Annotated in this window: 51 protein-coding genes, 5 tRNA genes and 1 rRNA gene (1 of these 57 running past the window's edge); 30 read left to right on the forward strand and 27 right to left on the reverse strand. The window is 61.8% G+C overall.

The features are described from left to right. The 5 genes from hslO to JHD64_RS02215 form a co-directional block, all read left to right on the forward strand. Nucleotides 1–405, forward strand: partial view of an Hsp33 family molecular chaperone HslO gene (gene hslO / locus JHD64_RS02195; protein WP_059286079.1) — the end only. It extends 477 nt beyond the left edge of the window; only the last 405 of its 882 coding nucleotides appear in the window; its start codon lies off the left edge, out of view; its stop codon occupies nucleotides 403–405. A 196-nt stretch (nucleotides 406–601) separates the two neighbouring features. Then, the gene (locus tag JHD64_RS02200) at nucleotides 602–1,693 is read left to right on the forward strand and encodes a polyamine ABC transporter substrate-binding protein (protein ID WP_199052119.1); all 1,092 of its coding nucleotides are present in this window, start codon (nucleotides 602–604) and stop codon (nucleotides 1,691–1,693) included. Between the two features lie 204 nt (nucleotides 1,694–1,897). Continuing rightward, entirely contained in the window at nucleotides 1,898–2,605 is a 708-nt protein-coding gene (locus tag JHD64_RS02205; protein WP_059286077.1) for a GAF domain-containing protein, read from the forward strand. Nucleotides 2,606–2,688: 83 nt separating this feature from the next. Further along, nucleotides 2,689–3,312 carry a GTP cyclohydrolase II gene (gene ribA, locus JHD64_RS02210; RefSeq protein ID WP_059286076.1) on the forward strand — a complete coding sequence of 208 codons (624 nt, stop codon included), beginning with the start codon at nucleotides 2,689–2,691 and terminating at the stop codon, nucleotides 3,310–3,312. Nucleotides 3,313–3,490: 178 nt separating this feature from the next. Next, nucleotides 3,491–4,153 carry a hypothetical protein gene (locus tag JHD64_RS02215; RefSeq protein ID WP_199052120.1) on the forward strand — a complete coding sequence of 221 codons (663 nt, stop codon included), beginning with the start codon at nucleotides 3,491–3,493 and terminating at the stop codon, nucleotides 4,151–4,153. Nucleotides 4,154–4,200: 47 nt separating this feature from the next. Here the strand turns inward: JHD64_RS02215 and JHD64_RS02220 are convergent. From JHD64_RS02220 to JHD64_RS02240, 5 genes are all read right to left on the reverse strand, one after another. Further along, a tRNA-Ala gene (locus JHD64_RS02220) sits at nucleotides 4,201–4,276 on the reverse strand. Between the two features lie 52 nt (nucleotides 4,277–4,328). Then, nucleotides 4,329–4,404: transfer RNA gene (locus JHD64_RS02225), tRNA-Ala, on the reverse strand. Nucleotides 4,405–4,455: 51 nt separating this feature from the next. Then, nucleotides 4,456–4,531: transfer RNA gene (locus JHD64_RS02230), tRNA-Ala, on the reverse strand. Nucleotides 4,532–4,553: 22 nt separating this feature from the next. After that, nucleotides 4,554–4,629: transfer RNA gene (locus JHD64_RS02235), tRNA-Glu, on the reverse strand. A gap of 29 nt (nucleotides 4,630–4,658) precedes the next feature. Continuing rightward, nucleotides 4,659–4,734, reverse strand: a tRNA-Ala gene (locus JHD64_RS02240). A 130-nt stretch (nucleotides 4,735–4,864) separates the two neighbouring features. Here JHD64_RS02240 and hpnC point away from each other — a divergent pair. The 8 genes from hpnC to JHD64_RS02280 all read left to right on the forward strand — a co-directional run bounded on the left by hpnC (nucleotide 4,865) and on the right by JHD64_RS02280 (nucleotide 11,474). After that, on the forward strand, nucleotides 4,865–5,677 hold the full coding sequence (gene hpnC, locus JHD64_RS02245; protein WP_059286089.1) for a squalene synthase HpnC: 813 nt from the start codon (nucleotides 4,865–4,867) through the stop codon (nucleotides 5,675–5,677). A 72-nt stretch (nucleotides 5,678–5,749) separates the two neighbouring features. After that, nucleotides 5,750–6,595: a presqualene diphosphate synthase HpnD gene (gene hpnD / locus JHD64_RS02250; RefSeq protein ID WP_110313187.1), complete on the forward strand. Its 846-nt coding sequence runs from the start codon at nucleotides 5,750–5,752 to the stop codon at nucleotides 6,593–6,595. Nucleotides 6,596–6,602: 7 nt separating this feature from the next. Beyond that, complete coding sequence (hpnE, locus tag JHD64_RS02255) at nucleotides 6,603–7,907, forward strand: hydroxysqualene dehydroxylase HpnE (RefSeq protein WP_110313186.1); 1,305 nt, start codon at nucleotides 6,603–6,605, stop codon at nucleotides 7,905–7,907. A gap of 19 nt (nucleotides 7,908–7,926) precedes the next feature. Continuing rightward, nucleotides 7,927–8,685, forward strand: a complete 759-nt coding sequence (locus tag JHD64_RS02260; RefSeq protein WP_199052122.1) for an SDR family oxidoreductase — start codon at nucleotides 7,927–7,929, stop codon at nucleotides 8,683–8,685. A gap of 55 nt (nucleotides 8,686–8,740) precedes the next feature. Next, a complete protein-coding gene (locus tag JHD64_RS02265; protein WP_199052123.1) occupies nucleotides 8,741–9,349 on the forward strand; it encodes a hypothetical protein in 609 nt (202 codons plus the stop codon). A 21-nt stretch (nucleotides 9,350–9,370) separates the two neighbouring features. Then, nucleotides 9,371–10,735: a DNA repair protein RadA gene (gene radA, locus JHD64_RS02270; protein WP_199052124.1), complete on the forward strand. Its 1,365-nt coding sequence runs from the start codon at nucleotides 9,371–9,373 to the stop codon at nucleotides 10,733–10,735. 2 nt (nucleotides 10,736–10,737) lie between these two features. After that, nucleotides 10,738–11,298 carry a sigma-70 family RNA polymerase sigma factor gene (locus JHD64_RS02275; protein WP_199052125.1) on the forward strand — a complete coding sequence of 187 codons (561 nt, stop codon included), beginning with the start codon at nucleotides 10,738–10,740 and terminating at the stop codon, nucleotides 11,296–11,298. Then, nucleotides 11,295–11,474 carry a zf-HC2 domain-containing protein gene (locus JHD64_RS02280; protein ID WP_059286714.1) on the forward strand — a complete coding sequence of 60 codons (180 nt, stop codon included), beginning with the start codon at nucleotides 11,295–11,297 and terminating at the stop codon, nucleotides 11,472–11,474. The genes JHD64_RS02275 and JHD64_RS02280 overlap by 4 nt, the downstream gene beginning before the upstream one ends. 49 nt (nucleotides 11,475–11,523) lie before the next feature. On the opposite strand, the gene JHD64_RS02285 is transcribed toward JHD64_RS02280, so the two are convergent. The 3 genes from JHD64_RS02285 to JHD64_RS02295 all read right to left on the reverse strand — a co-directional run bounded on the left by JHD64_RS02285 (nucleotide 11,524) and on the right by JHD64_RS02295 (nucleotide 14,433). Next, complete coding sequence (locus tag JHD64_RS02285; protein ID WP_059286715.1) at nucleotides 11,524–11,877, reverse strand: DUF2325 domain-containing protein; 354 nt, start codon at nucleotides 11,875–11,877, stop codon at nucleotides 11,524–11,526. Between the two features lie 93 nt (nucleotides 11,878–11,970). Then, complete coding sequence (locus JHD64_RS02290; protein ID WP_199052126.1) at nucleotides 11,971–12,750, reverse strand: hypothetical protein; 780 nt, start codon at nucleotides 12,748–12,750, stop codon at nucleotides 11,971–11,973. Next, entirely contained in the window at nucleotides 12,751–14,433 is a 1,683-nt protein-coding gene (locus tag JHD64_RS02295) for an AarF/ABC1/UbiB kinase family protein (protein ID WP_110313185.1), read from the reverse strand. Between the two features lie 60 nt (nucleotides 14,434–14,493). On the opposite strand from JHD64_RS02295, the gene JHD64_RS02300 reads away from it, so the two are divergent. From JHD64_RS02300 to nudB, 7 genes are all read left to right on the forward strand, one after another. Then, nucleotides 14,494–15,282 carry a C40 family peptidase gene (locus JHD64_RS02300; RefSeq protein WP_199052127.1) on the forward strand — a complete coding sequence of 263 codons (789 nt, stop codon included), beginning with the start codon at nucleotides 14,494–14,496 and terminating at the stop codon, nucleotides 15,280–15,282. A gap of 75 nt (nucleotides 15,283–15,357) precedes the next feature. After that, a complete protein-coding gene (locus JHD64_RS02305; protein WP_059286722.1) occupies nucleotides 15,358–15,570 on the forward strand; it encodes a hypothetical protein in 213 nt (70 codons plus the stop codon). 13 nt (nucleotides 15,571–15,583) lie between these two features. Further along, the gene (locus tag JHD64_RS02310) at nucleotides 15,584–16,831 is read left to right on the forward strand and encodes a lipoprotein-releasing ABC transporter permease subunit (RefSeq protein WP_199052128.1); all 1,248 of its coding nucleotides are present in this window, start codon (nucleotides 15,584–15,586) and stop codon (nucleotides 16,829–16,831) included. Beyond that, nucleotides 16,824–17,513: a lipoprotein-releasing ABC transporter ATP-binding protein LolD gene (gene lolD / locus JHD64_RS02315; RefSeq protein WP_059286718.1), complete on the forward strand. Its 690-nt coding sequence runs from the start codon at nucleotides 16,824–16,826 to the stop codon at nucleotides 17,511–17,513. The genes JHD64_RS02310 and lolD overlap by 8 nt, the downstream gene beginning before the upstream one ends. 26 nt (nucleotides 17,514–17,539) lie before the next feature. Continuing rightward, the gene (locus JHD64_RS02320; protein WP_199052129.1) at nucleotides 17,540–18,847 is read left to right on the forward strand and encodes a mechanosensitive ion channel family protein; all 1,308 of its coding nucleotides are present in this window, start codon (nucleotides 17,540–17,542) and stop codon (nucleotides 18,845–18,847) included. Further along, the gene (locus tag JHD64_RS02325; RefSeq protein WP_199052130.1) at nucleotides 18,844–19,479 is read left to right on the forward strand and encodes a response regulator transcription factor; all 636 of its coding nucleotides are present in this window, start codon (nucleotides 18,844–18,846) and stop codon (nucleotides 19,477–19,479) included. The genes JHD64_RS02320 and JHD64_RS02325 overlap by 4 nt, the downstream gene beginning before the upstream one ends. Beyond that, nucleotides 19,469–19,921, forward strand: coding sequence for a dihydroneopterin triphosphate diphosphatase (nudB, locus tag JHD64_RS02330; protein ID WP_199052131.1), 453 nt, complete (start codon nucleotides 19,469–19,471; stop codon nucleotides 19,919–19,921). The genes JHD64_RS02325 and nudB overlap by 11 nt, the downstream gene beginning before the upstream one ends. A 7-nt stretch (nucleotides 19,922–19,928) precedes the next feature. On the opposite strand, the gene chrA is transcribed toward nudB, so the two are convergent. Next, nucleotides 19,929–21,263, reverse strand: coding sequence for a chromate efflux transporter (gene chrA / locus JHD64_RS02335; protein WP_199052132.1), 1,335 nt, complete (start codon nucleotides 21,261–21,263; stop codon nucleotides 19,929–19,931). Nucleotides 21,264–21,417: 154 nt separating this feature from the next. On the opposite strand from chrA, the gene JHD64_RS02340 reads away from it, so the two are divergent. Then, nucleotides 21,418–22,020, forward strand: coding sequence for a phosphatase PAP2 family protein (locus JHD64_RS02340; RefSeq protein ID WP_059287596.1), 603 nt, complete (start codon nucleotides 21,418–21,420; stop codon nucleotides 22,018–22,020). A 68-nt stretch (nucleotides 22,021–22,088) separates the two neighbouring features. Here the strand turns inward: JHD64_RS02340 and JHD64_RS22325 are convergent, their stop codons facing one another. Beyond that, the gene (locus JHD64_RS22325) at nucleotides 22,089–23,258 is read right to left on the reverse strand and encodes a sulfite exporter TauE/SafE family protein (RefSeq protein ID WP_199052133.1); all 1,170 of its coding nucleotides are present in this window, start codon (nucleotides 23,256–23,258) and stop codon (nucleotides 22,089–22,091) included. A 74-nt stretch (nucleotides 23,259–23,332) separates the two neighbouring features. On the opposite strand from JHD64_RS22325, the gene JHD64_RS02350 reads away from it, so the two are divergent. Further along, on the forward strand, nucleotides 23,333–23,626 hold the full coding sequence (locus JHD64_RS02350) for a metal/formaldehyde-sensitive transcriptional repressor (RefSeq protein WP_199052134.1): 294 nt from the start codon (nucleotides 23,333–23,335) through the stop codon (nucleotides 23,624–23,626). A gap of 4 nt (nucleotides 23,627–23,630) precedes the next feature. On the opposite strand, the gene JHD64_RS02355 is transcribed toward JHD64_RS02350, so the two are convergent. After that, complete coding sequence (locus tag JHD64_RS02355; RefSeq protein ID WP_233170296.1) at nucleotides 23,631–25,790, reverse strand: methyl-accepting chemotaxis protein; 2,160 nt, start codon at nucleotides 25,788–25,790, stop codon at nucleotides 23,631–23,633. Here JHD64_RS02355 and JHD64_RS02360 point away from each other — a divergent pair. The 5 genes from JHD64_RS02360 (at nucleotide 25,789) to JHD64_RS02380 (ending at nucleotide 29,519) form a co-directional block, all read left to right on the forward strand. After that, nucleotides 25,789–25,995 carry a hypothetical protein gene (locus tag JHD64_RS02360; protein WP_199052135.1) on the forward strand — a complete coding sequence of 69 codons (207 nt, stop codon included), beginning with the start codon at nucleotides 25,789–25,791 and terminating at the stop codon, nucleotides 25,993–25,995. The two genes, JHD64_RS02355 and JHD64_RS02360, sit on opposite strands and share 2 nt — an antisense overlap. A 111-nt stretch (nucleotides 25,996–26,106) precedes the next feature. Beyond that, nucleotides 26,107–26,853 carry an endonuclease/exonuclease/phosphatase family protein gene (locus JHD64_RS02365; RefSeq protein WP_199052136.1) on the forward strand — a complete coding sequence of 249 codons (747 nt, stop codon included), beginning with the start codon at nucleotides 26,107–26,109 and terminating at the stop codon, nucleotides 26,851–26,853. A 349-nt stretch (nucleotides 26,854–27,202) separates the two neighbouring features. Next, the gene (locus JHD64_RS02370; RefSeq protein WP_059284553.1) at nucleotides 27,203–27,940 is read left to right on the forward strand and encodes a methionine ABC transporter ATP-binding protein; all 738 of its coding nucleotides are present in this window, start codon (nucleotides 27,203–27,205) and stop codon (nucleotides 27,938–27,940) included. Further along, nucleotides 27,940–28,626, forward strand: a complete 687-nt coding sequence (locus JHD64_RS02375) for a methionine ABC transporter permease (RefSeq protein ID WP_199052137.1) — start codon at nucleotides 27,940–27,942, stop codon at nucleotides 28,624–28,626. Before JHD64_RS02370 ends, JHD64_RS02375 begins: the two co-directional genes overlap by 1 nt. An 83-nt stretch (nucleotides 28,627–28,709) precedes the next feature. Next, a complete protein-coding gene (locus tag JHD64_RS02380) occupies nucleotides 28,710–29,519 on the forward strand; it encodes a MetQ/NlpA family ABC transporter substrate-binding protein (protein WP_059284555.1) in 810 nt (269 codons plus the stop codon). 102 nt (nucleotides 29,520–29,621) lie between these two features. Here JHD64_RS02380 and JHD64_RS02385 read toward each other — a convergent pair whose 3' ends face one another. The 9 genes from JHD64_RS02385 to dnaE all read right to left on the reverse strand — a co-directional run bounded on the left by JHD64_RS02385 (nucleotide 29,622) and on the right by dnaE (nucleotide 41,834). Continuing rightward, the gene (locus JHD64_RS02385; RefSeq protein WP_110313165.1) at nucleotides 29,622–29,993 is read right to left on the reverse strand and encodes a VOC family protein; all 372 of its coding nucleotides are present in this window, start codon (nucleotides 29,991–29,993) and stop codon (nucleotides 29,622–29,624) included. A 164-nt stretch (nucleotides 29,994–30,157) separates the two neighbouring features. Continuing rightward, a complete protein-coding gene (locus JHD64_RS02390; RefSeq protein WP_199052138.1) occupies nucleotides 30,158–30,601 on the reverse strand; it encodes a VOC family protein in 444 nt (147 codons plus the stop codon). 139 nt (nucleotides 30,602–30,740) lie between these two features. Continuing rightward, entirely contained in the window at nucleotides 30,741–31,424 is a 684-nt protein-coding gene (locus tag JHD64_RS02395) for an HD domain-containing protein (RefSeq protein ID WP_199052139.1), read from the reverse strand. A gap of 86 nt (nucleotides 31,425–31,510) precedes the next feature. Further along, on the reverse strand, nucleotides 31,511–32,437 hold the full coding sequence (locus tag JHD64_RS02400) for a pseudouridine-5'-phosphate glycosidase (protein WP_059284559.1): 927 nt from the start codon (nucleotides 32,435–32,437) through the stop codon (nucleotides 31,511–31,513). Next, complete coding sequence (locus JHD64_RS02405) at nucleotides 32,434–33,537, reverse strand: PfkB family carbohydrate kinase (RefSeq protein WP_199052140.1); 1,104 nt, start codon at nucleotides 33,535–33,537, stop codon at nucleotides 32,434–32,436. Before JHD64_RS02405 ends, JHD64_RS02400 begins: the two co-directional genes overlap by 4 nt. An 88-nt stretch (nucleotides 33,538–33,625) precedes the next feature. Further along, nucleotides 33,626–34,228, reverse strand: a complete 603-nt coding sequence (locus JHD64_RS02410; protein ID WP_199052141.1) for a DJ-1/PfpI family protein — start codon at nucleotides 34,226–34,228, stop codon at nucleotides 33,626–33,628. Nucleotides 34,229–34,482: 254 nt separating this feature from the next. Next, the gene (locus tag JHD64_RS02415; protein WP_199052142.1) at nucleotides 34,483–36,102 is read right to left on the reverse strand and encodes a methyl-accepting chemotaxis protein; all 1,620 of its coding nucleotides are present in this window, start codon (nucleotides 36,100–36,102) and stop codon (nucleotides 34,483–34,485) included. A gap of 211 nt (nucleotides 36,103–36,313) precedes the next feature. Continuing rightward, nucleotides 36,314–38,101 (reverse strand): ABC transporter ATP-binding protein/permease, encoded by a 1,788-nt coding sequence (locus JHD64_RS02420; protein ID WP_199052143.1) that lies wholly within the window; start codon nucleotides 38,099–38,101, stop codon nucleotides 36,314–36,316. Between the two features lie 298 nt (nucleotides 38,102–38,399). Further along, a complete protein-coding gene (gene dnaE, locus JHD64_RS02425; RefSeq protein WP_199052144.1) occupies nucleotides 38,400–41,834 on the reverse strand; it encodes a DNA polymerase III subunit alpha in 3,435 nt (1,144 codons plus the stop codon). A 150-nt stretch (nucleotides 41,835–41,984) separates the two neighbouring features. Here dnaE and JHD64_RS02430 point away from each other — a divergent pair, with 150 nt between their 5' ends. Further along, the gene (locus JHD64_RS02430; RefSeq protein ID WP_199052145.1) at nucleotides 41,985–42,587 is read left to right on the forward strand and encodes a flavin reductase family protein; all 603 of its coding nucleotides are present in this window, start codon (nucleotides 41,985–41,987) and stop codon (nucleotides 42,585–42,587) included. A gap of 70 nt (nucleotides 42,588–42,657) precedes the next feature. On the opposite strand, the gene JHD64_RS02435 is transcribed toward JHD64_RS02430, so the two are convergent. The 6 genes from JHD64_RS02435 to JHD64_RS02460 form a co-directional block, all read right to left on the reverse strand. Further along, nucleotides 42,658–43,578, reverse strand: coding sequence for a VirK/YbjX family protein (locus JHD64_RS02435; protein WP_199052146.1), 921 nt, complete (start codon nucleotides 43,576–43,578; stop codon nucleotides 42,658–42,660). 106 nt (nucleotides 43,579–43,684) lie between these two features. Then, complete coding sequence (locus JHD64_RS02440) at nucleotides 43,685–43,936, reverse strand: PhaM family polyhydroxyalkanoate granule multifunctional regulatory protein (protein ID WP_059286267.1); 252 nt, start codon at nucleotides 43,934–43,936, stop codon at nucleotides 43,685–43,687. A 76-nt stretch (nucleotides 43,937–44,012) separates the two neighbouring features. After that, nucleotides 44,013–46,298 carry an NADP-dependent malic enzyme gene (locus JHD64_RS02445; RefSeq protein ID WP_059286266.1) on the reverse strand — a complete coding sequence of 762 codons (2,286 nt, stop codon included), beginning with the start codon at nucleotides 46,296–46,298 and terminating at the stop codon, nucleotides 44,013–44,015. Nucleotides 46,299–46,445: 147 nt separating this feature from the next. After that, the gene (locus JHD64_RS02450; protein WP_059286265.1) at nucleotides 46,446–47,774 is read right to left on the reverse strand and encodes a TRAP transporter large permease; all 1,329 of its coding nucleotides are present in this window, start codon (nucleotides 47,772–47,774) and stop codon (nucleotides 46,446–46,448) included. Next, a complete protein-coding gene (locus JHD64_RS02455) occupies nucleotides 47,774–48,367 on the reverse strand; it encodes a TRAP transporter small permease (protein WP_059286264.1) in 594 nt (197 codons plus the stop codon). The genes JHD64_RS02450 and JHD64_RS02455 overlap by 1 nt, the downstream gene beginning before the upstream one ends. Before the next feature lie 65 nt (nucleotides 48,368–48,432). Next, nucleotides 48,433–49,437, reverse strand: a complete 1,005-nt coding sequence (locus JHD64_RS02460) for a TRAP transporter substrate-binding protein (protein WP_199052147.1) — start codon at nucleotides 49,435–49,437, stop codon at nucleotides 48,433–48,435. A 165-nt stretch (nucleotides 49,438–49,602) separates the two neighbouring features. On the opposite strand from JHD64_RS02460, the gene JHD64_RS02465 reads away from it, so the two are divergent. Beyond that, nucleotides 49,603–51,900 (forward strand): PAS domain-containing sensor histidine kinase, encoded by a 2,298-nt coding sequence (locus JHD64_RS02465; protein ID WP_244909890.1) that lies wholly within the window; start codon nucleotides 49,603–49,605, stop codon nucleotides 51,898–51,900. Nucleotides 51,901–51,944: 44 nt separating this feature from the next. On the opposite strand, the gene nadB is transcribed toward JHD64_RS02465, so the two are convergent. Beyond that, nucleotides 51,945–53,525, reverse strand: a complete 1,581-nt coding sequence (nadB, locus tag JHD64_RS02470; RefSeq protein ID WP_059287580.1) for an L-aspartate oxidase — start codon at nucleotides 53,523–53,525, stop codon at nucleotides 51,945–51,947. A 563-nt stretch (nucleotides 53,526–54,088) separates the two neighbouring features. On the opposite strand from nadB, the gene JHD64_RS02475 reads away from it, so the two are divergent. After that, nucleotides 54,089–54,202, forward strand: a 16S ribosomal RNA gene (locus JHD64_RS02475); the annotation flags it as partial.

Genomic DNA, 54,202 nt, shown 5'->3' on the forward strand with positions numbered 1-54,202 from the left:
GCTTGTAACGACAGCACGGCTGCCGGCTTGCTGTTGCAGCGCCTGCCGGAAGGCCACGGCGAGCCGGAGGGCTGGGAGCGCATCAGCATTCTGGGGCGCACCTTGCAGGCGCAAGAGCTGCTTGAGCTGTCGGCAGGGGAGATCCTGCACCGGCTGTTCCATGAGGAAACGGTGCGGGTATTCGAGCCGGAGGGCGTCAGTTTTGCCTGCAACTGCAGTCAGGAGCGCGTGGGCAATATGCTGAAAATGCTGGGCGGCCAGGAAGTGGGCGAAGTGCTGCTGGAGCAGGGCAGCGTGGAGATCGTCTGCGATTACTGCAACCAGCATTATGTTTTCGATGAAGAAGACGCCAATGCGCTGTTCGACTACGATCTGGTCGCTGCCGTGCGCGAGGCACGTCACTAGTCCTGGCACCGTCTTGCCGGCCTGTGTCAAAACCGCCATATTCTGGCGGTTTTTGCATTTTTGCCGCAGCTTTTGCTAGGCCGTGAGGGGCCTGGCAATTGTGGCTGTTTAAGGAAATAGTAGATTTGATCATAAATGTACTGATATTCTAAACGGGCACGCAGCATCAAACCTGTATCAAAGGAGTAGGAAAACAATGAAAAAAATGCTTGTAGGCGGCCTGCTGGCTGCATCTGCACTGGCTGCTCAGGCTGGCGCACCGGTTGTCAACATTTACAACTGGTCCGATTACATAGCACCGACCACGGTGCCTGATTTCAGCAAGAAAACCGGCATCAAGGTGCGTTACGACGTGTATGACAGCATGGAGACGCTGAATGCCAAGCTGGTGACAGGTCATTCCGGCTATGACATCACCGTACCGTCCAACAATGTGCTGGAAGTGGGCATCAAGGGTGGCCTGTTCCAGCCGCTGGACAAGAGCAAGATCCCCAATTACAAGAACCTGGACCCGGCCCTGCTGAAACTGATGGAAGCATCCGATCCGGGCAACAAGTATGCGGTGCCGTATTTCTGGGGCGTCATCACCCTGGGCATCAATGAAGACAAGGTGAAAAAGGCGCTGGGCGGCAAGCTGCCGGCCAATGAATGGGATCTGCTGTTCAAGCCGGAATACGTTTCCAAGCTGAAGTCCTGCGGCGTCAGCATTCTGGATTCCGCTTCCGACGTACTGCCCAAGGTGCTGCACTACTACGGCAAGCAGCCGGGCAGCAATAACGAGGCCGACTACAAGGCGGTTACCCCGCAGCTGGCTGCCATCCGCAGCAGCATCACCCAGTTCTCCTCCTCCGGCTATATCAATGATATTGCCAATGGCGATGTCTGCCTGGCCATGGGTTATGGCGGCGACCTGAACATTGCCAAGCGCCGTGCCGAAGAAGCCAAGCGCGGCGTGAACATCAAGGTGCTGATGCCGTCAACCGGCGTGGCCTTCTGGGTGGACAGCATGACCATTCCGAAGGATTCGGCCAATGTGGCCAATGCGCTGGCCTTCATCAATTACACGCTGGACCCGCATGTGGCCGCTGCCAATGCCAACAAGGTGACCTATGCACCGGGCAGCCTGGCTGCACGTCCCTTTGTGGAAAAGAAATATCTGGCTGACCGCAGCATCTTCCCGACGGCGGATGACCTGAAAAAAGGCTTCATCATGAAGTCGGTGGATCCGAAAACCCTGCGTGTTTACTCGCGTCTGTGGCAGAACTTCAAGCTGGGCCGTGCCAGCTGATCCTGTTGCTTGATGCCGTACAGCAAAAGCTCCCGTGAGGGAGCTTTTTTCATGTCCGGCGCGGGGCTCTGATCCGGGAAAGGCGGGAAACCACGCTGGTGACCGGGGCGACTTTTGCCGGTGGTCTTGGTATCCTTGCAGGTTCGATATTGTCGGTGGTCAGGCGGCCGCCGGCAAAAGTTTATGCAAATGCCAGGAGTGTTGATGATACCCAACCGCCAGCTTAATGATTATGTGCGCGAACAGGGTTTGAAGCTTGATCGTACCGAACTGCAAATTGCCGTGATGACGTTGCAGGCGGTGCTGGATGTGGACAAGTCGCCGCTGCAGCGCGATCTGTTCCGCTATCCGGTGCCCAAGCTGAGCGAGGACGGTAGCTGCTCGCTGATCGAGGAACTGGCTGACGAGCCGTACGACCTGGCGCCCTGGTTTGGCGGTGAGAGCGAGCCGGCCCGCAGTCTGCTGACCAATCTGCATGCGCTGCTGGATTCGGTCAATCACAAGATCGGTGCCGACTGGCTGGGCATTTATCGCCGCGCCGGCGAAGGCAAGGACGCGCGGCTGGTCAAGCTGGCTTATCAGGGCCTGCCCAGCCGGGCCGAGTTTCCGCTGACCGAAGCCTTTGCCGAAACCAGCAATAACAGCCGGGTGGGGCTGACCGGCTGGGGCGTGCTGATTGAAGATGTGGCTGTGTGGCGTGCCGAAGGTGGGGGCTATTACGAATGCGACCCCAAGGTCAAAAGCGAAGTCTGCCTGCCGGTGGTGGACGAGCACGACCGCGTGCTGGGTATTCTGGATGCTGAAGCCAGCCAGACCGGTTTCTTCGACGAAAGCCGTCTGGTATGGCTGGCGGCCTTGGCGATTGTGCTGGCCGCGCCGTTTGCTGCCATGACGCCGCTTGAAAAGGCGTAAATTGCCCTCAGTTAGGGAATATTCCCCTCCACATGGCTTCGCATAGCAAGCGCGAAGTTTCCCGAACAGATTCCGGAGCAAGCATGGCCGTGCAATACCCCAACCCGCAGATTGAACCCGTTGTTGATTACGTGGCCAGTTGCAAGCTGCCCACGCCGTTCGGGGTGTTCACCATGCACGGCTTTGAAGAGCAGGACAGCCGCCGCGAGCATGTGGTGTTGACCATGGGTGATGTGGCCGATGGTCTGCCGGTGCTGGCCCGTCTGCATTCGGAATGCCTGACCGGCGATGCGCTGTTTTCGCTGCGCTGCGATTGCGGCTTCCAGCTGGAGGCGGCGCTGGATGCCATCGCCAAGGAGGGCCGCGGTGCCTTGCTCTACCTGCGACAGGAAGGGCGCGGCATCGGCCTGATCAACAAGATTCGTGCCTACAAGCTGCAGGATGGCGGCGCCGATACCGTGGAAGCCAACGAACAGCTGGGCTTCCCGGCCGACATGCGCGATTTCCGCGTGGCGCGTCACATGCTGGATGCGCTGAATATCAAGAGCGTGCGGGTGATGACCAACAACCCGCGCAAGCTGGAGACCCTGAAAAACGCCGGTATCGATGTGGTGGAGCGGGTGCCACTGATGGTGGGGCGCAATCCGCACAATGACCATTACCTGGATACCAAGGCGGCCAAGCTGGGGCATATGCTGTTTTCCTGACTGGCTGCTTGCTTGTCATCCCCCGATGCCAGAGCTTTTGCTCTGGCATTTTTTATGGCTGCCGCGCGGGCTATGGCGGCGGTTAAAGTTTGGGCATAATTTGTCGATATATTTAAAATAAAATAAGCGTATGGTTTTAATTGCCTGGGGCTGGCAAGCAAGGCGATGAGGAATCACGGTGAAAGTCACACCCAAGCAGAATGTGCTGTTGAATGCGTCGGCCTGGAATCCGCCGCCGGCTTACCGTGCAACCCCTGCCGCGGAGCAGGCGGCCGAGTTTCAGCCTGGCAGCGAGGTATTGGCCGAGTATCTGGACTGGGTGGCCTATCTGGATGATCTGGCCAGGCAGGCCAGGGAAGGGCAGGACGACGCAGGACGGCGGCTGGCGCTGGCCAAGCTGCGCTTTTTGCACCGTCGCGTGCTGTTGCTGCACGAGCAGATGATGCAGGGCGGGCGCAGCCAGGTAAAGGCCGGGCTGGAGGTGCTGCTGCGGCTGGCCGGCGAGCTGGAGCAGGTGGTGCAGGAGCTGACCGGGCGTCAGCCGCCCGTGGTGGATGAATGGCCCTTGCCCTATCGCTTGTATAGCCGGCAGGCGCCACCGACAGAGGGCTTGCGGCTGATGACGGCCGGGCGTGAGCGGCGGCAGCGGCCCAGGGGGGTGGGCAATGTGCTGCATCCGGACGAGCAGCACGCCGCGCGGCTGGTGTTGCATGGCATGCGCTTTGTCATGGCCCTGGTGCGCGACGGTTTCGGCATGGCCCAGCATCCCTTGTTGCTGCAGGCGGCAGGGCAGGAGTTGCGCATCAACCAGCTGATAGGCCCGGAGCAGGGCAATTTATAGCGTGCTCAATGAAAAAAGCCGGAATCATCAGATTCCGGCTTTCGATTTGGTGGAGATAAGCGGGATCGAACCGCTGACCTCTTGCATGCCATGCAAGCGCTCTCCCAGCTGAGCTATACCCCCGTGATGCTTTGTCTGTCCGTGGTCTGGAGCCATCGGCCAGCTGACTGTGTAGTGGTGGAGATAAGCGGGATCGAACCGCTGACCTCTTGCATGCCATGCAAGCGCTCTCCCAGCTGAGCTATACCCCCGAATGCTGGACTGATGAAACCCGTCAGGCGATGTCATCAGTATCTGAATTGTGGTGGAGATAAGCGGGATCGAACCGCTGACCTCTTGCATGCCATGCAAGCGCTCTCCCAGCTGAGCTATACCCCCACGGGTACTACGTCTGGTACTCTGGCGTCCCCACGGGGAGTCGAACCCCGGTTACCGCCGTGAAAGGGCGATGTCCTAGGCCACTAGACGATGGGGACCCTAAGAACTTTATCCGACTGGAACGGTTTGGTGGAGCTAAGCGGGATCGAACCGCTGACCTCTTGCATGCCATGCAAGCGCTCTCCCAGCTGAGCTATAGCCCCGTGTGTGTCGTTCACAGTGGGGCGCAGTATAGACAGGCTGCCGTTGGCTGTAAAGGGATCTGCGAAAAAAATTTTGCTGCGCGGCCTGCGCTATAATCGGCGGCTTAGCAATGACTGTGCGGGAATGCCGATGTCGGTTGGCCATTATGAAAACTTCCCGGTAGGTTCGATTTTGCTGCCCCGCCGCATGCGCCGGGCGGTGCATGCCATCTACCATTTTGCCCGCTATGCCGATGATGTGGCCGACGAGGGCGACCAGCAGCCGCAAGAGCGGCTGCGCGAACTGGCGCAGCTGCAAGAGCAGCTGGACGTGATCCGCGATGGCGGCACGCCGGCCATGCCGCTGATGCGTAATCTGGCGGCGGCCATTCGCAGCCATGCGCTGCCCATGCAGCCGTTTTACGATCTGCTGTCGGCTTTCAGCCAGGATGTGGTGAAAAAGCGTTACCAGAATTTTGCCGAAGTGGTGGATTATTGTCGCCGTTCGGCCAATCCGGTCGGGCGGCTGATGCTGGCGCTGTATGGTGAAAACGACCCGCGCAGCCTGGCCATGTCCGATGGCATCTGCACTGCACTGCAGCTGATCAACTTCCTGCAGGACGTGGCCATCGACTGGGACAAGGACCGCATTTATATCCCGCTGGATGACCTGGAAAAATTCCGCATTCGCGAGTCGCAGATCGCCGGGCGCGATGCCAGCGGCCTGTGGCGGCCGATGATGCTGGCGCAAATCGAGCGCACCCGTAAAATGCTGCAGGCCGGTGCGCCGCTGGGCAAGGTGCTCAAGGGACGGCTGGGGCTGGAGTTGCGGCTGGTCATCATGGGCGGCGAGCGCATTCTGAAAAAGCTGCACGACAGTGGCGGCGATGTGTTCCGCCAGCGCCCGGTGCTGACCTGGCGCGACTGGATCTATATGTTGTGGCGTGCGCTGCGCGCCCGCTGATGACCAGTACAGACAATAACAACCATACTTCGGGACGCTCCGGCCGGCCCGATGGCAGATGAGGAGAGGCGAGTGACGCCGCAGCAGTATTGTCAGGACAAGGCCGCCAGCAGCGGCTCCAGCTTTTACTACAGTTTCCGCTTTTTGCCGGCCGACCGCCGCGACGCCATTACCGCGCTGTATGCCTTTTGCCGCGAAGTGGACGATGTGGTGGACGAATGCCACGACGAGGGCGTGGCCCGTGCCAAGCTGGCCTGGTGGCGTGGCGAGGTGGCAAAGCTCTACCACGGCCAGCCTGAACACCCGGTGATGCAGGCGCTCAAGCCGCATGTGGCAGCGCTCGACCTGCCGCAAAACCTGCTGGAAGAAATCGTCGACGGCATGCAGATGGACCTGGACTTCGCCCGCTACGAGCGTTTTCAGGACTTGCTGTTGTACTGCCACCGGGTGGCCGGCGTGGTGGGCCAGCTGGCGGCGCAGATTTTCGGCTACCAGGACCGGCAGACCCTGAAATACGCCCACGAACTGGGCATTGCCTTTCAACTGACCAATATCATCCGTGACGTGGGTGAAGACGTGCGCCGTGGCCGCATCTACCTGCCGGTGGAAGAGTTGCAGCGCTTCAATGTCCCGGCCAGTGATCTGAGCAGCTACCGGGAAACCCCCGAATTCGCCGCACTGATGAGCTTCCAGATCGAGCGCGCCCGCGCATACTACCGCCGCGCCTGGGAGCTGCTGCCGGCCGTGGATCGCAAGAGCCAGCGCCCCGGCCTGCTGATGGCCGCCATTTACCGCGCCACGCTGGAGGAAATCCAGCTGGACGGCCCGGCCAAGGTGCTCAACCAGCGCCTGTCGCTGACGCCGCTGCGCAAGCTGTGGCTGGCCTGGCGCACCTGGGTATTGGGCTACCGGGCCTGATCGCGACATGGCGCGCACTCCACGCATTGCCATCATCGGCGCCGGCTGGGCCGGCCTGGCGGCCGCGGTCGAGCTGGCTGGCCACGCCGAGCTGACGCTGTTTGAAGCCGGGCGCGAGCCGGGCGGGCGGGCACGCCGCATCAGTGCCAGCGACAGCCAGCTGGATAACGGCCAGCATATTCTGATCGGCGGCTATCAGCAGTGCCTGCGGCTGATGCGCAAGGTGGGTGTCGACCCCGAGCAGGCCATGCAGCGCCTGCCCCTGAGCTGGCATCGCCAGGATGGCATACGCATGCACTGTCCGCGCTGGCCGGCACCACTGCATGTACTGGCCGGCCTGCTGTCGGCCAAGGGCTTGGCCTGGCAGGACAAGTGGCGCTTGGCCCGAGCCTTGCAAAGCCTGAAGCGGCAGGGCTGGCAGCTGGCCAGGGACTGCACGGTCAAGCAATGGTTGCGGCAGCAGGCCCAGTCGGACTGGCTGGTGCAACAATTCTGGCGGCCCATGGTGCTGTCGGCGCTCAATACCCCGCTGGAGCAGGCGTCGATGCAGATTCTGGCCACCACGCTGCGCGACAGCCTGGGCGGCCGTCGTGCCGACAGCGACCTCTTGCTGCCCAGGCAGGACCTGTCCGCGCTGTTTCCGGCCCCGGCCTTGCGCTGGCTGACCGAGCAGGGCGTGCAGTGGCGTGGCGGACTGCGTGTGGAGCAGTTGCAGGCCGTCCCGCACGGCGTGCTGGTGGAAGGGGAGCGGTTTGATGCTGCCATCGTGGCGCTGGCGCCCTATCACGCCGCCGCCCTGCTGCAAGAGCCCGGCTTGCAAGCCCAGGTCAAGGCTTTCCAGTACTGGCCGATATATACCGCATATCTGCGCTACGACGCCGACATCGCCATGCCCTTGCCGATGATGGGCTTGCAGGGCGGCACGCTGGACTGGCTGTTCGACCGTCAGGCCTTGTCGGGAGAGCGTGGCTTGCTGGCCGCCGTCATCAGCGCACCACCGCTGGCGGTGCAGGCGCTGAGCCGCGAAGCGCTGCTGCGCAAGATCGAGGTGGATATCGGTGCGCTGCTGCCGGACTTGAATGGTCTGCAGCCCAGCGCCGCGCAGCTGATCGTGGAAAAGCGCGCCACCTTTGCCTCCACCGTGGGACTGACAAGACCACACTGCCGTAGCAGGGTACAATCGGTTTTTCTGGCGGGAGACTGGCTGTGCCCGGACTACCCCGCCACGCTGGAAGGTGCGGTGCAAAGCGGTGTGACCGCCGCCCGCCAGCTATTGCAGGATTTGTCATCATCACGGGTTACCGCTGGGTGACTCACAGCAGAAAATCAATATGAACCAAACATTTGCCAAAGATTGTCTGGCTGGCCGCGTCATTCTGGTGACGGGGGCCACGCAGGGGGTAGGTCGGGAAGCTGCGCTGACGTTTGCCGCGCATGGTGCGGCGGTGGTCTTGCTGGCGCGCAGCGTCAAGGGGCTGGAAAAGGTCTACGATGAAATCGTGGCCGCCGGTGGCAAAGAGCCGGCCGCCATTCCGCTGGATCTGCTGACGGCCACTGACGAACAATTGAGCAATGCCGCCTTCCAGATCAAGCGCGAGCTGGGCCAGCTGGATGGCATCGTGCATTGCGCCTCGCATTTTTATGCCTTGTCGCCACTGTCCAACCAGGGCATAGACGAGTGGATGAACCAGTACCGCATCAATACCGTGGCACCGTTTGCGCTGACCCGCGCCTGCCTGCCGCTGCTGAAGGAGTCGGCGGACGCCTCGGTCTTGTTCATGGGAGAAACCCACTCGCTGCACCCGGCCGCCTACTGGGGTGGCTTTGGCGCGTCCAAGGCCGGCCTGAATTACCTGACCCGCGTGGCCGCCGACGAGTGGGAGGTGTATCCGAACCTGCGCGTCAACCTGCTGATTCCGGGACCGGTGAATTCGCCGCAACGCAACCGCACCCATCCGGGCGAGGCCAAGAGCGAGCGCGCTGATCTGGCCACGCTGATGCCCTATCTGCTGCACTGGATGAGTGAGTCCAGCAAGGGACAGAGCGGCGAAATCGTCGAGCTGGACCTGCGCAGCCGCAAGGGCGAATAAGCAGCACAAGGCCGGCCATCATGCGGTGGCCGGCAGATGGTCTATGGGGGAGAGCATGAAGAGTCTGTGGATCTGGCCCTTGCTGGTGCTGCTGGCCGGCTGCAACTGGGTCAATAATGTGTCCGGCCTGTCCAAGGAGGCACACAAGGCGCTGGGCGCTGCCTGCCGCCAGACCGGCCGTTCGCTGGAAGAGTGCTTCAAGCGCAATCCGGATGCCGATACCGCGGCCATTTACGCCGGCTGGCGCGAGATGAACGAGTACATGGCCAAAAACAAGCTGGAAACCATGGAACCGCCGGCCGGTGACATGCCCAAAGCCCATGCCGACAGCTCGACCCCGACACGTGAAGGTGCCTCCACCGCGGCACCGGCAGCGGAGGGCAAGTCCTCCAGTGCCGCACCCGGCCCGGCTGCGCCGCCACCGCTGAGCAGCGAGGAAGCCGACAAGGCTGCCAAGACCGATCCGCAAGTGGCGGCCGTACTGGCCGCCATCCGCCATAATGGTGGTGGCGACAAAGCCAAGTCCAAGGCCGGTGGCGGTGCCACTGCCGGCGAACCTGACCAGAAACGCCTGCTCAACATCATCCAGCAACTCAATGGCAACAAACCTGCCGACAACGGCCAGCCCCCGGCCGAGAATGCCAATAACGCCAATCCCGGTTGAATCCTTCCTGCGCTTTTCCTGATGGCAAAAACCAAAACTGTTTTCAGCTGCACCGAGTGCGGCGGCCAAGTGCCGAAATGGCAGGGCCAGTGTCCCCATTGTTCTGCCTGGAACACCCTGGTGGAAGCCGTGGCCACCCCGGCCGCCAGCAACCCGCGTTTCCAGTCCTGGTCCACCACCAATGCCCGCGTGCAAGTGCTGTCCGAGGTCAAGACCGAGGAAGTCCCGCGTGACCCTTCCGGCATTGACGAGCTGGACCGGGTACTGGGCGGCGGCATCGTGCGCGGGGCGGTCATCCTGATTGGCGGCGACCCTGGCATCGGCAAATCCACCCTGTTGTTGCAGGCACTGGCGGTGATCGGCAAGCGGCGCAAGGTGCTGTATGTGTCGGGCGAGGAATCGCCCCAGCAAATCGCCCTGCGTGCCTCGCGGCTGGCGGTCGACCCCAGCCAGGTCAATCTGCTGGCGGAAATCCGCCTGGAAGCCATTCTGGAAACGCTCAAGCAGGAGCAGCCGGAAGTGGCGGTGATCGACTCCATCCAGACCCTCTACACCGAACAGGTGACCTCGGCCCCCGGCTCGGTATCGCAAGTGCGCGAATGTGCCGCCCAGCTGACCCGCATGGCCAAGCAGACCGGCACCACCATCCTGCTGGTCGGCCATGTCACCAAGGAAGGCTCGCTGGCCGGTCCGCGCGTGCTGGAACACATGGTGGACACCGTACTGTATTTCGAGGGCGATGCCCACTCCAACTACCGCATGATCCGCGCCATCAAGAACCGCTTTGGCGCCGTCAACGAGCTGGGCGTGTTCGTGATGACCGAAACCGGGCTCAAGGGCGTGTCCAACCCTTCGGCCATCTTCTTGTCGTCCTACCGGGACGATGTGGCCGGCTCCTGCGTGCTGGTCACCCAGGAGGGCAGCCGCCCGCTGCTGGTGGAAATCCAGGCGCTGGTGGACGATTGCCACGGCATGCAGCCCAAGCGGCTGGCGGTGGGGCTGGAACAGAACCGGCTGGCCATGCTGCTGGCCGTGCTGCACCGCCACGGCGGCGTGGCCTGCTTTGATCAGGATGTGTTTCTCAATGCGGTGGGCGGGGTCAAGATCAGCGAGCCGGCCGCCGACCTGGCAGTGATCCTGGCCATGGTATCGTCCTTGCGTAACAAGCCCCTGCCGGAAAAGCTGGTGGTGTTTGGCGAAGTGGGCCTGGCCGGCGAGGTGCGCCCGGTGTCGCGCGGACAGGAGCGGCTGAAGGAAGCCGCCAAGCTGGGCTTTGGCCGCGCCATCGTGCCCACGGCCAACAAGCCGCGCCAGCCTATCGAAGGGCTGGAAGTGATTACCGTCGACCGGCTGGAACATGCGGTCGATTATTGCCGAGGAGACTGAGCATGATTGCCCACGCCGATCTGGAAGCCGAACTGGCCTATCTGCAGCGCTATGCGCTGGCGCAGCTGCGCGACCGCGATGCGGCCAATGAAATCGTGCAGGAGACCGTGCTGGCCGCGCTGGAGTCGGGCGACAGCTTCAGTGGCAAGTCCAGCCTGCGCACCTGGCTGACTTCCATCCTGCGCTTCAAGCTGATCGACCGGCTGCGCCGCAAGGGCAAGGAGGTGCTGTTCGAATCGCTGGAGGATGAAACCGATGACAGCGACTTTGACGGCCTGTTCAGCAAGGATGGCCACTGGCAGGACAAGATCAAGGCCTGGAGCGGGCCGGAAGAGTCGCTGATGTCCCGTCAGTTCTGGGAAGTGTTCGAGCGCTGTTCCGAGGTGATGCCGCGCCGCACCGCCATGGCTTTTGTCATGCGCGAGGTGATGGGGCTGGAAATTGCCGAAATCTGTAACAATCTGGACGTGACCGCGACTAACTGTTCAGTACTGCTGTATCGCGCCCGCATGAGCTTGCGCGAATGTTTCGAAATACGCTGGACCGGGGAGGCCAAGGCATGAAGATCAATTGCCGGCAGGCCAGTCGCCTGATATCACAGGGGCTGGACCAGCCCTTGAACCAATGGCAATACGTGCGCCTGCGGGTGCATTTGTGGATGTGCGGCAACTGCCGCCAGTTTTCACATCAACTGCAGCTGTTGCAGCAGGCCGCACGCAAGGCCGGGCGCGGCGAGTAAGCCTGTTGCCGCAGTCATGCCAAAGCCGGGTCCATGCCCGGCTTTTTGCTTAATGGCGTTTCTTGCTGCTGGCCGCAGGCTGGCAGCGCTGCGGGCAGCTGCCACACTGTTTGCTGGAGAGGCCGGCGCAGTCCAGCGACTGTTTCAGGGCACAGACCGAGCGGCGGCAGGCGATGAAGCGGACCTGTTCTTCCGCCGCCAGGGCGCGGAAATGGCGCATCACATTGTGGCCGAGAAAATCGGTGAACAGGATGAGCAGATCGGTGCCGGCCGGCAGACGGTCGCTCTTGCGCTGATGCGAGCTGTTGCGCCCGTTCAGGTGGCGGTGAATGGTGATGCCGAACTCTTGCAGCACCTCGGGAATATTGCCCAGCGTATCCGCGCCTACCAGCATTGCATTCATGACAGCTCCTGATCGATATGTTTTGCAAATGATAATCATTATTATTTACAAAGACAAGACCCCTCAGCGCAGATTTGCCCGGCTGGCAAGCGGCTAGGGCAGGAGCTGCACGCGGATGCGTACCGACTGCTGCTCGCTCAGCAACTGGCGGCCACTGCCCAGCAGCAAGCTGTGCTGGCCTTGCTGGTCACGGCCTATGCTGGCCACCTCTATCCATTCACCCAGGCGCCCGGCCACGGTGGTGGAAAGCTGGCTGCCCGCGCGCTGCTTGCCGGCAAAAGCCTGCTGGCTGACTGCCAGTTCGATGAGCACCCGTTCACCCTGCAGGCGGGGGAGGGCATAAAAGCCGCTGACGGCTTCCTGCCAGCTGCTGCCGCGTACGATATTGCCTTGTGGTGTCAGCAGCAGCCAGGGCAGGGGACGACTTTGCACCAGCTGGATAAAGCCGCTGTGCTCGTCCAGCAGGGTGAGGCTTTGCAGGCTCTGGCCGGACTGGCTGCGGCTGTCCTGCCCGGCGGACAGGGCCAGCTTGCCAACCGGCTGACCGGGCATGATGCGGCCAATGCTGATGCCGCCCTGCAGCTGCACCCCGGACTGGCTCTGCAGGCTGCTGCCGGACTGGCTCACTTCCAGCCGCAGGCTGAGCGGGCGCACATCCAGCTGTCTGGCCAGTGCCGCCAGCTGCTGCTCACGTGCTGGGCTGGCATCGATGATCAGCTGGTTGTCCATCGCACTCAGCCGTTCATCCGGCCGCAGTTGCGGCTGCAAGGCCGCTTGCAATTCGCTGGGGGTGCGCCAGTTCAGTTCTACCAGTTGCATGGCCTGGGCGGTGCTGTTGACCAGCAATACCGCAACAAGTAACAGAAGACGCATTTACAGCTCCTTGCCCGAGCGCCAGATCGACCAGATCAGCCATACGCTGTTGAACAGGGCGATCATGAAGCCGATGAAACCGAAGAAGGGCAGGCCGAACAGCTTGGGCCCGGCGTTCACCGTCATCACGATGGAGGAGCCGATGATCAGGCAGCCGGTGACGATGGCCATGGTCAGGCGGTTGGTACTGCGGTCCAGCTGTTTGCCGAAGCTGTCCAGCCGCTGCAGGTCCAGCTGGATGCGGAACTTGCCCTGGCGGATGTCCTTGGACAGCCGCAGGATGTCGCGCGGCAGGCCGGTGAGCATGCCCAGCGTTTCCTGCAGGGTGAGTTTGCCACGCTTGAGCAGGGTTTTCGGGTGGTAGCGCGCCAGCAGCAGTTCGCGCACAAAGGGCGTGATGTGCTCCACCAGCTGGAAGTCCGGATCGAGCTGGCGGCCCAGTCCTTCCAGCGTGATCAGTGCCTTGAACAGCATGGCCATGTCCGGCGGCAGCAAGATGCCGTGGTCACGGATCAGCGCCATGATGTCGGTGATCAGCTGGCTGATGTTGAGATCTTTCAGCGGCACATGTTCGTACTGGAACATGAATTCGCTGATGTCGTAGGCGAACTTTTGTTCATCCACCGGGGTGTTGCCGGTCCACTCGATCAACACGTCCATCATGGCGTGTTCGTTGCGTTCGGCCAGTGCCGCCAGCAGATCGACGATCTCGTCGCGCCGGCCATGGCTGATGCGGCCCACCATGCCGAAATCGATAAAGGCGATGCGGTGTTCCGGCAGGAAGAACACATTGCCGGGGTGCGGGTCGGCATGGAAAAAACCGTTGAGCAGAATCATCTTCAACACCGCGTCGGCCCCGCGGCTGGCCAGCTCCACCGGGTCAAGGCCGCTGGCGGCCAGCTGGTCGAGGCGGCTGGCCGGCACGCCATCGATATGCTGCTGCACATTCACTGCCGGATTGGTGTAGTCCCAATACACCTTGGGTACCACCACTTGCGGGTCATCGGCAAAATCGCGGGCGAAGCGTTCCATATTGCGCGCTTCCACCGCCAGATCCATCTCGCGTTTCAGTGAGCGGGAAAACTGGCTGACGATTTCCACCGGCTGGAAGCGCCGCGCATCCGGGAACTCCATTTCGATCAGCGTGGCCAGGTGTGCCAGGATGCGCAGGTCGGCATCCACCTTTTCCACGATGCCGGGACGGCGCAGCTTGACCGCCACCTGGCTGCCATCGTGCAGGGTGGCAAAATGCACCTGGGCAATGGAGGCCGAGCCGATGGGCTTTTCCTCGAAGCTGGCAAACAGCTCTTCCGGCGGCTTGCCCAGCGCCTTTTGCACCAGCAGCCGTACCGAGGCCGGGTCGACCGGCGGCACGGTGGACTGCAGTTTTTCGAATTCGGCAATCCACTCGGCCGGGAAAACATCCACCCGCGTCGACAGGATCTGCCCCAGCTTGATAAAGGTGGGGCCCAGTTCCTCGAAGGCCAGTCGCACCCGCACCGGGGTGGGCAGGCCGGCATCGGCATCCGGCAGGTGCAGGTTCAGCCATTCGCCGGCTTTTTCCATGGCGCGTGGCAGGCGCAGGCGCTGGGCGAATTCTCCCAGGCCATGGCGAATGAGGATGCCGCTGATTTCCTTCAGGCGCGGAAGGTCGCGCATTGCAACAAGAGTTTCTCTGAGCATGGGCTATCTGGTGTCCAAGTTGGCTTTACACTCCCGGCCCTGTCCGATAGAGTGCGGCCTATGAAATTGCAACTCCGATTACTCGCCGTGATGCTTGCTGGCGTCATGGTTTTTGCCCAGGCCGCACCGGAAAAGAATGTGCAGGATGCACGGCCCAAGGTCGAGGCCTCGGAAGACCCCATTGCCAAGTATGCCTCGCCCGGCGAGGATGCTGTAGGTGATTTGCTGCTGCAGGCCATGAGCCTGCTGGGTGTGGCCTACCGTTTTGGTGGCAATTCGCCGGTCAGTGGTCTGGATTGCAGCGGTTTTGTCCGTTATGTATTCCAGAAATCCCTCAAGGTCAATTTGCCGCGAACCTCGGCCGAGATGGCGCATATCGGCAAGGCTGTCGATAAAAGTGAACTGGTCGCCGGTGATCTGGTCTTCTTCAATACCCGCGGTTTTGCCTATTCCCATGTTGGCATGTATATGGGCAACGGCAAGTTCATCCATGCGCCGCGCACCGGGCGCAATGTCGAAGTGGTGAGCCTGAACCAGAGCTACTGGCAAAGCCGCTGGAATGGCGCACGCCGCATCAACCGCAATAATGCCAATGTGCAGGCCGCGGACGAGCTGCCGGGGGGCAGCGATGCGGTTGCCGCCAAGTCGCGTGACAACAGTGCCGCGGCTGCACCCAAGGTAAAATGTCGCAAAGGCAGGAAGTGCAAGGCCGTGGCCGAAGCACCGGCCAGCAAGAAAAAAGGCGGCAAGGCCGAGAAAGCCGGCAAGAGTGGCAAATCGGCCCGCGCTGACAAGTCCGCCCACGCCGGCAAGTCCGGCCACGGCAAGAAGAAAAAGGTCGCCGACTGACGCGTCGGCGGCTGACCATCATCACGATGCCCGCCTTGGCGGGCATTGCGTTTTCAGGATTAGCCAGGCATGGCCATGAATATTGACATTCCGGTATGGAAAGATCCGCAGGGCGGCATTGTCGCCTGTGTGGAAAAAATCAAGGTAATGAACGAAAACCTGGAGGAATTGCAGCAAATGGCGCAGGACGCGCTGGAAGATGCCATTCTGATGGGCTGTGACGAACAGCAGGTCAAGGATTTCCTGGTGCGGCTGATGCAAAGCCTGCACAACCCCTATCAGCCCTGAAAGGCAGACCGGCATGCAATGGCCTTTTGAAGTCCTGATCGGGCTGCGTTATCTGCGCGCCAAACGGCGCAATGGTTTTATCTCCTTCATTTCCCTGATATCCATTGTCGGCATCGCGCTGGGCGTGGCGGCACTGATCATCGTGCTGTCGGTGATGAACGGTTTCCAGAAGGAAATCCGTGGCCGCATCCTCAGCGTGGCCTCCCATGTGGAAATCTCCGCCTTTGATGGTCGTCTGCCGCAGTGGCAGGGCGTGGCCAAGGTGGCCGAACGCGATGCCCACGTGCTGGCTGCCGCCCCCTTCGTCAATGGCCAGGGCCTGTTTTCCGCCTATGGCAATGTGCGCGGCGGCCTGGTGCGCGGCATCGAGCCGGCACTGGAAGACAAGGTGGTGGATGTGGGCCAGCACATGCTAAAGGGCCGGCTGGAGGCGCTCAAGCCCGGCCAGTTCGGCATCGTGCTGGGGGTGGAGCTGGCGCGGCAGCTGAATGTGGGCATGGGTGACAAGGTGACGCTGTTTACCCCGGAGGGGACGGTCACCCCGGCGGGAATGATTCCGCGCTACAAGCAGTTCACCGTGATCGGCATTTTCAAGGTGGACATGTTCGAATACGACGCCTCGCTGGCGATGATCCATCTGCAGGATGCCCAGGTGTTGTCGCGGCTGGGCGATACGGTCAGCGGCGTGCGCCTGAAGCTGGATGACCCGATGCTGGCTCCGCTGGTCAAGGCCAATCTGCAACAGGCGCTGGGCCAGCAGGATCAGGTGACCGACTGGACCGATACCAATGCCAATTACTTCCGTGCCGTGCAAATCGAAAAACGCATGATGACCATCATCCTCACCCTGATCGTGGCGGTGGCGGCCTTCAATCTGGTGTCCACCCTGGTGATGGTGGTGACCGACAAGCAGGCCGATATTGCCATTCTGCGCACGCTGGGGGCGTCACCATCCAGCATCATGAAGATTTTCATGATCCAGGGCTCGGTGGCCGGGGTCAGCGGCACTCTGGCCGGCGTGGCCGGCGGGGTGCTGGTGGCGCTGAACCTGGATGTGATCGTGCCGCTGATCGAACGCGTGCTGGGCACCAAGCTCTTGTCCAGCGAGGTGTACATGATCGACTACCTGCCATCCGACGTGCAGCTGGGCGACGTGAGCACCATTACCGTGATTGCCCTGTTGCTGGCCTTGCTGGCCACCATTTATCCCAGCTGGCGTGCTGCGCGCACCCAGCCGGCGGAGGCGCTGCGCTATGAGTAATGTGCTGAACTGCCGCCATCTGGGCAAAACCTATAGCGAAGGCCGGCTCAACCTGACCGTGCTGGCGGATGTGACAATCCGGGTGGACAAGGGCGAGCGGCTGGCCATTGTCGGGGCTTCCGGTTCGGGCAAAAGCACGCTGCTGCACCTGTTGGGCGGGCTGGATACGCCCAGCCAGGGTGTGGTGGAAGTGCTGGGGCGCGATCTGGCCAGTCTGTCCGAGGCCGAACGGGGCGTGCTGCGCAACCAGTCGCTGGGTTTTGTTTACCAGTTCCATCATCTGTTGCCGGAATTTTCGGCACTGGAAAACGTGATGATGCCCTTGCTGATTCGCCGCCTGCCGCGCAAGGAGGCTGCCGAGCAGGCGGCTGCCATGCTGGAGCGGGTGGGCCTGTCACAACGCCTGCAGCACAAGCCGGGCGAATTGTCCGGCGGTGAGCGCCAGCGTGCAGCCATTGCCCGGGCACTGGTGACACAGCCGGCCTGCCTGCTGGCCGATGAGCCGACCGGCAATCTGGATTACCAGACCGCCCGCCAGGTGTTCGACCTGATGCTGGAGCTGAACGAGGGCCTGGGCACCAGCCTGATCATCGTCACCCATGATCTGGAGCTGGCCGGCCGGGCGCAACGCACACTGCGGCTGGTGGAAGGCCGTTTGCAGGACGCAGGGCTGAGCGCCTGAGCCATCAGCGCGATACGGAGAAAACAATGCTGTTTGTGCGTGAAGAAATGGATTTTGACGTGGTACTGCAAGCGCTGCAGACCGGCCCCGGGCTGACCCAGCTGCTGCTGGGCGTGCTATGCCTGTTGCTGGGGGTGTTTGCCGCGCGCCAGGCGTTCCGGCGCTGGTTCCAGCATCACCCCGAGCGTTACGACCGTTTCATTCCCTACACCGCCTTCCGCCTGGTCTTGCCGCTGGTCTCCCTGTTTTCCATGCTGTTTTGCATCATGGGCTGGATGCTGGTGCTGCACACGCGTCCGCACCTGCTGCCCTTGTTTACCGCCATGTTGTTCTGGCTGGGGGTGATCCGGCTGTTTTCCGCGGTGATGCGTCAGGCCCTGCCGCAAGGCAAGTTCGAGCGTAACTCCGAACACTTCATTGCCACTGTGCTGTGGCTGGGTTTTGTCAGCTGGGCCATCGGTTTCGATGAAGTGATGCTGGACTGGCTGCAGTCGGTGTCCTTCAGCGTGGGCAAGACACATCTGGACCTGCTGACCATCCTCAATGCCATGCTGTGGGTGTCCATCATCGTGGTGGTGGCCTTGTGGATCAGCCGGGTGATCGAGGCGCGGGTGATGGGGCTCAAGCACATGGACCTGTCGCTGCGCATCGTGTTTGCCAAGATGGCGCGCACCCTGCTGATTGTCGTGGCGGTACTGATTGCCCTGCCGGTGGTGGGGATAGACCTTACCGTACTGTCGGTATTCGGCGGGGCGGTGGGTGTGGGTCTGGGGTTTGGCTTGCAGAAAATTGCCAGCAATTATGTCTCCGGCTTCATCATCCTGCTGGACCGCTCCATCCGCATCGGCGACCGGCTGATGGTGGATAACCGGGTGGGCTATGTCACCCGCATCACCTCGCGCTATGTGGTGCTGAAAAGTGCCGATGGCTCCGAGGCGCTGGTGCCGAACGATGCACTGATTTCCAATACCGTGATCAACCAGTCCTATTCGGACAAGGCCATGTGGATCAGCCTGCCCATCCAGGTGGATTACGCCACCGATCTGGAGCAGGCGCTGGCCGTGCTGCGTGAAGCCGCCGTGCACCCACGGGTGCCGACCGACCCGGCGCCGGCGGCTTTTGTCACGGCCTTTGCCGATAGCGGCATCAATCTGGAACTGGGCATCTGGGTGAAAGACCCGGAAAACGGCTTCATGGGCTTGAAATCGGAAATCTATCTGGCCATCTGGCGGCGCTTCAAGGAGCTCGGCATCGAGATTCCCTACCCGCAGCGGGATGTGCGTATTGTCAGCGAGGTGGCTGGGGCACTGCCCGGCCGGGGAGAGCAGGCATGAGCGGCAAACGACTGGCGATTGTGGATGACGATGCCGCGGTGCGGCAGGCATTGATCTGGCTGCTGGATGGCCAGGGTTATCAGGTCAGCGGTTTTGACAGTGCCGAGGAGTTTCTGGCCACCGGGCCGGATGCCGGTTTCAATGGCCTGATCGTCGACCTGCGCATGTCCGGCATGTCCGGCATCATGTTGCTGGAGCGGCTGGCCGAGCTGGCTTATTGCCCGCCGGCCATCATGCTCACCGCGCACGGCGATGTGCCGCATGCGGTGGCGGCCATCAAGCTGGGGGCGCTGGATTTCATGGAAAAGCCCTTTGATGACGAGGTGCTGCTGGCGCGGGTGGAAAAGATGCTGCGCCAGGATGAAGCCAACCGCGCGGCCCACGGTCGCCGCCAGCGCGTCAGCGCCTTGCTGGCCTTGCTGACCGAGCGGGAAAAGGAAGTCATGCAGCTGATCCTGCTGGGCAAGCTCAACAAGCAGATTGCCGAGGATCTTTCCATCAGCATGAAAACGGTGGAAGTACACCGCTCGCGGGTATTCGAGAAAATGGGTGTCAAATCGGCGGTGGAGCTGGCCGGCCTGCTGGCTGCCAGCCAGTCCGAGCATGGCGGGAGTCGTGGCGATGGGCACTAAGCAGCCGGTTTCGGTACTGGTGGTGATTCACACTGCCGACGGCCAGGTATTGTTGATCGAACGCGCCGACAAGGCCGGCTACTGGCAATCGGTCACCGGCAGCCGCGAGGGCGAGGAAAGCCTGCGCGAAACCGCCTGCCGCGAATTGCTGGAAGAAACCGGGCTGGATGCCAGCCAGCATCAATTGAGCGACTGGCAGCTGCACAACCGCTACGAAATCTACCCGCACTGGCGGCACCGTTATCCTGACGGGGTGACGCATAACGACGAGTATGTGTTCGGCCTGCAGCTGGCACAGCCGCTCAGTGTGCAGCTAGCCCCCGGCGAACACACCGCCCAGCAGTGGCTGCCCTGGCAGCAGGCGGCCGAGCTGGTGTTTTCTCCGTCCAATGCCGCCGCCATCCGCCTGCTGCCATTCCGCCTCGGCCTCGAACAGGCTTAGACCCTGCTCAGAGCCTGAGCAGCCAGCCGCATAGCGCGGCGGCTGCCAGAACCGGGATCACCCCCACCTTGTAGCGCAACAGCGCCAGCGCCGCCGCCAGCGCAAGCAGCACGGCCGGCCAGTCCGGCCCGGCCTGCCAGCCCTGCGGCCAAAGTGCATGCCAGCCGAAGAACAATGCCAGATTGGCAATGACACCGACCACGGCCGCCGTGATGGCGGTGAGCGGTGCGGTGAGCGACAGCGTGCCGTGCGTGCGCTCGATCAGTGGCCCGCCGGCCAGAATGAACAGAAAAGACGGCAAGAAGGTAAACCAGGTGACCAGGCAGGCGGCCATGACACCGGCCAGCCAGGGCGTGCTGCCAGCCACATGCTGATAGCCGCCGACAAAGCCGACAAAGGCCACCACCATGATCAGCGGCCCGGGCGTGCTTTCGCCCAGCGCCAGCCCGTCCATCATCTGCCCGGCACTCAGCCAGCCATAGTGGCTGACCGCGCCCTGATAGACATAGGGCAGGACCGCATAGGCACCACCGAAGGTCAGCAAGGCTGCCTTGGTAAAAAACCAGCCCATCTGGGTAAACGGATGCTGCCAGCCATAATGGCCGAGCAGCACCAGCAGCGGCACGGCCCATAGCAGGCCGCCGGCCAGCAGCACCCGCAGCAGGCGTGCCAGACTGAAACGGGCATGCGCCGGGGTGGGGGTGTCATCGTCGATCAGTGCCGGGCCGCTGGCCGTGGCACGCTGGCCATGGCTGCTGCTGGCGGCGGCAAACAGCGCCGGATGGCGCTGGCCGGCCAGATAGCCGATGGCGGCGGCAGCCAGTACGATCAGCGGAAACGGCAGGCCAAACAGCGCCAGTGCCACAAAGGAGGCCGCCGCCAGCGTCCACAGCAACCGGTTTTTCAGCGTGCGCTGGCCGATGCGCAGTGCTGCCTGCAGCACAATCGCGACAATGGCCGGCTTGATGCCGTAAAACAGTCCGGCCACCAGGGGTAGCTGGCCCAGCGCCAGATACAGCCAGGACAGCCCGCTCAGGATGAACAGCGAAGGCAGGACGAACAGCCCGCCTGCGATGATGCCGCCCCAGCTGCGATGCATCAGCCAGCCGATATAGGTGGCCAGCTGTTGAGCCTCCGGCCCCGGCAGCAGCATGCAGTAATTGAGCGCATGCAAGAAGCGCCGCTCCGAGATCCAGCGGCGTTTTTCCACCAGCTCCTGATGCAGCAGGGCGATTTGCCCGGCGGGGCCGCCAAAGCTGATAAAACCCAGCTTGAGCCAGAAGGCGAAGGCTTGTCGCAGGCTGACTGCGGCGGGAGCCGCTGGGGGCGGACTGGAAGACATGGCACTCCTGCGTGTTGGGTGGCTGGACAAGGCGCTACTGTAGCGCAGTCCGGCCCATGGGCAGGCAAAGACATGCTTCGTCACAAAACAAGCAAGGACAGCGCGCCTGCTGCCCGTTACAATCCGGTTTTCTTATTTTCGTCATCAAACTGTCATGTCCGCACTGGAAAGCATCAATCAGGCCCTGTTCCTGCTCGTCAATGCCACGCCGGCCTCGCCTGCGCCACTGATCATGCTGGCCATCGTGCTGGCCAAATACCTGATCCTGCTGATTCCCTTGCTGCTGCTGGGCATGTGGTTGTGGGGCGAACAAGCGCAGCGCGAACGAGCCTTGCGGGTCTTGCTCAGTGTCGGGCTGGCCTTGTTGTGCAACCAGCTGATCGGCCTGGCCTGGGATCACCCGCGCCCCTTTGCCATCGGTCTGGGCTACCGCTTTATCGCCCACGCGGCCGATCCTTCCTTTCCCAGCGACCACACCACCATCTTTGCCACCACCGCCTATGCCTTCTGGTTGGCCGGCAAGGCCCGCCTTGGCCGTGTCCTGCTGCTGCTGACGCTGGCGGTAGGCTGGTCGCGGGTCTACCTGGGGGTGCACTGGCCGCTGGACATCCTGGGCGGCCTGCTGCTGCCCTTGCTGTACTGCTGGCTGCTGGCGCTGGCCTGGCCGGCCTGTGGTGCGCGCCTGTTGCCGCCGCTGAACGAGGCGTATCGCCTGTTGCTGGCCAAGCCGATCGCGCTGGGCTGGATCAGGGCCTGATGCCTTTGATGGCTGGAGCAATAAAAAAAACGAGGCTGCGGCCTCGTTTTTTTATTGTCTGGGCCGGCTCAGGCCGCCAGTTGCCGCCAGCCCTGCACCATCATCACCAGTGCGATCACGAGCATCAGCAGGCTGGACAGATAGGGCAGCCGCCGCGCCAGGCCATCCAGATTACCCAGGCGCTGGCCCAGTTGCTGGGCACCCCAGGCGGCAAGCACCCCCACGCTGACCAGCGACAGCGCCAGCCCCAGGCTGAAAGACGCCACCAGGGTCAGGCCCAGCGCCACCCGTTTCAGTTGCAGGCACAGCAACAGGATGGTGACCGAGGCCGGGCAGGGCATCAGCCCGCCAGTCAGGCCAAACAGGGCGATCTGCGCCGTGCTCACCGGCTTGCCGGCAAAGCGGCGGGCAATTTCATCGGCATGGGCTTGTTCGTGGGCATCCTGATAGCCGGCACTGGCTGCCGATTGCGCATGGCCTTGCTGCGGGCGCCTGGCGGCAAACTGGCCACGCCCGCCTGCTGCCGGAGCGGCCTGGTTACGATAGCGCCGGGTCGGCGGCGGGCCGAAGCGCACGGCAAACTGGTGGCCATGGCCGCCGTGGCGCATGTCCAGCGTGACATCAAACTGGTGTGGCGCGGCCACCGGCTGGGCCGATTGCAAGACCTTGCCATGTGGCAGCAAATCATGGCTTTCGCTGTGGCCATCATCACGGCGCAGCTGCAGCTGGTAGCGTACGTCGGCCTGTGGTGGTCGCGGGCGCAGCTGGTTGTTGTAGCAGTAAAGCTGCAGATGCGCCGGCTGGCCGGGGCTGATCAGCAGTTCCACCAGGCCATGGCCGGTGTTGATGATCTTGCCGCCGTGCGGTGCATGCTGCCAGGCACGGGCTGCCAGATTGTCCTGCCGCGTGCGCCAGCACATCCAGCCGGCAATGCCCAGCACGATTAGGCCGGACAGCAGCAGCAGCCAGGGTTCGGCCTGCTCCACCAGCAGCTGGTTACCAAAATGCAGTGCCGTGGATGCCAGCAGCCATACCACCAGCGAATGCGACAGTGCCGCACACAGGCCCAGCAAGACTGCCTGGGCGATGCTGCCACGGATGGCGATGATGAAAGACGCCATTAGCGTCTTGGAGTGGCCCGGCTCCAGTCCATGCAGCGCACCGAGCAGGATGGCGGATGGAATGAACAACCATAGATTGGTCGAGCCTTGCTGTATGAGTTCGGAAAGAGCTGGCATGATGACGGACTTCGTGTTGGCAATTGCCCGCAATATACTACCCCCCAGTATGTTTGGAGAAGGAAAATAGCAGCATGGGACATACCATGAAGGGTCAGAAGCCTTTACTGGCCAGGGTCCGGCGCATCAAGGGCCAGGCCGCGGCCATCGAGCGTGCGCTGGAGGAGGGGCAGGAATGCATGGCGGTGTTGCAGCAGATCGCCGCCATTCGCGGGGCGGTGAACGGATTGATGGCCGAGGTGCTGGAAGGCCATCTGCGTGAGCATCTGCTACTGCAGCAGCCTGCCGCAGACGGGCCGGAAGCGCAGCCGGCCCGGCAGGCTGAGGTGGATCAGGTGATGCGGATCGTGCGTTCTTACCTGAAGTAAGCGCTCAGCGGCCTTTGCCCATGGCCTCGCTGACCCGGAAACGTCCAGCCAGCAAACCCAGCAGGCCGATGGTGTGACGGGTCTGTTCCACGCAGTCGGACAGGCTTTGCTGTGCCAGGTGCATGGAGCTGGCCACGGTACCGATCTCTGCCGTGGCACTGGCATGGGCCTGGCCGGAATCGGTAAGCTGGCCGATGGTGCCAAGCAGGCTGCTGACAATGCGCTGTACTTCGATGTTTTCTCCGGCCGATGCCTCGGCCAGCTGCAAGCCCTGTTCCAGGTGCTGCATGCCGCTTTGCATGGTATTCACCGCCTCGCTCGCCTGGTGCTGCACCCGCTGGATCATGCCGTCGATTTCCAGCGTCGACTTGCTGGTGCGTTCCGCCAGCTTGCGCACTTCGTCGGCCACCACGGCAAAGCCACGGCCGCTTTCCCCGGCCCGTGCCGCTTCGATGGCGGCATTGAGCGCCAGCAGATTGGTCTGCTTGGCAATTTCCTGAATCAGGCTGACTACCTGTTCGATTTCGCGGGTGCTGTCGCTGAGCTGGGCAATGGTCTGTGCCGAGTGTCCGACCGTCTCGCGGATGCCCAGCGTACTCTGGCTGACCGTGTCCAGTTGCTGGCGGGCCAGCAACTGTTGCTGCTGCATGGCCAGTTCCATGCCGTTGGCGTTGTGATTGGCGGTGTCGAGTGTTTCCTGCTGCCGGCTCAGCCCGTCCTGGGTGCGTTGTACCGTGCTCAATACCTGGCTGGCAGCCGTCACCGTGGCCATATTGTGCGCGGCCATGTCGTGGTTGCGCTGCTGCAGCGACTGGCTCAGCCGTATCACCTGACCCAGCGTGCGGTCGAACTGGTCGATCAGGCTGTTGACCCATTGTGCCATCACCCCGGTTTCGTCCGACCTGAGCTGGCTGCGGTCCAGCCGCAGGGTGAGGTTGCCATCGCCTTCGGCGATATTGCGTATCATGCCGCTCATGCCGCGCAGTCGTAAGGCCAGCGGCCGGGTAAAGGCCTGGCGAAACACCACGGCCCCCGCCACCAGCAATAGCAGGTTCAGCAAGAGCTGCAGGCCGGCCGGCGGGGCGAGCAGGGTCTGTACTGCATAGCCCACGCCGAGCAGCAGCAGCTGCACCCCGACAAAGCCACGCATCAGCCGCTGGCTGACCGAGCGATAGCGGTAGACTTCGGCCAGATCGGCCTCGCACATCATGCCCCATACATCCGCAGAGCCGGGCATCTGGAAGCGGATGCCCTTGCCGATCACCGGGATGTGACGGTAGTCGGAATAGCCCGGATAGGTGACGAACAGGTTTTCCCCGTGGCGTATGGTTTCACGTACGCCGGGGTGCAGCTGGCCGGTGGCCGGATCATTGAACACCAGTTCCAGCTCGGTGTGCTGGGCAACCTTCACCACGCCGTAGGCCGTCTTGACCCCGTCTTTCAGATTGTCGCCGCCGCTGAAGGTACGGTCTTCAAAGCGCGAGCGCGACAAGGCCGTGCCCGGCGCAATGCCCGGGTCGAAGCGGGACTGCACCATGAACAGATAATTGTCGCCGGACTCATGGAAAATATGGCCGGCTTCGCGCTGGATCAGGTCGCCCACCACATCGTTGGGCACCCGCGCGCACAGGCAGGCCTGTTGCTGTCCGTTCAGGCGCAAGGGACGCATGAACAGCAAGGTGACGGCATCGTGAAAGCTGGAGCTGCGCGGGCCCTGCTGCAGGGTTTGCGGGTCGCGGTAGGGACCATAGAGAAAGGCTTGCTGCAAGCCCTGCGCCAGCGCCGCCGCATGTGGCCCCTGCGTACAGGCGCGGCTGCCGGCACTGGAGGCCAGCACCCGGTTGTCCGGAAGCAGGATGAACAGCTCGGTGACATCCGGCAGCTCGGACAGGCGTGACGCCAGTTCGCTCGCCAGCTGTTCCGGCGCCATGCTGCCCAGCCGCATGGCCAGGCCTTCCAGCTGCCGCCATTGTTGCTCCGCCCATTGCTGCAGTATCAGCACCCGCAAACGCCCAAAGTTGTCAAAAATGCTTTCCAGCGCCGGGTAGCGGTCACGGTTATAGGCACAGGCCAGGCCCATGGCCAGTTTGCCGCTGGGGCCCAGCCAGGGTAGCCAGCGTTTTTCTGCCGCACTCAGGGCCATGCGATGGCTGATCAGACTCATGGACATCTCCAGATGGGGTGATGGGCAGCAAGCCCGACAAACTTTCCCCATGCGTGATGCAAGATGCATGCCTGTGGTGCAAGAAATTAAAGTGTTGAATTACACCGAATCGATTGATTTGAAAGATATTGTATTCAATATGCCAGTTTTATTGCACCATTCTGGATGGCTCGCCCTGTTTGGGTGCGGGAATGCCCTGTTGTGAGGCACGCGCTGACCAGCTGTTGCACCGGCTAAAACGCTGTCAGCGGTTTTTTTCACTTCATCTGCGCTGGGGGCTGGCGCTGCCCTGCCTGAGTAGGCTATGGATAGAGTCATGAAACCTCTGCACGTAACGACTTACAACATCCACAAAGGCATGTCGCCGCTTAACCGTCACCTGCGCGTGGAAGAAATTGCCCAGGCGCTGGAGACACTGTCCCCCGACCTGCTGTTTTTGCAGGAGGTACAGGGCAAGAACCTGCTGCGCGCCTTGCGTCATGAGGGCTGGCCGCTGCTGCCGCAGCACCACTACCTGGCACGGCGGCTGGACCACAAGGTGGCCTACGGGCTGAATGCGGCGTATGAGCATGGCCACCATGGCAATGCGCTGCTGTCACGCTATCCCATCATCGAGTGGTGCAATCGCGATATCTCGGTCAACCGCTTTGAAAGCCGGGGCGTGCTGCATTGCGTGATGCTGCCCAAGGGCTGGCAGCAGCCGGTGGTGGCCTTGTGTGCCCATCTCAATCTGCTGGCGCGCGACCGCCGCAAGCAATATGCCAATCTGGTGCATTACATCGGTGCTGCCATTGCGCCGGATGTGCCCATCATCCTGGCCGGCGACTTCAATGACTGGCAGGGCGAGGCCAGCCACTGCCTGCAGGAGGCCGGCCTGCAGGAGGTGTTCCAGCAAAAGAGCGGGCGCTATGCGCTGAGTTTTCCGGCGCGCATGCCGCTGTTGCCGCTGGATCGCATCTATGTGCGCGGCCTGCAGGTGGTGAGTGCCGAAGTGCAGCATGGCCGGCCCTGGTCGCGGCTATCCGACCACCTGCCGATCTGCGCCTCCTTGTTGCCTGCCTGAGCAGGCGTGGGGGGGCTGTTTTCGCATTGGAATATCGGCGATTGCCGATTGATCAATCACTGCTTAATTCCTGAGTATTCTGGTGTAATAACGCCGGTTTCCTGCAAAAAATGTCTATTCATGGCAGGAATGCTGCATTGGGCTTGACGCAATATGAAAATCCATGTTCAAATACATCCAAACTTGATCGCCGATTTGACACAGCTTGCGGGCGTAAAACAGCTAAAGCGTGGGTAAGCAGACCCCGATGCACTCTCTTCTGCTTATATAATCTTTACCAAGCATTCAAAGATTCCATGCCCAGCCCGCCGCAGTCATTGGCGGGCTTTCTGCATTCTGGAGTGTTTGAATGATTCATCTGCAAAATATCTGCAAGCGCTTTCGCCGCCCCGACGGCGGCTGGTTTGATGCTGTTTGCGATACCTCGCTGTCGATTGCTGCCGGCGAAGTGTTCGGCCTGATCGGCTTTTCCGGTGCCGGCAAATCCACGCTGCTACGACTGATCAATCTGCTGGAGCGGCCTGATTCCGGTGCCGTCATCGTGGCCGGGCAAGACCTGACCGCGCTGGATGCCAAGGCCCTGCGCCGGGCGCGCCAGCAACTGGGCATGGTGTTCCAGCAATTCAACCTGATGGCCAATCGCACGGTGGCAGGCAATATCGCCTTTCCGCTGGAAATTGCCGGCTGGTCTGCTGCGGACATCGCCAGCCGCGTGGCCGAGTGCCTGGAGATTGTCGGCCTGACCGACCGGGCCGGGCACTATCCGGCGCAGCTGTCCGGCGGGCAGAAGCAGCGGGTGGGCATTGCCCGTGCGCTGGCGCCGCGGCCCAAGGTGATTCTGGCGGACGAACCCACCTCCGCACTCGACCCCAAGACCACCCAATCCATTCTGGATTGCCTGAAGGATATCAATCAGCGCTTTGGCGTGACGGTGGTGATTGTCACCCACGAAATGCATGTGGTGCGCTCCATCTGCCATCGTGCCGCGGTACTGGATGCCGGTCGCGTGGTGGAGGTGGTGGAAGTCAACGGGGCAGAAGTGGATGCCCGCTCGGCGCTGGCGCGCTCGCTGCTGGAGGCCGCGTAATGGAAGAGCTGACTTTTGCCGCTGCGCTGGCTGACCTGGCCAGCATGGCTCCGGAAATCTGGCAGGCCTGCCGCGAAACGGCGCTGATGCTGGCGGTGGGGTTGGCGGCCGCCATTACCCTGGGCGGCCCGCTGGGCATCGTGTTGTACCTGTCACAGCCGGGGCAGCTGTTTGCCAACCGCTGGGTCCATGGCCTGCTGGGCTGGACGGTGAACCTGGTGCGCTCCTTCCCCTTCATCATCCTGATGGTGTCGCTGGTGCCGCTGACCCGGCTGATCGTCGGCAGCACCATCGGCCCGGTGGCCGCTGCCGTGCCGCTGTCCTTTGCCGCCATTCCCTATTTCGCCCGTCTGGTGGAGCAAACCCTGCGTGAAATCCCGCGCGGGGTGGTGGAGGCGGCTGAGGCCATGGGTGCCAGCCCGCTACAGATCGTCGTCAAGGTGCTGCTGAACGAGGCGCGTTCCGGGCTGATTTCCAGCCTGACCATTCTCACCATCAGTTTTCTGAGTTACTCCGCCGTGGCGGGGGTGGTGGGTGGTGGCGGCATTGGCGACCTGGCCATCCGCTATGGTTATTACCGCTTCCAGACCGATGTGATGGTGGCCATGGTGCTGCTGCTGGTGCTGATCGTGCAGATCATCCAGTTTGTCGGCAACCGGCTGGCCGCGCGGCTGGACAAGCGCTAAGCGGACTGATTCCAGACCGGGCGGGCTGGCCTGTCCAGCCCAGCCCGGCATTTTCCCCTACCTGTATATCGCAAGGAGTTCGTATGCGTAGATTTGTCATCAAGGCGCTGGCCGCCTCGCTGCTGGGCCTGGCCGTGGCCGGTTCTGCCCTGGCTGCCGACCCGGCCAAGAAGGAAATCGTGATTGGCACCACCGTGGGTGACTTTGGCGACATGGTCAAGCAGTCGATCAAGCCCATCCTGGAAAAGCAGGGCTATAGCGTGAAGCTGGTGGAATTCACCGACTATGTGCGTCCCAATCTGGCCTTGCAGGAAGGCGCGCTGGACGTGAACGTGTTCCAGCACAAGCCTTACCTGGACAGCTTCGTCAAGGAACACAAGCTGAGCCTGAAGGAAGTGTTCCAGGTGCCGACCGCTCCGCTGGGCATTTATCCGGGCAAGCTCAAATCGCTCAAGGACGTGAAGGATGGCAGCACGGTTTCCGCACCAAACGATCCGTCCAACTTTGCCCGTGCGCTGGTGATGCTGAACGATCTGGGCTGGGTCAAGCTCAAGCCGGGCATCAATCCGCTGACCGCCTCCGAGCGGGATATTGCCCAGAATGTGAAGAAGCTGAAGATTGTCCAGCTGGAAGCTGCCCAGCTGCCGCGTTCGCGCAATGATGTCGACTTTGCCGTGATCAATGGCAACTACGCCACCAGCTCCGGCATCAAGCTGACCGAGGCCATCTATCAGGAAAAGAGCTATGCCTATGTCAACTGGGGTGTGGTACGGGCGGCCGATGCCGGCAAGCCGTGGGCGCGTGATGTGATTGCCGCCTACAACTCCCGCGCCTTCAGCGACTGGGCCAAGCAAAAGTATGTAGGCTACAAATTCCCGCAGGGCTGGAAATAAGCCGGCCATGCAAAGGGCCGCCCTGGTGGGCGGCCCGGATACGGTTTTCTTGTAACACTCCTGGCTACAAGACTTGTGCGGAGGGCATGGCCCTCCGTTTTTTTATTTGACCATGGTGAAACAACACAGCTTGTTGCCATCCAGGTCGCGGAAATAGGCACCGTAGAAGTCGTCACCGCGCAGGCCGGGCGCGCCCTCGTCCTGGCTGCCCAGCTGCAGTGCATGAGCGTGCAGTTTGTCGACGTCGGCACGGTTGTCCAGATAAAAGCCCACCATCACCCCGTTGCCTGCCGTGGCCGGCTCGCCATTGAATGGCCGCATGATGGCCAGTTGTGGCCGCTCCGGATGGGTGCCCCAGCAGATGCCACGGTCCATTTCCCACAGGCGGCTGGCACCGATGCCGGCCAGCAAGGTGTCGTAGAAGGCGGCAGCGCGCTGCAGGTCGTTGCTGCCGAGAGTGACGTAGCCAATCATGATGTTCTCCTGAAAAAGTCCTTCATCGTTTGCTGTGCTGCGGTGATGCGGCGTTGAAAACGCCTGCGCCATGGGCATGGCTGGTCTTGCCGTCTGTCTCATGCCGGCCGGCGCTAGGCGCTGATCATCCGGCGCAGGCCAAACCGGCTGCGCTTGTCGGCGGCTTATTCACACACGGTAAACGGTGCCGCCACATCCTGGCAGCGCGGCTGCACCTGGATAGAGGCAGCGCTGCGCCAGTGCGGGCCGTGGAACACCGCTTCGATATTGTTGCCGTCCGGGTCGGTGAGATAGGCGGCGTAATAGCCATCGTGGTAGGGGCGTTCGCCCGGCTGGCCATTGTCGCTGCCGCCGGCGGCCAGCCCGGCCTGATAAAAACGCTGCACCCGGCCCGGATCGGCTGTCTGGAAGGCCAGATGCACATGGCTGCGGCTGGCCGGGCTGCCGCAGGAGACAAACAGTTCGTCGGCCCAGAAATAATCCGGACCTTCACCGGTCAGTTCACGTCCCAGGGCCTGCAGCACGGCGCGGTAAAAGCGCTTGCTGGCCGGCAGGTCGGACACGACAAGGTGAACATGGTCGAGCAGTCTTCCGTAATGGTATTCCATGGGACATCTCCTCTATGGAAGCGCCATGGCCTGCCGTGGTTTGATGCAAAACCGCCGGGCAGGGCGCTTCTTTTCTTGACGACTTTTGTCCCATCATACGCCGCAGTGCTGGCGCTGCCCATCCGGTGAAGTACGGCATTCAGCGTGCCAGCCATTCCTCGACAAACTGCTGGCGAAAGGTGCGCAGCCGCTGCAGGCGTTCTTCCGCCATGGCACGGCCGGCTGCTGTCTGCATCATGGCCGGCAGCTTTTCCAGCTTGACCTCGATGTGATCCAGCGCGTATTCACGGTCGTCCAGCTGGCGTGTGCTGGCCAGTGGATCATCCGCGTGCGCCAGCTGGCGACCCATGCGGCCGGAGGTGTAAAACATGCGCGCCAGGCCAATGGCTCCCAGCGCGTCCATGCGGTCGGCGTCCTGCACGATCTGTGCTTCCAGCGTGCGTGGCGTGATATTGGCGGAAAAACTGTGTGCCTCGATGGCGTGGGCCACGGCCTGCAGTTTGTCGGCAGGAAAACCGGCCGCCTGCAGCAGCGGGCCGGCCTTGGCAGCGGCCATGCGCGACGCCTGTTCGCGCTGCGGGTGGTTCTTGGGCAGATTGACCAGATCATGCAGATAGCAGGCAGCCAGCACCACCAGGGCATCGGCCTCGCTGTGCTGTTGCAGGATGTGCCGTGCGGCAGCCCAGACGCGATGGAAATGGCTGAGGTCATGCGCGCCATCATCGTCGGCCGCTTGCTGTTGCAGCAGCGTGATCAGCTGTTGTTGCCAGTATTGCAGCAGCGGGGTGTCGGACAGGGGCAGGGGGGCAGAGGGAGCGTTCATGGCAGGGTATCGGTTGGCGGGCCGTTGATTACACCCCTGCCGCCAGCCGGCGTCAACCATGGCGGCAGCAGGGGCGGGCAGGTGGCTCAGCCGTGCAGACGGCAGTAGTCGCCGGCAATGGCGGCCGCCAGCCGGGCATTGTTCAGCACCAGCTGGATATTGGCGGCAAGGCTGTTGCCACCGGTCAGTTCGCATACCCGTGCCAGCAGGAAGGGGGTAGATTCCTTGCCGCCAATGCCTTGTGCGCTGGCTTCACCCAGGGCCTGTTCGATGGCGGCATCGATGCTGGCGCTGGACAGGGCGTATTGCGCGGGAATCGGGTTGGCCACCACCATGCCGCCTTGCAGTTGCAGCTCCCACTTGGCTTTCATCACGGCGGCGATGGCGGCCGGGCTATCCAGGCGGTAGTCCACCTTGAAGGCGCTGTCGCGGCTGAAGAAGGCCGGCAGGGTGGTGGTTTGATAGCCGATGACCGGCACGCCATGGGTTTCCAGATATTCCAGGGTCAGGCCCAGGTCGAGAATGGATTTGGCCCCGGCACACACCACGGCCAGCGGGGTCTGCGCCAGTTCCTGCAAGTCGGCAGAAATGTCGAAGCTCTGCTGCGCACCGCGATGCACACCACCAATGCCACCGGTGGCGAATACGCGGATGCCGGCCATGGCGGCCACGATCATGGTAGAGGCCACGGTGGTGGCACCGGTCTGGCCGGCTGCCACGATAAAGGGGATGTCACGGCGGCTGACCTTGACCACCTCGCGGCCGTTCTTGCCCAGCACTTCGATGTCTGCGCGGCTGAGGCCGGCTTTCAGCCGGCCATTGATGATGGCAATGGTGGCCGGCACCGCGCCATGGGCGCGCACTTCGGCTTCCACTTGCAGGGCGGTTTCCACATTCTGCGGATAGGGCATGCCATGCGAAATGATGGTGGATTCCAGTGCCACCACCGGCTGGCCGGCGGCCAGGGCGGCGGCGACTTCGGGATGGATGTCCAGGTAAGCGTGTTGGGTCATGATGGCTCCGGGTAAGACAGGGTTGGGCACAGCTGCTGGATGGCGGCCAGCGACAGGGTAGGGTTGTTGGTGGCGGCGCAGCTCAGGGTCAGCGCGGCGCAGGCCTGGGCCAGGCACACCGCTTCGGCCAGCGGCAATTGTTGCAGCCAGCCCCAGGCCAGGCCAGCCATTAGCGCATCGCCGGCGCCGGTGGCGTTGACGATGTCCACCTGCGGGGCCGGGCTCCAGCCCTGGCCTGCGGCGCTGCTGTAGAACACGCCGTCACCCGCCAGGCTGAGGATGACTTGCTGCACGCCCTGCTGGTGAAACCAGTCGGCGACGGCCGGTGCATCGGCTGGGCCAGCCAGTGGCAGGCCGGACAGGGTGGCGGCTTCGAGGCGATTGGGCTTGATGGTGTGGATGCGGCCCAGCCAGGGGCGGATGCGTTCGGCCTTGAAGGCTGACACGGTATCGACAAACACCGGCTGTTGTTCGGCTTCGGCAAACAGCCAGGCCAGTGCATCGGGTGACAGGTTGGCGTCGGCCACGATCAGGCCGGCATGGCGGACCAGCTCGCGCTGCGGGGCCAGCCTGGCGGCATCCAGCCGGTTCAGCACCTGCATGTCGTTGATGGCGATGGCCATGTCGCCATCCGGGCCGTGGATGGACAGATAGGTGGAGGTGGCGGCGTCCGGCAGTACCAGCACCGGGCGCACATCCACCCCGGCGCGCTGGGTGGAGTCCAGTAGCGAGCGGCCATACAGATCGTCGCCCACGGCGCTGAGCAGCCGGCAATCCGCTCCCAGCCGCGCCAGATTCTCGGCAATATTGCGCGCCACGCCTCCGGGCGAGCAGCTGACCTGGCCGGGATTGGAGTCGCCAAAGCGCAGGTTGGCCGGCGTGCTGCCGCGGATGTCCATATTGGCCCCGCCCAGCAGCACCACATAGCGGGTCTCGGCCAGGATGTAGCCTTTGCCCAGGATATGGCCTTTTTGCATCAGCTTCATGATGTGGCCGGCTGCCGCCGAGCGGCTGATGCCCAGCTGGTCTGCCAGCTGTTGCTGCGGGATCAGCGGGTTCTGGCGCAGCAGTTGCAGGATTTCCTGCTCACGTTGTGTCATCAAACAAATGTCCGTAATGCTAACTTTTGTTTGATTGTGTCGCAGTCACCGGCACGGGTCAAGCCGCCGGGCGGTCTGGCCGCGCGCGCTAGCCGCTGATGAAGGGGCGCACGGTGTCCAGCAGCTTGTTGGTATAGCTGGCCTTTTCCCCTACCGGCACCACGTAATCCAATGCTTCGCGGGTGGCGGTTTCGCTGCTGCGCTTGAGCATCACCCAGCTGGCCAGGTATTGCGCCGACAGGCAGCCGCCGGCCGTGGCCAGATTGCCGCTGGCATGGAAGGGTGCGTCCAGCACTTCGATGCCGGCCTGTTCCACCCAGGGTTTGGTGCGCTGGTCGGTACAGGCCGGCAGCTTGTCGATCAGCCCCAGCCTGGCCATCAGCAGGGTGCCGGAACACTGTGCGCCAATCAGCTGGCGGGCCGGATTGAGCTGCAGGCGGGCCAGCAGTTCCGGGTCGTTGGCGAAGTCACGGGTCATGACGCCGCTGCCAAACAGCACCACGTCGGCCTGGTTGGCAAACTCCAGCGGTTGCTGGGCGCGCACGGTGACGCCATTCATCGAGGTGATCTGTTCACTCGGGCTGGTGATGCAGGCTTCCCAGCCATGTGGCTGCATGCGGTTAAGCATGCCGGCGGCAATGAACGAGTCCAGCTCGTTGAAACCCTGAAACGTGACGATGGCGATTTTCATGCTGTCTCCTTAGGCGCGCAGCCGGCGGACGGTCGCTGACAAAATGACATGGCATTGCTGCGTAGGGCTTTTGTCCGCGGTGCCAAGGGCTGCGGCATGCTGTTGGTCTGGCGGGCAGGAGACAGGATTATGCTGCTGTTATCGATTGTTGGCGATAAAGATCTTGCCGGGCGGGAAATCGGGTCATAAAGCTGCGTGGCAGCGGGGGGCGTACATGGCCGCCAGCATCAGCATGGCAGCCATGACGGGGAGGTTTACAGCCGGTACTGGCTGAGGGTGCTGATTTGCTGGCGGGCCAGTTCGTCCAGATGGCGGGCACTGCTGGCGGCTTCCTGTGCCGCGCTGGAGGACTCTTCGGTCATCTGGGCAATCTGCTCCACCTGCACCGCGATATTGTTGGTGGCCTTGCCCTGTTCGGTAATGGCATCGGAAATCTCACTGACCATGTGCACGGTATTGCCGGTGGCTTCGCCGATCTGCTTGATGGCGCCATCGGCATGGTCGGCACGGCTGACCCCGTTGCGCACCAGTTCTTCGGCCGAGTGCATCTGCTCGGTGGCCTGGCGCGAGCGGTCACGCATGGCGCTGATGGTCGAGGAGATTTCCTGGGTGGAGCTGCTGGTGCGTTCGGCCAGCTTGCGTACCTCGTCGGCCACCACGGCAAAACCACGGCCCATTTCACCGGCGCGGGCTGCTTCGATGGCGGCATTCAGCGCCAGCAGATTGGTCTGGTCGGCAATGTCCTTGATCACCCCCACCACGGTATCCACCTGGGCGCTGTAGGTATCCAGTTCGCGGATGCTGCCGGCGGCACTGTCCACCGCCTGGGAAATCTCGCGGATGTCGCTGATGGTTTGCGAGATGGTGCTGGAGCCCTGCTGGGCCAGCGTGCCGGCATTGTGGGCCAGATCGCGTGATTCACTGGCGCGGCTGGCTACGTGGTTGATGCTGACCGTCATCTGTTCGATGGTGGCCGCCATATTGGCGGAAGAGGCCGACTGCGAGTCGGCGGCGGCAGCCACCTGGGTGGCGGTCTGCGACAGGCCTTGCGAGGCATCGGCCACCGAGCGCGCGCCATCCAGTATCGATTTCAGATTGCGTTGCAGCCCATCCAGCAGGCTGTTGAACGCGGCAGCGGTCAGGCCGATTTCATCCTTGCTCACCTGCGGTGCGCGCTGGGTGAAGTCCAGCGACTGGCTGACCTGCTGCATGGTGCTCTGGATGGACGACAGGCCGCGGCTGATGGTGCGGAACAGTACCACGCCCATGTACAGCACCAGCAGCAGGACAACAGCAATCACGCCACCGGTTTGCAGCAAGGCGCTGTTGTAGGCAGCCTTGTTGGTTTCCAGCGTGTCGAAGGCCAGCTTGAGGTTGTACTCGGTGTGGGCAATCAAGGCCTTGCGCATTTCTATGCCGGCGATGTACAAGGGGCCGTCGCGCAGCATGGCATCGGCTTGATCCTCTTTACCCCCCTTGTCCAGTTCGAAGAATTTGCTGCGTTCGGCACGATAAGCGGCCAGTTTGACCCTGTCATCCTGCAGCAGCTGGCGGTCGTGATCGTCCGAGATCAGGTTTTTCTCGTAGTCGTTGATCAGGTCATCCAGTTTCTTGTCGGCTTCACCGGACATGGCTTCTGCTGCCGCTTTTTCGCCTGGAGTATGGGAAATCGCATGCTTGGTAATGGCATTCTTGATATCCATGAAGGCATACACCATGCCATTCAGGTCGCGCACGCTGGGGGCCAGGTTGCTGATGGTGTCTTCAAAACGGTTGCTGGCCTGTTTTTGTTGGTAGGCACCAAAGCCACCCACCAGCAAGAGGGCGAGCAGGGCGATGGCCAGGGTCAGCATGAGGCGTCTGATGATGGTCATGGGAAAGTCCTTGCTAGGTTAAGGGCCGCTTGCCGTGGCAACGACCAAGTATTCTTTCTACGTAGCTATACGTATAGCATCGATTCATGACGTTTGTAGGGCTATTTCAAGCAGGCAGAGCCTGCGGGCTGGCACCTGCCCGCTCAAGCGGCAAAAAAAGACCGCACCATCTGGCGGTGCGGTCTGGCATGGGTGGCGGACTGCGCTGGCTTTAGCGGGTACTGGCCAATTGCCAGCGGCTATTTTCCAGGATTTGCAATTGCAGCCCGTGGTGTTGCAACAGGCTGCTGCGGTGGCCCACGCTGACGATGGTGGTGGCGGGCAATTGCTGGCGCAGCAGGCGGTACATGGCGTCTTCCAGCCCTTCATCCAGCGCCGAGCTGGCTTCGTCGAGGAAGGCGATGGCCGGTTTGTTCAGCAGCAAGCGGCCAAAGGCCAGCCGCTGCTGCTCGCCCAGCGACAGGGTCTGGCTCCAGTCGCGTTCTTCATCCAGCCGGCCCTGCAGATGGCCCAGCTGCACGGTTTGCAGCACCATGGCGGCTTCCTGTGTGGCAGCAGCCGGCGCGCTGGCGGGGTAATACAGTGCATCGCGCAACGTGCCGCCCGGCAGGTAGGGCTTTTGCGACAGGAACATCAGCCCCTGCTGTGGCCGGATGATCTGTCCGCTGCTATAGGGCCACAGCCCGGCCAGGCTGCGCAGCAGGGTGGTCTTGCCGCTGCCGGAGGCACCCCGGATCAGCAGGGCGCTGCCGCTCGCGATGTCCAGATTGACCTGCTCCAGCAAGGTACGGCCATCCGGGGCTTGCAGGCTGAAGTTTTCCAGTGCCAGCCGGGTGCCGTCGCTGCGTATGTCCGGGCGCGGCAGGGCGGCGGCTTCCTGCATGGAGTCGCAATAACCGGACAGACGGTTCAGTACCGCACGGTAGCCGGCAAAGTCGTCGTAGGCATTGCGGAAGAAAGACAGATTGTCATGCAGGGTGCCAAAGGCCTGCGAGGTTTGCATCAGGTCGCCCAGGGTGATCTGCTTGGAGAAAAAGCGGTGCGCCTGCACGATCAGCGGAAACACCACCGCGGTCTGGCTGACAATCAGGTTGAAGCCCTGGAATTTCAGCGACCGGAACACGATGCGCCAGTTGTTGTGGATGATCTGGCCGAAGCGGCTGCGCAGCAGCATGCCTTCCACTTTTTCACCGGCATAAAATGCGATGCTTTCCGCATACTCCAGCAAGCGCACCAGCAGGTAACGGTAATTGGCGTTGTACTGTTCGTTAAGGAAGTTCAGCCGCACCAGCGGACGACCGATCTTCACCGCCAGCACGGTGGCGATCAGCACATACAGGAAGACGGCAAACACCATGGCGCGCGGGATGTCCACCCCCAGCAGGTGCAGCGGGCCGGACAGGTTCCACAGGATCAGCGTGTAGGCCAGGGTGGAGACCAGCGAGCTGACCACGCCCATCGACAAGCCCAGCGAGCTGCTGACAAAGCTGCTCACATCCTGCTGGATACGCTGGTCGGGGTTGTCGCTGCGCTGCGGCAGGTATTGCAGGCGGTAGAAGGAGTCGTTCTGCAGCAGTTTCTGCAGCAATTGCTCGTTCAGCCAGGCGCGCCAGTGGATGGAGAAGCTCTGGTTGACGTAAAAGCTGAACAGGCTGCGCAGCACATGGATGCTGGCCAGGATGCAGAAAATGCGGACAAAGCTCCAGAACAGGCTTTCATTCAACTGCTGCAGCGAGGTATACAGCCCGTTGCTCCAGTTGGACAACACCACGTCCAGCCGTACGCCGGCCAAGGTCAGCAGCAGGATCAAGGCCAATCCCAGCAGCGGTTTGGCACTGCGCCGCAGGCTGAAATAGCTGCCGCTCAGTTGCCAGAATTGCCGCCCCCAACTGGTGAGCCGTACCAGCGCCCACACCGTCAGCACAAACAACAGGCAGGTGAGGCCATAGGCTTTGGCAATCCACAGCAGGCTATTGCTCAGTTCCTGATTCCAGTTCATGTTTCCCCTTCAGTCAAACTCACAGCCAACCCATGCCTAGCTGCCGGAGGCCGGGCGCTGCGCTACAGCATCTTGTCCCGGTCTGGCGGTGCAGCGGCATGCCTGGCCCGTCATGCGTATCCGCAGGCCATGGCGAGGCCCCAGCATACTTTGCGCCAGCCACCACGCCAATCACCTTCGTCTGCCAAGTCATGAAAAAGTGCTGCGGGCGGCTGGAAAAAGACGGCGGGCGGCGGGCGGCGCACCAGCCAGCGGTGAGCGGGCCCGTCATGGCCGGGCCTGTCTGCTCAGTGGCGGACTACCACAGCATCTTGACGCACTGCTCGCCCAGCCAGTCCTGCAAGGCCAGCAGCAGGCCGTCATCCAGCCGCACCCCCCAGGCTTGCGGCAGGGCGACATCGCCACGGGCCTGGGCATTGCTGTAGCTGATGCGTACCAGGCAGCCGTTTTCCTCGTCGCGGTAAGGGCCAAGCAGGCTTTTCAGCTTGCCGACATCGGCATTGCCGTTCATCTGCAAGGACAGGCCGCGGGCAAAGCGGCTGCGCGCCTCGCCCAGATCGTACAGGCGGTCGGCCATGATGCGCAGGCCGCCGGAGAAGGCGTCTTCCGTCACCTTGCCCTGCACCACCAGCACGATGTCTTCCTTCAGCCGGTTGCGATTGCTTTCATAGCTGTCGCCAAACAGGCTGATTTCGCGCTTGGCGCTGCCATCGTCCAGCTCGACAAAGGCCATCTTGCCGCGATTGCCCATCTTGACGCGGATGCCGGTGACAAAGCCGGCCAGCAGCTGCGGCTCCTTGCGTGGAGACAGGCGTGACAGCGTGGTCTTGATGAAGGCGCGCACTTCCTGGGCATAAGCCGAGAAGGGGTGGCCGGACAGGTAAAAGCCGATGGCGACTTTTTCTTCCGCCAGCTTGACCGCGTCGTTCCAGGGGCGGGTTTCCACCATTTCCACCGCCGGCGCCACATCGTCGCCGAACATGTCGAACAGGCCGCCCTGATTGATATTGGCGTGAGCCTGGTCGGCGGCTTCCATGGCCAGGCCGACATTGGCAAACAGCTTGGCGCGGTTGGGTTCGATGCTGTCAAAGGCGCCGGCGCGGATCAGCGCCTCGATCACCCGCTTGTTGACCAGCTTTTTGTCGGTGCGCTGGCAGAAGTCGAACAGGCTGGTGTAGGGGCCGCTGGCTTCGCGCACCGCCACGATGTGATCAACCGCCGATTCGCCACTGCCCTTGATCGCGCCCAGCGCGTAGCGGATTTCCTGACGGCTGACCGGCACAAAGCGGTAATAGCTGTGATTGACGTCCGGCGGCAGGAAGCGCAGGCCGTTCTTGGCGTCGGTGGCGTCATCGTAGAACACCTTGAGCTGGTCGGTGTTGTCCAGTTCGGTGGACATGGTGGCCGCCATATAGGCGGCGCAGTGGTGGGCCTTGAGCCAGGCGGTGTGGTAAGCCACCAGCGCATAGGCCGCCGCGTGCGACTTGTTGAAGCCGTAGCCGGCGAACTTCTCCATGTAGTCGAAGATTTCGTTGGCCTTGGCTTCGGGAATGTCCTGCTTGGCGGCACCCTGCACGAACATGGCGCGCTGCGCCACCATTTCCTCTACCTTCTTCTTACCCATGGCGCGGCGCAGCAAGTCGGCACCGCCCAGCGAGTAACCGCCAATCACCTGGGCGGACTGCATCACCTGTTCCTGATACACCATGATGCCGTAAGTCGGTGCCAGTACCGGTTCCAAGAGCGGGTGCAGGTATTCGAACTTGGCGCCGTGCATACGCTGGATGAAGTCGGGAATCAGGTCCATCGGGCCCGGACGGTACAGCGCCACGAAGGCGATAATTTCTTCGAACTTGCTGGGTTTGGCCTCCACCAGCATTTTTTTCATGCCGGAGGATTCAAACTGGAACACGCCGGTGGTGTTGGCACTGGCAAAAATCTTGTAGGCGTCGGCATCGTCCAGCGGCAGGTGGGCAACGTCCACGTCCTCATTGCTGACCTGCTTGATGTAGCGCTGGGCCAGTTCGATGATGGTGAGGTTGCGCAGGCCCAGGAAGTCGAACTTCACCAGGCCGATCTGCTCCACATCGTCCTTGTCGAACTGCGATACCGGCGAAGCACCATCGGCACTGGCGATATACAGCGGGCAGAAGTCGGTCAGCCGGCCGGGGGCAATCAGCACACCACCGGCGTGCATGCCGATGCCGCGGGTGAGGTCTTCCAGCTTCATTGCCAGTTCGATCAGTTCGCCCGCGCCTTCGGATTCGATCACTTCGCCGATCTGCGGCTCCACCTCCATGGCCTTTTCCAGACCCAGCGGCTTGTTGGCCTCCAGCGGAATCAGCTTGGACAGGCGGTCGCACAGGCCGAAGGGCAGGTCCAGCACCCGGCCCACGTCGCGAATCACCGATTTGGACGACATGGTGCCGAAGGTGGCAATCTGGCTGACGGCTTCTTCGCCGTATTTCTGCCGGGTGTATTCGATCACGCGCCAGCGGTTTTCCTGACAGAAGTCCACGTCGAAGTCGGGCATGGATACCCGTTCCGGGTTCAGGAAACGCTCGAACAGCAGGGCGTAACGCAGCGGGTCGAGGTCGGTAATGCTCAGGCTGTAAGCCACCAGCGAACCGGCACCGGAACCCCGGCCCGGCCCCACCGGGCAGCCATTGGCCTTACCCCACTGGATAAAGTCCGCCACGATCAGGAAGTAACCGGGAAAGCCCATCTGGATGATGGTGTCGCATTCGAACTTCAGCCGGGCATCGTATTCGGGACGGCGCGCCAGCCGCTCGTCCGGATCGGGATAGAGCTGTTCCAGCCGCATTTCCAGCCCGCGCTTGGCCTCGTACACCAGGAAGTCATCCAGCGTCATGCCTTCCGGGGTGGGGAACAGCGGCAGGTAGTTTTTGCCCAGCACCACGGAAATATTGCAGCGCTTGGCGATTTCCACGGTGTTTTCCAGCGCTTCCGGGATGTCGGCAAAGCGTTCCAGCATCTGCTCGGTGGTCAGGAAATGCTGGCATTCGGAGAAATTGCGCGGGCGGCGCTTGTCACCCAGGGTGTAGCCTTCGGCAATGCACACCCGTGCCTCGTGCGCCTTGAAGTCGTCCGGGTCCAGAAACTGGATGGGATGGGTGGCCACCACCGGCAGCCCGGTTTCACCCGCCAGCCACAGCGTGGCCTGCAGCACGCTTTCCACCTGCGGGTTGTCGACGCGCTGGATTTCCAGATAAAAGCTGCCGGGAAACAGGCTTTCCCAGTATTGCGCCCGGCGCATGGCTTCCTCGCGCTGCCCCATGGCCAGTGCCACGCCCACATCGCCGTGCTGTGCACCGGACAGGCACAAGAGATTGCTGTTGTCGCCCTGTTCCAGCCAGGCGCGCTTGATTTCGGCGCGGCCACGGTACTGGTTATGGGTGAAGGCCATGGTGAGCAGCTCGCACAGGCGGCGATAGCCTTCGCGGTTTTTCACCGTCAGCAGCAGGCGGGTGGGCTTGTCGCGGTCTTCTTCGTTTTCCAGCCAGATATCGGCCGAGACGATGGGCTTGATGCCCTTGCTGCGGCAGGCCTTGTAGAACTTGACCATGCCGAACAGATTCATCAGGTCCGACATGCCCATGGCAGGCATATTGTCCTTCTGCGCACGCTTTACCGCGTCGTCGAGGCGGACAATGCCGTCGGTGATGGAAAACTCCGAATGGAGGCGAAGATGAATAAAGCGGGGTGCGTTCATCCCGGCATTTTACCGGCAGCGCGGCATCTGCACCATGTGCGCGGCAAGATTATCCTTGCGGGTGGTAACGGGCGGTCATTGGGTCTTTTCTTGTGTTGCGACGCAGCATTAGAATGGTGGCATTGCAGACTCAGTCAAGCGGTGAGCGATATGGATTGTGATGTCAGGGAGCTGGACGGCACCAGCCTGTACAAATTGCTGACCGGCAGCGTGCTGCCACGGCCCATTGCCTGGCTCAGCACCCAGGACTTGCTGGGCGTGGCCAATCTGGCGCCGTTTTCCTTTTTTACCGTCGCCGGGCTCAATCCGCCCATGCTGGCGGTGACCATCCTGAAAAAGCCGGATGGCAGCGACAAGGACAGCCTGGCCAATATCCGCGCCACCGGTGAGTTTGTAGTGAATATCGTCAATCAGCAGCTGGTGGAGGAAATGAACCAGTCCTGTGCGGCTTATCCGGCGGAAGTGGACGAGTTTGATCTGGCCGGGCTGGAAAAAGTGCGCAGCAAGCTGGTGAAAGCGCCCGGCGTGGCCCGTTCACCTGTGCGCTATGAATGTACCCTGCATAGCTGTCTGGATCTGGGCCATGGTGCCGCTGGCAGCACGCTGGTGTTGGGGGAAATCCGCCATGTGCATGTGGATGATGCGGTATACCAGGCCGGCCGGATCAATCTGCAGGCCCTGCATCCCATCGGCAAACTGGCTGGCGATGGCTATACCCTGGTGCATGAGGACTTCGCCCTGGCCCGCCCCTGAGCGCGGCATTGGCATCCGTCAGCAAAAAAGCAGCGCAAGGCTGCTTTTTTTACGGCTGTTGCGGCTGGTGTCAGTGCAGCGACTGCACGATCTGGCTGGCCATCTCGTCCAGCAAGGCATAGCGACGGTTGTATTCGCTGCGCTTCTTGCTGGCAATCTCTTCCATCGGTTTGCGCGGGATGGGGAAGGGGATGCGGAAATATTCGGTATTGATTTTCTCGGCACCGATATCCAGCCAGAAGCTGTCGTAATCGGCCTGGAATTCGCGCCGATAGCGCCAGGAGCTGTAGATATGGCTGTCCTTGCACACGGCCAGCACCTGCTGGCAGCCCATTTCGCGAGCAATAACGGTGAGGGCTTCCAGCGCCAGCCGCTTGGGAAACAGCCCGTGGCAAGCCTTGGTGGCGGTGCGGATGCATTCGTGGCCGAATTCCTTGCGCGGGCCTTGCAGGCCGCCCACCAGCGCCACGTTCTGGCCCTGGTACTGACAGAGGGTGAAGGTGAGGGTGGCCAGCGCCACCTGCTGGCCGTCGACGAACTGCAGCGACAGTTCGCCTTCCTTGTCGAAGGTGTGGTTATGGCCCAGCACCCAGCCAAACTGGCTGTCGTCCTTGCCGCTGACGCTGGCCAGCCTGAGGTTGTCCAGCGACAGCAGCTTGCCGCGCAAGCCGGCGGGCAGTTGCAGCACCCGGCTGTAGTGTTGCTGCAGCATGGCGGCCTTGGCGGCGTTGCCCAGTCCGCGGTGCAGATAAGGGCGGTGCAGCTTTTGTGCCAGGCGCGGAGCCAGCCGCAGATAGTCGAGCATTAATGGCTGGCTGGCGAGAAAGCCCAGCCAGCGGTAGCTGGCCGGCAGGGTCAGCAGGGTGCGCAGTGCCAGCTTGATACGGTTTTTGCCTTCGTCCAGATAGTCGCGGCGGGAGAATGTCCCGCTGGCCAGTTGGCCCAGCAGGCGGGCGGGGTGTGGCCCCGAAGCCGATTCGATTGATTTCACGCAGAGTTCTTCTAAAAGCCGTTCATGCACGGAGCAGCATTATTGTTGATCCGGGAGCCGGCGTCTTTGGCCGGCTTGTCCCTGGGTGGTGACCGTTTGTGACAGCTTACTTTTTCTCGTCACGCGGCTTGAGTGCCACCATGGCCGCGCGCTGCATTTCCAGGGTTTTCATCTGCATCGACAGCATGCCCAGGTTCATGGTGAGCCAGCCTTCCACCACGCGCAGCTCGGCCAGCTTGCGGTCGATTTCCTCCTCGCTCATCGGCGGCAGGAAAGGCTGGGCGCTGGCCGGGGTGGCAGTTTGCCAGAACTGGCGGAACATGGCGAATGGATCGGCAGGATTGAAATCGGCGCTCATGGCTGGCTCTCCTTGTCATATAAAAAAACGGGCAAGCGCCTGCTTGCCCGTTCAGTATAAGACCAAAGATGAGCAGTTAGCTGTTGCTGGCTGCTACCTGTGCATCCACGGCGGCCAGGGCCACCATGTTGACGATGCGACGCACCGAGGAAATCGGGGTCAGGATGTGCACCGGCTTGGTCATGCCCATCAGGATGGGGCCGATGGTCACGCCGTCGGAGGCCGATACACGCAGCAGGTTGTAGCTGATGTTGGCGGCTTCCACATTCGGCATGATCAGCAGGTTGGCCGAGCCCTTCAGCGTGGTGTCCGGCATGGCCTGGGTGCGGATGGCTTCCACCAGGGCGGCATCGCCCTGCATTTCACCATCGATTTCCAGATCAGGCTGGGCTTCGCGGATCAGCTCCAGTGCAGTACGCATCTTGTCGGCGGATTCGCCGTTGATGGTGCCAAAACTGGAGTTGGACAGCAGGGCGGCCTTCGGTGCGATACCAAAGCGCTTCATGGCTTCGGCGGCCATCTTGGTGATGCCTGCCAGCTGCACGGCATCCGGCTTGGCGTTGACATAGGTGTCGGTGATGAAGATGTTGCCGGTCGGCAGGATCAGCGCATTCATCGCACCGGCCACCTTGTCGGCATTGTTGTAGCCGAGCACGGTTTCCACGATTTCGAAGTGCTGGCGGTAGGTGCCGTAGGTGCCACAGATCATGGCATCGGCATCGCCGCGACGGACCATCAGCGCGCCGATCAGCGTGGTATTGCCAATCACGCGGCGACGGGCCTGTTCCTGCGAAACGCCCTTGCGCTTCATCAGGTTGTAGTAGTCCTTCCAGTATTCGGCAAAGCGCGGGTCGGATTCGTTGTTGACCAGCTCGAAGTCCTTGCCGATCTCCATCTTCAGGCCCAGCTTTTCGATACGCTTTTCAATCACGCTCGGACGGCCGATCAGGATGGGCTTGGCCAGGCCGGCCAGCACGATTTCCTGGGTAGCATGCAGCACGCGCTCGTCTTCGCCTTCGGTCAGCACGACACGCTTGCTTTCCTTCTTGGCTTGCGAGAACACCGGCTTCATGAACAGGTTGGTCTTGTACACGAACTGGGTGAGCTGATCGACATAGGCGTCGAAATCCTGGATCGGGCGGGTGGCCACGCCGGAGTCCATGGCTGCCTTGGCCACGGCCGGGGCGATCTTGACGATCAGGCGCGGGTCGAAGGGCTTGGGAATCACGTATTCCGGGCCGAAGGACAGTTCCTGGTCGCCATAGGCGGAAGCCACCACGTCGGACTGCTCGGCCATGGCCAGGTCGGCAATGGCGCGCACAGTGGCCAGCTTCATTTCTTCATTGATGGTGGTGGCGCCCACGTCCAGCGCACCACGGAAGATGAAGGGGAAGCACAGCACGTTGTTGACCTGGTTGGGGAAGTCGGAACGGCCGGTACCGATGATGGCATCCGGGCGGACTTCCTTGACCAGCGGCGGCAGGATTTCCGGTTCCGGGTTGGCCATGGCCAGAATCACCGGATGCGGGGCCATGGATTTGACCATGTCCTGGGTCACCAGGCGCGGGCCGGACAGACCCATGAAGATGTCGGCGCCAACCATGGCGTCGGCCAGCTTGCGCTTGCCGTTGTCGGCAATGGCGTAACGCTGCTTGGATTCGTCCAGCTTTTCGTCACGGCCCTGGTAGATCACGCCTTTGGAGTCGCAGACAGTGATGTTTTCGCGCTTCACGCCCAATGCCACCAGCAGGTCGAGGCAGGCGATGGCGGCCGCACCGGCACCGGATGCGGTCACGCGGACATTGGCAATGTCCTTGTCGACCAGGCGCAGCGAGTTCAGTACCGCGGCAGCGGCCACGATGGCGGTGCCGTGCTGGTCGTCATGGAAGACCGGAATGCCCATGCGTTCGCGGCACTTCTTCTCGATGTAGAAGCACTCGGGGGCCTTGATGTCTTCCAGATTGATGCCGCCGAAGGTCGGCTCCATGGCGCAGATCATGTCGACCAGCTTGTCCGGGTCGTTTTCGTTCAGTTCGATGTCGAAAACGTCGATGCCGGCAAACTTCTTGAACAGCACGCCCTTGCCTTCCATCACCGGCTTGCCGGCCAGCGGGCCGATATTGCCCAGGCCCAGCACGGCGGTGCCGTTGGTGATCACGGCTACCAGATTGCCGCGGGCGGTGTATTTGTAGGCATTGAGCGGGTCTTCCACGATGGCGTCACACGGGGCGGCCACACCGGGGGAGTAGGCAAGGGCCAGATCTCGCTGGGTAGCCAGCGGCTTGGTCGGGGATACTTGAATCTTGCCGGGCTGAGGGAACTGGTGGAAATCGAGTGCGGCTTGGCGCAGTTGCTCGTCCATTCGTGAACTCCTGGGTGGTTTCTTATGGTCGTTTTGAATTTAGCTCAATATTATAAGGGCTAACCCTCTACCGGGGCTATGGTCCTGTCAGACAAGCTACGCGGCGAGGGTGTTCATCCCTGCCGCGTAGCTGGCCCTGTCCTGCTGTTATTGCATCATACCTAACATTCGTGGCAGCCACAGCGAGATGCCAGGAATATATGTTACTGCGATCAGGAAGCCGAGCATGGTGAGCAGCCATGGCCATACCGCCACGGTCAGCTCGGTAATGCCCATCTTGGTGATGCCCGAGGCCACGTACAGGTTCAGCCCCACTGGCGGGTGACACATGCCGACTTCCATGTTGACGGCGATCAGGATGCCGAAGTGGATGGGGTTGACCCCCAGCTTGACCGCCACCGGGTACAGGATGGGCGCCATGATCAGCACGATGGCCGACGGGTCCATGAAGTTGCCGGCTGCCAGCAGTAGGATGTTGGTCACCAGCAGGAAGGCGACAATGCCCAGGCCCTGCGCCGTCATCCAGGCCGCCATGGCTTGCGGGATCTGTTCCGATGCCATCAGGAAGGAGAACAGCACGGCATTGGTGATGATGTACAGCAGCATCGAGCTCATCGACGCGGCATTGACCAGCACGCGCGGCACATCCTTCAGCCCCATGTCCTTGTAGACGAACACGGCAATGATGAAGGCGTAGACCGCGGCCATGGCAGCGGCTTCGGTCGGGGTGAAGATGCCGCTGTAAATACCACCGATCACCAGCACGATCAGCAACAGGCCCCACACGCATTCACGGAAGGCTTGCAGGCGCTCGCCCCAGCTGGCGCGCGGCAGGCGCGGGTAGTCGAACTTCTTGGCGCGATACCAGGTGGTCAGGCCCAGCAATACCGACAGACACAGGCCGGGCAGTACCCCGGCCATGAACAGCTGGCCGACCGAGGCGGTGCTTACCGGCGAGCCATCCGGGCCGGTGACATCCATGCCGGCGGTGGCGATGGAGTACATCACCAGATTGATGGAGGGCGGGAACAGAATGCCCAGTGCGCCGGAGGTGGTGATGACACCGGCACCAAAGCGCTGCGGATAACCTTGCTTGACCATGGCCGGCAGGATGATGGAACCCACGGCCACCACGGTGGCAACCGAGGAACCGGTAATGGCGGCAAACAGGGCGCAGGACACCACGCCGGCCAGACCGAGGCCGCCATACCAGTGGCCCACCAGGGTGGTGGCAAAGCGGATCATCCGTTTGGCCACGCCACCGTGCATCAGGAAGTTGCCCGCCAGGATGAAGAATGGAATCGCCATGATTTCGAACTTCTCGATGCCGGTAAACAGCTTGAGCGCTACCGACTGGATCGGTACTTCGGTCATGGTGAACAGAAAGGTCAGTACCGTCAGACCCAGCGAGATGGAAATCGGCATGCCGGTCAGCATCAGCGTCAGCAGCAGACCGAAAATGATGAGCGTGGTCATTAGTGCTTGCCTCCGTGGTTCAGGTCATGCGGGTGCAGATTGTCCAGATCCTCGGCACCTTCTTCCAGGCCATCGACATGGCCGTGATCATGTTTGGGCAGGCTGCCGGTCTTGATGAAGTTCCAGGCCACTTGCAGGAAACGGAAGCACATCAGGGTGGAACCACAGGGAATGGCCAGGTAAACCAGCCACATCGGTGCTTCCAGATCGGGCGAAGTCTGGTCGGTATGGGCGATTTCCCAGACAAAATCACTGCCCAGTGCCGCAATGACCCCGGTGAACAGGGCACCGGCCAGCAGGCCGAAGATGATGAACTTGGCGCGGTTCTTGTCCGACAGGCGGTTGATCAGCACATCCACGCCCACGTGGATGCCGGTACGCACGCCATAGGCCGCACCGAACTTGGCCATCCACACAAACAGGTAGATGGTCAGTTCCTGGGCCCAGGCCATGTTGATGTGGGCGAGATAGGGTTGCAGAGCGTCGATGCCCGAGCCGTAGCGGTGCAATACTGCGGCAAAGGTGATGAGGGTGGCACTTCCCATCAGCAGGGCAATCATCCACTCCTCAAGGTGATCGAGGAATTTCAGCATGATTGTTCTCTTTCAGCAAAAAGGAGCGTGGGTGCCGCAGCACGCACGCTCCATGCATGGGCCGATCAGTTGTTGGCGTGGAAGTCGGTTTCTTTGTAGATCGCCTTCAGCAGGTCCGGACCGATGCGTTCGGCCATCTTGGCGTGAACCGGCAGCATGGCTTTCTTGAAGGCAGCGCGTTCAGCGGCCGTCGGGGTGTAGACCTGGGTCTTGCCGGAAGCCTTGATGGCGGCCAGCGAGCGGTCGTTTTCCTTCTTGGCGATGTCGTTGGCGTACTTGGAGGCATCGACGATGGCGCCATCCAGCTGGGTACGCACGTCAGCCGGCAGGCCGTCCCAGAATTTCTTGTTGACGATCACGGCATAGCCCAGGAAGCCGTGCTGGGTCAGCGTCAGGTGCTTTTGCACTTCGTAGGCCTTGCTGGTGTACAGGTTGGAGGCTTCCAGTTCGGTGCCGTCCACCACGCCGCTTTGCAGCGCCTGGTACACTTCGGAGAAGGCCATCACCTGCGGCAGCGCGCCTACCGAGCGCATTTCCTCTTCCAGTACCTTGGACGACTGGATACGGATCTTCAGCCCCTTGAGGTCGGCCGGCGACTTGATCGGCTTGTTGGCCGAGAAGTTCTTGAAGCCGTTATCCCAGTAAGCCAGGCCCTTGATGCCCTTGCTTTCCAGCTTGCCCAGCAATTGCTTGCCGATGGCACCGTGCATCACCTTGTTCACTTCGTCATAGTTGTCGAACACATAAGGCAGGTCGAAAACTTCGAATTCCTTCACGCCCAGCGGGCCAAACTTGGCCAGCGACGGGGCCAGCATCTGCACTGCGCCCAGCTGCAGGGCTTCCAGCTCTTCCTTGTCCTTGTACAGCTGGCTGTTGGGGTAGACCTGAACCTTGACCTTGCCGTGGGTACGCTCTTCCGCCAGCTTCTTGAAGTATTCGGCGGCCTTGCCCTTGGGGGTGTCCGGCGATACCACGTGGCTGAACTTGATGACGATTTCGCCAGCAGCCTGGGCCATGCCGGCCACACCGAAGGAAGCGCCAATCAGCAGGGCAGCAATTTTCAGTTTCATATGAGTCTCTCCGTTTCTGTTTCTGTTTCCGTTTGCGTTGAATGTTTTTGCTTTGTATTACAGCCCTTGTCTGCGGGCTGTTAATACCGTGTAAAGTAGAAGGCGCGCCAACAACATGCCATTGGGGACTTCATCATTGGGGTTTTCCCTTACCCGCTTATGCACGTGATCGATCTGCTTGCCCGCCGCCGTTCCCCCCGCCTGTTATGGCTGGGCACCTCGCTGACTCTCATTGCCCTGGTCATGGCGCTGGGGGGGCTGTTTTATCTGGTGTATCGCGACTGGGTGGATGAGCAGCACGACAATCTCATCCAGGAAGTGCTGTGGCTGGAACAGTCGATGCGCCTGCACATGGAGGCGCAGCAGGAATGGGCCGAGGGCATGGCGGCAGATATCGCCGCTGGCAAGCTGCAGCCCGAGCGTTTTGTGCCCTCGGCCGCATTTTTCATGCGGGAAAGCCCGGAAGTGCTGCAGGTGCAGCAGTTCGACCAGAACGGCATGCTGATACGCGACCAGCACGGACAGGTCGCTCCCGGCAAGGTATTGCATGGCGACGAGTTCGACGCGGTGTGGCGGGCCTCGCGCTTGCGCCGCGCGTCCTATGGCCAACCCTACCGCCGTGCTGATGGCAAGTACCGCTTCGACCTGGCGGTGCCCATTATTGCCAACGAGAAATATCTGGGCAGCATCCGCCTGGTGTATCAGTTCGATCAATTGCTGCACCGCCAGGTGCCGTGGTGGATCGCCTCGAAAAACTACATCAGCTTTGTCGATGTCGGCGGCCGCACCCTGGCCAGCAAGTTCGACCCTTCCGAACACCCCGGCACCATTTCCCACCAGACCAGCTTCGACCCGCCAGGCTTTGGCGTGTATCTGCGTGCCGTCAGCTATCGTTCCGGGCTGGGGCTGACCCTGCCGGTGCTGACCGGGCTGATCATGCTGCTGGCCGCAGCCCTGCTGTACTCCATCTGGCGCATTCGTCGCCACATGCGTGAACGCTCGCGTGCCGAACATGCGCTGGCCACCGAAGTGTCGCTGCGCCAGGCCATCGAGGACTGCATGAAAAGTGGCCTGGTCGCCATCAGCCTGGAAGGGGAAATACTGCGGGTCAACCGCGCATTTTGCGAAATGCTGGGTTATGCGCCGGAGCAACTGGTGGGCCAGCGCCCGCCCCATGTTTTCTGGCCCAGTGCCGATCACCAGCAAATGCGCGCGGCCATGGATGCGGTCAGGCATGGCATGCAGCCAGAGCAGGGTTTCGAACTGCGCTTTCAGTGCCAGAATGGCGAATTTGTCGAGGTGCGGCTGTATGCCACGCCGCTGATCGAGCGCGATGGCAGCCATCGTGGCTGGATTGCCGCCTTGTTCGACATTACCGAGCGCAAACGCCAGCGGCTGGCGCTGAATGCCTCGCACCAGCGCTTCCTCACCGTGCTTAACGGCATGCAGGCGGGTGTCTGTGTGGTCAGCCAGCTCAGCGGGCAGCTGTTATACGGCAATCCCACCTTTTCCTATTTGTGGCTGGCCGACGAGCCGGATGCGCCGTGCTGCCTGCTGTTGCCCGGTTTGCGCGATGAGCCGGAGCAGGATGATCTGGCCAGCGAGTTCACCCTGCAAGATGGCGCGCAGTGGTTCCAGATGCACCGGCGCCGGCTGGAGTGGGTCAGTGGCGAACCGGCCTGGCTGGTGATTCTGACCGATGTCACCGAAGAGCGCGAACGGGAAGGACGGGCGCAGGCCCAGCAGGAGCGCTTCCAGACTACCTCGCGCCTGATTGCCATGGGTGAGATGGCCTCCAGCCTGGCGCATGAGCTGAATCAGCCGCTCACCGCCATCAGTACTTACTCGGCCGGGCTGGCGCGCCGCCTGCCGGAGCGGCTGGAATTGCCATCCGGCGTGCGCGAGGCCGTGGCGGCCATCAGCCAGCAGGCGCAACGCGCCGGGCAGATCATCAAAAGCATCCGCGCCTTTGTCAAAAAACACGAGCCGCAGCTGGAGAATGTCGATCCCGCGCGCGTGGTGGCGCGGGCAGCAGGATTGGCCGAGATGATGGCCTTCAAGGCCGGCGTGCAGCTGGTGATCGAGCAGGACGGCACAGACTGCCGGCTGGACATGGACCCGGTACTGATCGAGCAGGTCTTGCTTAATCTGATGAAGAACGCCATCGAAGCCATGGTCGAGGCGCAAACCCGGCGGCCGCATATCGTGGTGCGCACCACGGTGGGACCAGCGTTCTGGCGGGTGGAGGTGGCAGATAACGGGCCTGGCCTGAGCGACAATATCAAGAAAGAGCTGTTTACCCCGTTTTACTCCACCAAGCCTGATGGCATGGGAATTGGTTTGAATATCTGCCGTTCCATCGTCGAGTTTCATCGTGGCGAATTCAGCGTCAATTCCACAGTGGCGGGCGGCTGCGTATTCTGGTTCACCCTGCCGCTACGGCGCAGCAGCGACGGCACATGAAAAACGGCACCCGTGGGTGCCGTTGTCACATGGCCAGCCAGTACCTAGTGTTGACTGGGCTGCAGGATGGTTTCCTGTGTTTCTTCCAGCATGTCAGGGTAGTCGCGGCTGTAATGCAGGCCACGGCTCTCCTTGCGCAGCAGTGCCGAACGCACGATCAGCTCGGCGGTTTGCACCAGATTGCGCAGCTCGATCAGGTCGTTGGTGACGTGGAAGTTGCTGTAGTAGTCGTTGATTTCCTCGGACAGCAGGCGAATCCGGCTTAGTGCCCGCATCAGCCGCTTATTGGTACGCACGATGCCGACATAGTCCCACATGGCGCGGCGCAGCTCGTCCCAATTGTGTGAAATCACCACTTCTTCATCAGTATCGGTTACCTGGCTGTCGTCCCAGTCCGGAATCGGCGGCAGGGTGATGTCCGGTGCGGCCAGAATGTCCTCGGCGGCTGCCTTGCCAATCACCAGGCACTCCAGCAGCGAGTTGCTGGCCAGACGGTTGGCGCCATGCAGACCGGTACAGGCCACTTCACCCACCGCATACAGCGCGTCTACATCAGTATGGCCGGTCAGGTCGGTCACCAGACCACCGCAGGTAAAGTGCACGGCCGGCACCACCGGAATCGGCTCCTGCGTGATGTCGATACCCAGTTCCAGGCAGTGAGCGTAGATATTGGGGAAGTGTTCCTTGATGAAATTGGCCGGCTTGTAGGAAATATCCAGATAGACACAGTCCAGACCATGCTTCTTCATTTCAAAGTCGATGGCACGTGCCACCACATCACGCGGTGCCAGTTCCGCCCGCGGGTCGTGATCCGGCATGAAGCGGGTACCGTCTGGCAGCTTCAGAATGCCCCCCTCGCCACGTACCGCTTCGGAAATCAGGAAAGACTTGGTGTGCGGGTGATACAGGCAGGTGGGGTGGAACTGGATGAACTCCATATTGCCCACCCGGCAACCGGCACGCCAGCCCATGGCAATGCCATCACCGGTCGCGGTATCCGGATTGGTGGTGTAGAGGTAAACCTTGCCCGCCCCACCGGAAGCCAGCATGGTGTGCTTGGCGGCAATGGTGACGATCTGGTCCAGCGTCTTGTCCAGCGCATACACGCCGTAGCAGCGCTTGCCCTCCAGGCCCAGCTTGCGTGAAGTGATCAGGTCGATGGCAATGAAATCTTCCAGTACCGTGATATTCGGATGCGCCTTGATCTTCTGACCGAGTGTAGAAGTCACGGCAGCACCGGTCGCATCGGCCGCGTGGATGATGCGGCGATGGCTATGACCACCCTCGCGCGTCAGGTGATAGCCGGTCTTGTGGGTATCGTCACGAGTAAACGGCACGCCCAGTGCGATCAGCCAGTCAATCGCCTCTTTGGAATGCTCCACGATAAAGCGTGTCGCCTCCTCATTGCACAGCCCGGCACCGGCAATCAGCGTATCGCGGATATGCTCCTCAACCGAATCCTCGGTATCCAGCACGGCGGCGATACCGCCCTGGGCATAGGTCGAACTGCCTTCCAGCAGATCGCGCTTGGTAATCAGGCCAACTTTGCGGGTGGCCGCCAGATGCAGGGCCAGCGTCATGCCGGCCAGACCACTACCGATAATCAGAACATCAAACTTGAGCATGGCAGATGCCGCCGTCAGGCGGAGTAGGGCTGTTTGCAGAAGGCTAAAGAGTAGCAGAACCGTCGTCGGGCGGCATCAGCCTTGGCTCTATATATATGTGTCCGCCCATCCCGCCCGGCATGGCCGGGTTCGATTAAGTCTCTCCGCAGGCTGCCCAGCCAGCGGTTTTATATGGAAGATCCGGGCGATCAAGCCGACGCAGCAGATACGCAATGTCGACCTGGTTGAGACGGCGGGGCAAAGCGCTGCTGCGATGCAATAAAACCCTATCGGCATAGTTGCTTGCTGCTCAGTCACTTAGCGCGTAATTGGCCGGTGTTTGGCCAGAATCTGCACTTTTCTTCGCACAAAGTGTTGACGAGGGTAGGGCAGGGCGGTATAGTTCGCCTCCTCAGCAGACAACGCAGCGACGGAAACGAAACGCAGCGACCTGCACCGCTCTTTAAAAAACAGAATAACCGATAGGTGTGAGTGCTTGGCGAAAGCCAAATACTTGCACTGCAAGACAAGAAATACTTGTTATTTTCTTTGATCTTGCGTGCCAGAAAATTTGCTATGAGATTGAACTGAAGAGTTTGATCCTGGCTCAGATTGAACGCTGGCGGCATGCTTTACACATGCAAGTCGAACGGTAACAGGGAGCTTGCTCCGCTGACGAGTGGCGAACGGGTGAGTAA

The sequence above is a fragment of the Aquitalea sp. ASV15 genome (genome assembly GCF_016429115.1).
GTDB classification, from domain to species: domain Bacteria; phylum Pseudomonadota; class Gammaproteobacteria; order Burkholderiales; family Chromobacteriaceae; genus Aquitalea; species Aquitalea magnusonii.

What these genes read in the sequence shown, in the direction of transcription:
- JHD64_RS02310 (WP_199052128.1), top strand. Translation starts at nt 15,584, where the DNA reads ATGCAATGGCCTTTTGAAGTCCTGATCGGGCTGCGTTATCTGCGCGCC.
- nudB (WP_199052131.1), top strand. Translation starts at nt 19,469, where the DNA reads ATGGGCACTAAGCAGCCGGTTTCGGTACTGGTGGTGATTCACACTGCC.
- JHD64_RS02200 (WP_199052119.1), top strand. Translation starts at nt 602, where the DNA reads ATGAAAAAAATGCTTGTAGGCGGCCTGCTGGCTGCATCTGCACTGGCT.
- hpnC (WP_059286089.1), top strand. Translation starts at nt 4,865, where the DNA reads ATGTCGGTTGGCCATTATGAAAACTTCCCGGTAGGTTCGATTTTGCTG.
- JHD64_RS02380 (WP_059284555.1), top strand. Translation starts at nt 28,710, where the DNA reads ATGCGTAGATTTGTCATCAAGGCGCTGGCCGCCTCGCTGCTGGGCCTG.
- JHD64_RS02445 (WP_059286266.1), bottom strand. Translation starts at nt 46,298, where the DNA reads ATGGACGAGCAACTGCGCCAAGCCGCACTCGATTTCCACCAGTTCCCT.
- ribA (WP_059286076.1), top strand. Translation starts at nt 2,689, where the DNA reads ATGGCCGTGCAATACCCCAACCCGCAGATTGAACCCGTTGTTGATTAC.
- JHD64_RS02350 (WP_199052134.1), top strand. Translation starts at nt 23,333, where the DNA reads ATGGGACATACCATGAAGGGTCAGAAGCCTTTACTGGCCAGGGTCCGG.
- JHD64_RS02320 (WP_199052129.1), top strand. Translation starts at nt 17,540, where the DNA reads ATGCTGTTTGTGCGTGAAGAAATGGATTTTGACGTGGTACTGCAAGCG.
- JHD64_RS02455 (WP_059286264.1), bottom strand. Translation starts at nt 48,367, where the DNA reads ATGCTGAAATTCCTCGATCACCTTGAGGAGTGGATGATTGCCCTGCTG.
- JHD64_RS02375 (WP_199052137.1), top strand. Translation starts at nt 27,940, where the DNA reads ATGGAAGAGCTGACTTTTGCCGCTGCGCTGGCTGACCTGGCCAGCATG.
- JHD64_RS02260 (WP_199052122.1), top strand. Translation starts at nt 7,927, where the DNA reads ATGAACCAAACATTTGCCAAAGATTGTCTGGCTGGCCGCGTCATTCTG.
- JHD64_RS02295 (WP_110313185.1), bottom strand. Translation starts at nt 14,433, where the DNA reads ATGCTCAGAGAAACTCTTGTTGCAATGCGCGACCTTCCGCGCCTGAAG.
- JHD64_RS02450 (WP_059286265.1), bottom strand. Translation starts at nt 47,774, where the DNA reads ATGACCACGCTCATCATTTTCGGTCTGCTGCTGACGCTGATGCTGACC.
- JHD64_RS02275 (WP_199052125.1), top strand. Translation starts at nt 10,738, where the DNA reads ATGATTGCCCACGCCGATCTGGAAGCCGAACTGGCCTATCTGCAGCGC.
- JHD64_RS02205 (WP_059286077.1), top strand. Translation starts at nt 1,898, where the DNA reads ATGATACCCAACCGCCAGCTTAATGATTATGTGCGCGAACAGGGTTTG.
- JHD64_RS02385 (WP_110313165.1), bottom strand. Translation starts at nt 29,993, where the DNA reads ATGATTGGCTACGTCACTCTCGGCAGCAACGACCTGCAGCGCGCTGCC.
- hpnE (WP_110313186.1), top strand. Translation starts at nt 6,603, where the DNA reads ATGGCGCGCACTCCACGCATTGCCATCATCGGCGCCGGCTGGGCCGGC.
- JHD64_RS02300 (WP_199052127.1), top strand. Translation starts at nt 14,494, where the DNA reads ATGAAATTGCAACTCCGATTACTCGCCGTGATGCTTGCTGGCGTCATG.
- JHD64_RS02405 (WP_199052140.1), bottom strand. Translation starts at nt 33,537, where the DNA reads ATGACACAACGTGAGCAGGAAATCCTGCAACTGCTGCGCCAGAACCCG.
- JHD64_RS02365 (WP_199052136.1), top strand. Translation starts at nt 26,107, where the DNA reads ATGAAACCTCTGCACGTAACGACTTACAACATCCACAAAGGCATGTCG.
- JHD64_RS02440 (WP_059286267.1), bottom strand. Translation starts at nt 43,936, where the DNA reads ATGAGCGCCGATTTCAATCCTGCCGATCCATTCGCCATGTTCCGCCAG.
- JHD64_RS02340 (WP_059287596.1), top strand. Translation starts at nt 21,418, where the DNA reads ATGTCCGCACTGGAAAGCATCAATCAGGCCCTGTTCCTGCTCGTCAAT.
- JHD64_RS02415 (WP_199052142.1), bottom strand. Translation starts at nt 36,102, where the DNA reads ATGACCATCATCAGACGCCTCATGCTGACCCTGGCCATCGCCCTGCTC.
- JHD64_RS02390 (WP_199052138.1), bottom strand. Translation starts at nt 30,601, where the DNA reads ATGGAATACCATTACGGAAGACTGCTCGACCATGTTCACCTTGTCGTG.
- JHD64_RS02305 (WP_059286722.1), top strand. Translation starts at nt 15,358, where the DNA reads ATGAATATTGACATTCCGGTATGGAAAGATCCGCAGGGCGGCATTGTC.
- JHD64_RS02285 (WP_059286715.1), bottom strand. Translation starts at nt 11,877, where the DNA reads ATGAATGCAATGCTGGTAGGCGCGGATACGCTGGGCAATATTCCCGAG.
- JHD64_RS22325 (WP_199052133.1), bottom strand. Translation starts at nt 23,258, where the DNA reads ATGCCAGCTCTTTCCGAACTCATACAGCAAGGCTCGACCAATCTATGG.
- JHD64_RS02290 (WP_199052126.1), bottom strand. Translation starts at nt 12,750, where the DNA reads ATGCGTCTTCTGTTACTTGTTGCGGTATTGCTGGTCAACAGCACCGCC.
- nadB (WP_059287580.1), bottom strand. Translation starts at nt 53,525, where the DNA reads ATGCTCAAGTTTGATGTTCTGATTATCGGTAGTGGTCTGGCCGGCATG.
- JHD64_RS02280 (WP_059286714.1), top strand. Translation starts at nt 11,295, where the DNA reads ATGAAGATCAATTGCCGGCAGGCCAGTCGCCTGATATCACAGGGGCTG.
- dnaE (WP_199052144.1), bottom strand. Translation starts at nt 41,834, where the DNA reads ATGAACGCACCCCGCTTTATTCATCTTCGCCTCCATTCGGAGTTTTCC.
- chrA (WP_199052132.1), bottom strand. Translation starts at nt 21,263, where the DNA reads ATGTCTTCCAGTCCGCCCCCAGCGGCTCCCGCCGCAGTCAGCCTGCGA.
- lolD (WP_059286718.1), top strand. Translation starts at nt 16,824, where the DNA reads ATGAGTAATGTGCTGAACTGCCGCCATCTGGGCAAAACCTATAGCGAA.
- JHD64_RS02460 (WP_199052147.1), bottom strand. Translation starts at nt 49,437, where the DNA reads ATGAAACTGAAAATTGCTGCCCTGCTGATTGGCGCTTCCTTCGGTGTG.
- JHD64_RS02370 (WP_059284553.1), top strand. Translation starts at nt 27,203, where the DNA reads ATGATTCATCTGCAAAATATCTGCAAGCGCTTTCGCCGCCCCGACGGC.
- JHD64_RS02430 (WP_199052145.1), top strand. Translation starts at nt 41,985, where the DNA reads ATGGATTGTGATGTCAGGGAGCTGGACGGCACCAGCCTGTACAAATTG.
- JHD64_RS02400 (WP_059284559.1), bottom strand. Translation starts at nt 32,437, where the DNA reads ATGACCCAACACGCTTACCTGGACATCCATCCCGAAGTCGCCGCCGCC.
- JHD64_RS02410 (WP_199052141.1), bottom strand. Translation starts at nt 34,228, where the DNA reads ATGAAAATCGCCATCGTCACGTTTCAGGGTTTCAACGAGCTGGACTCG.
- JHD64_RS02420 (WP_199052143.1), bottom strand. Translation starts at nt 38,101, where the DNA reads ATGAACTGGAATCAGGAACTGAGCAATAGCCTGCTGTGGATTGCCAAA.
- JHD64_RS02265 (WP_199052123.1), top strand. Translation starts at nt 8,741, where the DNA reads ATGAAGAGTCTGTGGATCTGGCCCTTGCTGGTGCTGCTGGCCGGCTGC.
- JHD64_RS02355 (WP_233170296.1), bottom strand. Translation starts at nt 25,790, where the DNA reads ATGAGTCTGATCAGCCATCGCATGGCCCTGAGTGCGGCAGAAAAACGC.
- JHD64_RS02325 (WP_199052130.1), top strand. Translation starts at nt 18,844, where the DNA reads ATGAGCGGCAAACGACTGGCGATTGTGGATGACGATGCCGCGGTGCGG.
- JHD64_RS02360 (WP_199052135.1), top strand. Translation starts at nt 25,789, where the DNA reads ATGGACATCTCCAGATGGGGTGATGGGCAGCAAGCCCGACAAACTTTC.
- JHD64_RS02395 (WP_199052139.1), bottom strand. Translation starts at nt 31,424, where the DNA reads ATGAACGCTCCCTCTGCCCCCCTGCCCCTGTCCGACACCCCGCTGCTG.
- radA (WP_199052124.1), top strand. Translation starts at nt 9,371, where the DNA reads ATGGCAAAAACCAAAACTGTTTTCAGCTGCACCGAGTGCGGCGGCCAA.